56 protein-coding genes (2 of these 56 cut by a window edge) are annotated in these 57671 nt (G+C 34.1%); 28 read left to right on the forward strand and 28 right to left on the reverse strand.

Annotated features, from left to right (window positions below; all coding sequences use genetic code 11):
- The 7 genes from AC4FQ5_RS06385 to amaB all read right to left on the reverse strand — a co-directional run.
- A protein-coding gene (locus tag AC4FQ5_RS06385; protein ID WP_491141696.1) for an efflux RND transporter permease subunit crosses the window boundary here: on the reverse strand, positions 1 to 103 show its 5' end (the start). The gene continues 3044 nt to the left of window position 1, outside the view; 103 of the gene's 3147 nt are visible here — the first part of the coding sequence; the start codon lies at positions 101 to 103; its stop codon lies off the left edge, out of view.
- Positions 103 to 1287, reverse strand: coding sequence for an efflux RND transporter periplasmic adaptor subunit (locus tag AC4FQ5_RS06390; RefSeq protein ID WP_491141698.1), 1185 nt, complete (start codon positions 1285 to 1287; stop codon positions 103 to 105). The genes AC4FQ5_RS06385 and AC4FQ5_RS06390 overlap by 1 nt, the downstream gene beginning before the upstream one ends.
- A gap of 1 nt (position 1288) precedes the next feature.
- The gene (locus AC4FQ5_RS06395) at positions 1289 to 1744 is read right to left on the reverse strand and encodes a GbsR/MarR family transcriptional regulator (protein WP_491141700.1); all 456 of its coding nucleotides are present in this window, start codon (positions 1742 to 1744) and stop codon (positions 1289 to 1291) included.
- Between the two features lie 122 nt (positions 1745 to 1866).
- Entirely contained in the window at positions 1867 to 2385 is a 519-nt protein-coding gene (locus AC4FQ5_RS06400) for a GNAT family N-acetyltransferase (protein WP_491141702.1), read from the reverse strand.
- Between the two features lie 176 nt (positions 2386 to 2561).
- Entirely contained in the window at positions 2562 to 2792 is a 231-nt protein-coding gene (locus AC4FQ5_RS06405) for a DUF2007 domain-containing protein (RefSeq protein ID WP_491141704.1), read from the reverse strand.
- A gap of 63 nt (positions 2793 to 2855) precedes the next feature.
- Complete coding sequence (lat, locus tag AC4FQ5_RS06410; RefSeq protein ID WP_491141706.1) at positions 2856 to 4181, reverse strand: L-lysine 6-transaminase; 1326 nt, start codon at positions 4179 to 4181, stop codon at positions 2856 to 2858.
- A gap of 120 nt (positions 4182 to 4301) precedes the next feature.
- On the reverse strand, positions 4302 to 5852 hold the full coding sequence (amaB, locus tag AC4FQ5_RS06415; RefSeq protein WP_491141708.1) for an L-piperidine-6-carboxylate dehydrogenase: 1551 nt from the start codon (positions 5850 to 5852) through the stop codon (positions 4302 to 4304).
- A gap of 128 nt (positions 5853 to 5980) precedes the next feature.
- On the opposite strand from amaB, the gene AC4FQ5_RS06420 reads away from it, so the two are divergent.
- Positions 5981 to 6175: a hypothetical protein gene (locus tag AC4FQ5_RS06420; protein ID WP_491141710.1), complete on the forward strand. Its 195-nt coding sequence runs from the start codon at positions 5981 to 5983 to the stop codon at positions 6173 to 6175.
- Between the two features lie 50 nt (positions 6176 to 6225).
- On the opposite strand, the gene AC4FQ5_RS06425 is transcribed toward AC4FQ5_RS06420, so the two are convergent.
- From AC4FQ5_RS06425 to AC4FQ5_RS06435, 3 genes are all read right to left on the reverse strand, one after another.
- On the reverse strand, positions 6226 to 6420 hold the full coding sequence (locus AC4FQ5_RS06425) for a type II toxin-antitoxin system antitoxin (RefSeq protein WP_491141712.1): 195 nt from the start codon (positions 6418 to 6420) through the stop codon (positions 6226 to 6228).
- A 240-nt stretch (positions 6421 to 6660) separates the two neighbouring features.
- Positions 6661 to 7527 carry an SPFH domain-containing protein gene (locus AC4FQ5_RS06430; RefSeq protein ID WP_491141714.1) on the reverse strand — a complete coding sequence of 289 codons (867 nt, stop codon included), beginning with the start codon at positions 7525 to 7527 and terminating at the stop codon, positions 6661 to 6663.
- Positions 7528 to 7725: 198 nt separating this feature from the next.
- Positions 7726 to 11061 (reverse strand): cytochrome c biogenesis protein, encoded by a 3336-nt coding sequence (locus AC4FQ5_RS06435; protein ID WP_491141715.1) that lies wholly within the window; start codon positions 11059 to 11061, stop codon positions 7726 to 7728.
- Between the two features lie 237 nt (positions 11062 to 11298).
- On the opposite strand from AC4FQ5_RS06435, the gene AC4FQ5_RS06440 reads away from it, so the two are divergent.
- The 7 genes from AC4FQ5_RS06440 (at position 11299) to AC4FQ5_RS06470 (ending at position 18749) form a co-directional block, all read left to right on the forward strand.
- Positions 11299 to 13812, forward strand: a complete 2514-nt coding sequence (locus tag AC4FQ5_RS06440; RefSeq protein ID WP_491141717.1) for an FtsK/SpoIIIE family DNA translocase — start codon at positions 11299 to 11301, stop codon at positions 13810 to 13812.
- Between the two features lie 31 nt (positions 13813 to 13843).
- Positions 13844 to 14305: a hypothetical protein gene (locus AC4FQ5_RS06445; RefSeq protein WP_491141719.1), complete on the forward strand. Its 462-nt coding sequence runs from the start codon at positions 13844 to 13846 to the stop codon at positions 14303 to 14305.
- A gap of 119 nt (positions 14306 to 14424) precedes the next feature.
- Positions 14425 to 15072: an outer membrane lipoprotein periplasmic chaperone LolA1 gene (lolA1, locus tag AC4FQ5_RS06450; RefSeq protein WP_491141721.1), complete on the forward strand. Its 648-nt coding sequence runs from the start codon at positions 14425 to 14427 to the stop codon at positions 15070 to 15072.
- 67 nt (positions 15073 to 15139) lie between these two features.
- A complete protein-coding gene (locus AC4FQ5_RS06455) occupies positions 15140 to 16594 on the forward strand; it encodes an LptF/LptG family permease (RefSeq protein WP_491141723.1) in 1455 nt (484 codons plus the stop codon).
- A gap of 175 nt (positions 16595 to 16769) precedes the next feature.
- Complete coding sequence (locus AC4FQ5_RS06460; protein ID WP_491141725.1) at positions 16770 to 17564, forward strand: hypothetical protein; 795 nt, start codon at positions 16770 to 16772, stop codon at positions 17562 to 17564.
- 139 nt (positions 17565 to 17703) lie between these two features.
- Entirely contained in the window at positions 17704 to 18042 is a 339-nt protein-coding gene (locus tag AC4FQ5_RS06465; RefSeq protein ID WP_491141727.1) for a hypothetical protein, read from the forward strand.
- 62 nt (positions 18043 to 18104) lie between these two features.
- Positions 18105 to 18749, forward strand: a complete 645-nt coding sequence (locus AC4FQ5_RS06470) for a hypothetical protein (protein WP_491141728.1) — start codon at positions 18105 to 18107, stop codon at positions 18747 to 18749.
- 63 nt (positions 18750 to 18812) lie between these two features.
- Here AC4FQ5_RS06470 and frr read toward each other — a convergent pair whose 3' ends face one another.
- Together frr and pyrH are read right to left on the reverse strand one after the other, a co-directional pair.
- Positions 18813 to 19367 (reverse strand): ribosome recycling factor, encoded by a 555-nt coding sequence (gene frr / locus AC4FQ5_RS06475; protein WP_491141730.1) that lies wholly within the window; start codon positions 19365 to 19367, stop codon positions 18813 to 18815.
- An 81-nt stretch (positions 19368 to 19448) separates the two neighbouring features.
- The gene (gene pyrH, locus AC4FQ5_RS06480; RefSeq protein WP_491141732.1) at positions 19449 to 20156 is read right to left on the reverse strand and encodes a UMP kinase; all 708 of its coding nucleotides are present in this window, start codon (positions 20154 to 20156) and stop codon (positions 19449 to 19451) included.
- A 165-nt stretch (positions 20157 to 20321) separates the two neighbouring features.
- Here pyrH and porQ point away from each other — a divergent pair, with 165 nt between their 5' ends.
- The 5 genes from porQ to AC4FQ5_RS06505 all read left to right on the forward strand — a co-directional run bounded on the left by porQ (position 20322) and on the right by AC4FQ5_RS06505 (position 23393).
- Positions 20322 to 21314 (forward strand): type IX secretion system protein PorQ, encoded by a 993-nt coding sequence (gene porQ, locus AC4FQ5_RS06485; protein WP_491141734.1) that lies wholly within the window; start codon positions 20322 to 20324, stop codon positions 21312 to 21314.
- 81 nt (positions 21315 to 21395) lie between these two features.
- A complete protein-coding gene (cmk, locus tag AC4FQ5_RS06490) occupies positions 21396 to 22067 on the forward strand; it encodes a (d)CMP kinase (RefSeq protein ID WP_491141735.1) in 672 nt (223 codons plus the stop codon).
- Between the two features lie 90 nt (positions 22068 to 22157).
- Positions 22158 to 22508, forward strand: coding sequence for a YtxH domain-containing protein (locus tag AC4FQ5_RS06495; protein ID WP_491141737.1), 351 nt, complete (start codon positions 22158 to 22160; stop codon positions 22506 to 22508).
- A 76-nt stretch (positions 22509 to 22584) separates the two neighbouring features.
- Complete coding sequence (locus AC4FQ5_RS06500) at positions 22585 to 22893, forward strand: phage holin family protein (RefSeq protein WP_491141739.1); 309 nt, start codon at positions 22585 to 22587, stop codon at positions 22891 to 22893.
- 2 nt (positions 22894 to 22895) lie between these two features.
- The gene (locus tag AC4FQ5_RS06505; RefSeq protein ID WP_491141741.1) at positions 22896 to 23393 is read left to right on the forward strand and encodes a phosphoribosyl-ATP pyrophosphatase; all 498 of its coding nucleotides are present in this window, start codon (positions 22896 to 22898) and stop codon (positions 23391 to 23393) included.
- Between the two features lie 64 nt (positions 23394 to 23457).
- On the opposite strand, the gene AC4FQ5_RS06510 is transcribed toward AC4FQ5_RS06505, so the two are convergent.
- Positions 23458 to 24189: a TrmH family RNA methyltransferase gene (locus AC4FQ5_RS06510; protein WP_491141742.1), complete on the reverse strand. Its 732-nt coding sequence runs from the start codon at positions 24187 to 24189 to the stop codon at positions 23458 to 23460.
- Here AC4FQ5_RS06510 and tamL point away from each other — a divergent pair.
- Positions 24175 to 26772: a translocation and assembly module lipoprotein TamL gene (gene tamL, locus AC4FQ5_RS06515; protein WP_491141744.1), complete on the forward strand. Its 2598-nt coding sequence runs from the start codon at positions 24175 to 24177 to the stop codon at positions 26770 to 26772. The two genes, AC4FQ5_RS06510 and tamL, sit on opposite strands and share 15 nt — an antisense overlap.
- Here the strand turns inward: tamL and AC4FQ5_RS06520 are convergent.
- Together AC4FQ5_RS06520 and AC4FQ5_RS06525 are read right to left on the reverse strand one after the other, a co-directional pair.
- Positions 26769 to 27386: a SanA/YdcF family protein gene (locus AC4FQ5_RS06520; RefSeq protein WP_491141746.1), complete on the reverse strand. Its 618-nt coding sequence runs from the start codon at positions 27384 to 27386 to the stop codon at positions 26769 to 26771. The genes tamL and AC4FQ5_RS06520 overlap by 4 nt on opposite strands.
- Positions 27383 to 28507, reverse strand: coding sequence for a 2Fe-2S iron-sulfur cluster-binding protein (locus AC4FQ5_RS06525; RefSeq protein WP_491141748.1), 1125 nt, complete (start codon positions 28505 to 28507; stop codon positions 27383 to 27385). Before AC4FQ5_RS06525 ends, AC4FQ5_RS06520 begins: the two co-directional genes overlap by 4 nt.
- Before the next feature lie 121 nt (positions 28508 to 28628).
- Here AC4FQ5_RS06525 and AC4FQ5_RS06530 point away from each other — a divergent pair, with 121 nt between their 5' ends.
- The 11 genes from AC4FQ5_RS06530 to AC4FQ5_RS06580 all read left to right on the forward strand — a co-directional run bounded on the left by AC4FQ5_RS06530 (position 28629) and on the right by AC4FQ5_RS06580 (position 39661).
- Positions 28629 to 29189: a TlpA family protein disulfide reductase gene (locus AC4FQ5_RS06530; RefSeq protein ID WP_491141750.1), complete on the forward strand. Its 561-nt coding sequence runs from the start codon at positions 28629 to 28631 to the stop codon at positions 29187 to 29189.
- 21 nt (positions 29190 to 29210) lie between these two features.
- Positions 29211 to 30182, forward strand: coding sequence for a FecCD family ABC transporter permease (locus AC4FQ5_RS06535; RefSeq protein WP_491141752.1), 972 nt, complete (start codon positions 29211 to 29213; stop codon positions 30180 to 30182).
- A 260-nt stretch (positions 30183 to 30442) separates the two neighbouring features.
- Positions 30443 to 31366: an ABC transporter ATP-binding protein gene (locus tag AC4FQ5_RS06540; RefSeq protein WP_491141754.1), complete on the forward strand. Its 924-nt coding sequence runs from the start codon at positions 30443 to 30445 to the stop codon at positions 31364 to 31366.
- 166 nt (positions 31367 to 31532) lie between these two features.
- Positions 31533 to 31979, forward strand: coding sequence for a MarR family winged helix-turn-helix transcriptional regulator (locus AC4FQ5_RS06545; protein WP_491141855.1), 447 nt, complete (start codon positions 31533 to 31535; stop codon positions 31977 to 31979).
- A gap of 109 nt (positions 31980 to 32088) precedes the next feature.
- Complete coding sequence (locus AC4FQ5_RS06550) at positions 32089 to 34482, forward strand: 3-hydroxyacyl-CoA dehydrogenase/enoyl-CoA hydratase family protein (RefSeq protein ID WP_491141756.1); 2394 nt, start codon at positions 32089 to 32091, stop codon at positions 34480 to 34482.
- A 136-nt stretch (positions 34483 to 34618) separates the two neighbouring features.
- Positions 34619 to 35080 carry an IS200/IS605 family transposase gene (gene tnpA / locus AC4FQ5_RS06555; RefSeq protein ID WP_491141758.1) on the forward strand — a complete coding sequence of 154 codons (462 nt, stop codon included), beginning with the start codon at positions 34619 to 34621 and terminating at the stop codon, positions 35078 to 35080.
- A gap of 106 nt (positions 35081 to 35186) precedes the next feature.
- Positions 35187 to 36368 carry an acetyl-CoA C-acyltransferase gene (locus AC4FQ5_RS06560; protein WP_491141760.1) on the forward strand — a complete coding sequence of 394 codons (1182 nt, stop codon included), beginning with the start codon at positions 35187 to 35189 and terminating at the stop codon, positions 36366 to 36368.
- A 36-nt stretch (positions 36369 to 36404) separates the two neighbouring features.
- Positions 36405 to 36767 carry a four helix bundle protein gene (locus AC4FQ5_RS06565; protein WP_491141762.1) on the forward strand — a complete coding sequence of 121 codons (363 nt, stop codon included), beginning with the start codon at positions 36405 to 36407 and terminating at the stop codon, positions 36765 to 36767.
- Between the two features lie 60 nt (positions 36768 to 36827).
- Positions 36828 to 38609 carry an acyl-CoA dehydrogenase FadE gene (locus AC4FQ5_RS06570; RefSeq protein ID WP_491141763.1) on the forward strand — a complete coding sequence of 594 codons (1782 nt, stop codon included), beginning with the start codon at positions 36828 to 36830 and terminating at the stop codon, positions 38607 to 38609.
- A 194-nt stretch (positions 38610 to 38803) separates the two neighbouring features.
- Entirely contained in the window at positions 38804 to 39112 is a 309-nt protein-coding gene (locus AC4FQ5_RS06575) for a hypothetical protein (protein WP_491141764.1), read from the forward strand.
- A gap of 102 nt (positions 39113 to 39214) precedes the next feature.
- On the forward strand, positions 39215 to 39661 hold the full coding sequence (locus AC4FQ5_RS06580; RefSeq protein WP_491141766.1) for a phosphohydrolase: 447 nt from the start codon (positions 39215 to 39217) through the stop codon (positions 39659 to 39661).
- Here AC4FQ5_RS06580 and AC4FQ5_RS06585 read toward each other — a convergent pair.
- Both AC4FQ5_RS06585 and AC4FQ5_RS06590 read right to left on the reverse strand, forming a co-directional pair.
- Positions 39658 to 40377: a DUF2490 domain-containing protein gene (locus tag AC4FQ5_RS06585; protein ID WP_491141767.1), complete on the reverse strand. Its 720-nt coding sequence runs from the start codon at positions 40375 to 40377 to the stop codon at positions 39658 to 39660. The two genes, AC4FQ5_RS06580 and AC4FQ5_RS06585, sit on opposite strands and share 4 nt — an antisense overlap.
- 52 nt (positions 40378 to 40429) lie before the next feature.
- Entirely contained in the window at positions 40430 to 42241 is a 1812-nt protein-coding gene (locus AC4FQ5_RS06590; RefSeq protein WP_491141769.1) for a TonB-dependent receptor plug domain-containing protein, read from the reverse strand.
- A 379-nt stretch (positions 42242 to 42620) separates the two neighbouring features.
- Here AC4FQ5_RS06590 and uvrA point away from each other — a divergent pair, with 379 nt between their 5' ends.
- On the forward strand, positions 42621 to 45413 hold the full coding sequence (uvrA, locus tag AC4FQ5_RS06595) for an excinuclease ABC subunit UvrA (protein WP_491141771.1): 2793 nt from the start codon (positions 42621 to 42623) through the stop codon (positions 45411 to 45413).
- Between the two features lie 140 nt (positions 45414 to 45553).
- On the opposite strand, the gene AC4FQ5_RS06600 is transcribed toward uvrA, so the two are convergent.
- The 6 genes from AC4FQ5_RS06600 to AC4FQ5_RS06625 all read right to left on the reverse strand — a co-directional run bounded on the left by AC4FQ5_RS06600 (position 45554) and on the right by AC4FQ5_RS06625 (position 49778).
- Positions 45554 to 46189, reverse strand: coding sequence for an NAD(P)-dependent oxidoreductase (locus AC4FQ5_RS06600; protein ID WP_491141773.1), 636 nt, complete (start codon positions 46187 to 46189; stop codon positions 45554 to 45556).
- Between the two features lie 515 nt (positions 46190 to 46704).
- The gene (locus tag AC4FQ5_RS06605) at positions 46705 to 47193 is read right to left on the reverse strand and encodes a hypothetical protein (RefSeq protein ID WP_491141775.1); all 489 of its coding nucleotides are present in this window, start codon (positions 47191 to 47193) and stop codon (positions 46705 to 46707) included.
- A gap of 147 nt (positions 47194 to 47340) precedes the next feature.
- Entirely contained in the window at positions 47341 to 47841 is a 501-nt protein-coding gene (locus tag AC4FQ5_RS06610) for an endonuclease V (protein WP_491141777.1), read from the reverse strand.
- A gap of 6 nt (positions 47842 to 47847) precedes the next feature.
- A complete protein-coding gene (locus AC4FQ5_RS06615) occupies positions 47848 to 48216 on the reverse strand; it encodes a VOC family protein (protein ID WP_491141778.1) in 369 nt (122 codons plus the stop codon).
- Positions 48217 to 48654, reverse strand: coding sequence for a GNAT family N-acetyltransferase (locus tag AC4FQ5_RS06620; RefSeq protein ID WP_491141779.1), 438 nt, complete (start codon positions 48652 to 48654; stop codon positions 48217 to 48219).
- Positions 48655 to 48722: 68 nt separating this feature from the next.
- Positions 48723 to 49778: a M28 family metallopeptidase gene (locus AC4FQ5_RS06625; protein ID WP_491141781.1), complete on the reverse strand. Its 1056-nt coding sequence runs from the start codon at positions 49776 to 49778 to the stop codon at positions 48723 to 48725.
- An 80-nt stretch (positions 49779 to 49858) separates the two neighbouring features.
- On the opposite strand from AC4FQ5_RS06625, the gene AC4FQ5_RS06630 reads away from it, so the two are divergent.
- Entirely contained in the window at positions 49859 to 50998 is a 1140-nt protein-coding gene (locus tag AC4FQ5_RS06630; protein WP_491141782.1) for an aminotransferase class I/II-fold pyridoxal phosphate-dependent enzyme, read from the forward strand.
- Positions 50999 to 51090: 92 nt separating this feature from the next.
- Here the strand turns inward: AC4FQ5_RS06630 and AC4FQ5_RS06635 are convergent, their stop codons facing one another.
- From AC4FQ5_RS06635 to AC4FQ5_RS06645, 3 genes are all read right to left on the reverse strand, one after another.
- Positions 51091 to 53826, reverse strand: coding sequence for a sodium-translocating pyrophosphatase (locus AC4FQ5_RS06635; protein WP_491141784.1), 2736 nt, complete (start codon positions 53824 to 53826; stop codon positions 51091 to 51093).
- A 373-nt stretch (positions 53827 to 54199) separates the two neighbouring features.
- Complete coding sequence (locus AC4FQ5_RS06640; RefSeq protein ID WP_129533703.1) at positions 54200 to 54811, reverse strand: inorganic pyrophosphatase; 612 nt, start codon at positions 54809 to 54811, stop codon at positions 54200 to 54202.
- A gap of 23 nt (positions 54812 to 54834) precedes the next feature.
- Positions 54835 to 55347, reverse strand: coding sequence for a DUF7935 family protein (locus tag AC4FQ5_RS06645; RefSeq protein WP_491141787.1), 513 nt, complete (start codon positions 55345 to 55347; stop codon positions 54835 to 54837).
- A gap of 170 nt (positions 55348 to 55517) precedes the next feature.
- Between AC4FQ5_RS06645 and AC4FQ5_RS06650 the strand changes: the two genes are divergently transcribed.
- Positions 55518 to 56300, forward strand: a complete 783-nt coding sequence (locus AC4FQ5_RS06650; protein WP_491141789.1) for an FkbM family methyltransferase — start codon at positions 55518 to 55520, stop codon at positions 56298 to 56300.
- Between the two features lie 8 nt (positions 56301 to 56308).
- On the opposite strand, the gene AC4FQ5_RS06655 is transcribed toward AC4FQ5_RS06650, so the two are convergent.
- Both AC4FQ5_RS06655 and AC4FQ5_RS06660 read right to left on the reverse strand, forming a co-directional pair.
- On the reverse strand, positions 56309 to 57241 hold the full coding sequence (locus AC4FQ5_RS06655) for a phytanoyl-CoA dioxygenase family protein (protein WP_491141790.1): 933 nt from the start codon (positions 57239 to 57241) through the stop codon (positions 56309 to 56311).
- Between the two features lie 70 nt (positions 57242 to 57311).
- Positions 57312 to 57671, reverse strand: the end of a protein-coding gene (locus tag AC4FQ5_RS06660) for a hypothetical protein (RefSeq protein ID WP_491141792.1). 558 nt of this gene lie beyond the right edge of the window; only the last 360 of its 918 coding nucleotides appear in the window; its start codon lies beyond the right edge, outside the window — the gene reads right to left on this strand; the stop codon is at positions 57312 to 57314.

The following is a 57671-nucleotide window of genomic DNA, read 5'->3' on the forward strand; positions in this document are numbered from 1 at the left end:
ACTGTGTCACCGGAAGTGCTGTAAGACCCAAAACACCGAGAATAACGATCAGGATAGAGATTACAGTGGATAAAACCGGCCTGTTAATAAAGTTTTTTATCATTAGAATTTCGGTTTTACTGATTGAACGAGGCTATCCATACTGATTTTCTTAGGTTTTACTGCTGTACCGGGTTTTATGTTTCCTGTTCCTGCAGCAATGATCACTTCACCTTTTTTCAAGCCTGATTTTATTAAAGCTAAATTGTCAATTCTTTCAATCACTTCAACAACGGCATTTCTTGCAGTGTCTTTTTCAACTTTATAAACGTAAACAATACCTTGCTGCTCGTACGTTGCACTTTCCGGAACAACCAAAACGTTATCATACGTTTTAGGGAACCTGATGCTTCCGCTGTTTCCGTTGCTTAATATTTTCTGTGGATTGGTAAAACCTACCCTGAACTGGATGGTTCCTGTAGTGGGATCTATAGAACCGGTAATTGCTTCTATTCTTCCTTTCTCAGGATAAATGCTGCCGTTTGCCAATTGTAATTCAACCATCGGAAGGTTTTTGATCTTTTCAGGAACAGTTGCTCCTACAGATTTTTCAAGAAAATCAAAATATTCCTTTTCATTCATTGAAAAATAAGCGAAAATCTGTGATGTATCTGAAATTGTCGTTAAAGCTACCTGGTCAGTTGGACCGACCAAACTCCCTACTTTTAATGGTAATTTGCCAATAACTCCCGAAATAGGCGCACGAATAATAGAATAATCAACGTTTGCTGCAGCGCCTTTATAATTGGCACTCGCCTGTTGTCTTGCTGCAATTGCCTGCTGAACCTGAGCCTGAGCTTGAGAAAGATTGGCTTGAGCGGTCTGAAGCTGAATATTACTGATAATGTTTTTTTCAACCAATGGTTTAAGCTTGTTGACTTCTACCTGTGCTGCATTTACTGCGGCCTGAGCGGCGGCAATATTTGACTGTGCAGCACCTACTCCTGCTTTTGCTGCGGCTGCAGTTTCATTTAAAGTATTGGTTTCGAGACGGAATAATGGCTGTCCTTTCGTAACATACTGACCTTCATCCACCAAAACCTGGGTTATATATCCCTGAATTTTGGCACGTACGTCATTATTCACTCTGCCTTCTATACTTGCCGGGAAAATATCGTAACCCGTTATATTTTTATTTTCTACTGCTACTACAGGAAAAGTCTTCGGACCTTCCTGTTTCGGAGCTTCTTTTTTGCAGGCCGTCAGCGAAAATGCTGCTATAGAAAATAGTATAAGCTTGTTTGTCATTTTATAGTTTATTAAGAGATTCCTGAATATTTACGATACTTTTATTTAAAAGAGATTTATAGACTTCTAATTTTTCGTCATAATCTTCATCCTTTACTTTTCTGAAATGATTGAGATCATCCAATAGCTTTAGCTCATCCTGCATTTTCTGTACTATTTTTTCAAATCTTATTTTTTTATAATCATCATTGGCGAAAAAATAGCGTTTTCTTTCATCCATTTTATTGATGTCAACAATCAATTGTGAATTTAATAAGAGAGCAATATTAGTAGAAACCGAACTTTTACTTGCCGAGAACACATCAACGAACTCATCAAAAGTAATTCCAACTTTTTCAAAATCGAAAATAAGGTAGGAGTAGATTTTAGAAGCCAATGGAGGCAGATTAAACATTGTACTGTAAAATTTTACAGCATCCTGAAAAATCTTCTCATCAATTTCTATACTTCTATTCATTGCATAAAATTTTGAACAAAAGTAAAATTTAGTTCGGAACTAAACGAACAAAGTTAATAGAGTTTATGAATATATAGTTTCTTAAAGAATCAATCAAAATGCATTTAACCTTTTACTGTTTTTTAAATCAATACTTTTTCAAATGCCTTCCGAACTCCTCCGGCAAGAAAAACTTCACCACAGTATGTATAACCTTTATTAGCTAAAATCTTAAGCATTGCTGCATTATCATAGTTGGTGTCTACCTTGATACTATGAACATTTTGGGAGCTTACAAAGTCTTCAATAAGATCAAAAAGTTTTTTGGCAAGCCCTTGTCCGGCAAACTTCTCGGAAACTGCAACCCTGTGAATCACAACAAACTCACCGTCAGTAAGCCACGCTCCATCAATTGTGCTGTAAGCCGGCTCATCGTTAAAAATCAAAGCAACATACACTGCAATTTCATCATTTACAGTAAGAACAAAACCAAAGTTTTTAGCAAGATCACTTTCTATGGTTTGTTGATTCGGGTAACCATTCTGCCACTGAGTACTGCCGTCGATTCTTCGTCTTTCGATTGATTGCTGTATGATTTCCCAGATTGTATCTTTATCCTGAATTTCTGCTTTTCTAAATTTGATGATGCTATCCTGAGTCATTGAGTTTGTTTTTTTTTATGATTTTAAAACTTCTGCGGTAGAGATTATGATCAATAAATATATATTCCTACAATATCTATAATCTGATTTTTAAAATATGACAAAAAAAACCGAAAACTAATTGTATTAATTTTCGGTTCCGAAGTAGTAAAATTTAAAATTATGAAATTGATTTTTTATTGATTTTGATTTTGCTGAAGATAAGCATCAATAATATCAAATGCTTTTTTCTCATCCTGCAAATCTACCATCACTTTCAAAGATGTTGCTGTTGGCGTCGTTGTGAATGTGAGGTAATTATTTTCAACGGCATTTGTAATCTGCGCCTCTTCCAATTTTGATTTGATCAACTGAATTTCTGAAGGTTTATCGCTTTCAAAAACTGATACTCTCGTGTTGCGTTCCATATAATATACATTTTGAGTATCTAAATATAGGATGTTTTTTTCAGAATTCCAAATTTTGAAATTTTAAATTTTATTAATATTACCCTCTATTTTATCTAATGCAATCTGAATTTCTTCCTTTGTAACATTCAAATGGGGTCTGAAACGTATCGATTGATCACCGCATGCCAGAATAATAAGACCGTCATTAAATAAGATTTCTCTCAAATGATTTCTCTGCTCATGTGTTGGCAAATCAATCGCACACATCAATCCCCTTCCTCTTGCATTAGAAATTTTTTCAGGATATTTTTTAGCTAAATTCTGTAAGCCTTCCAATAAATATTCACCAACAACTTGAGCATTTTCAACTAAATTTTCATTTTCAATCACTTCCATCACCAATTGGAAACGAAGCATATCAATAAAATTTCCTCCAAAAGTTGAATTGATCCTTGAGCTTTCTCTGAAAACATTATTTGGAACTTCATCAAATTTTTCTCTATTTGCCAAAACTCCACAAACCTGCGTTTTTTTACCAAAAGAAATAATATCCGGTCGAATGCTGAAATGTTCAAACGCCCACATTTTCCCTGTGATCCCGATTCCTGTTTGCACTTCGTCAAAGATTAATAAAACTTCGTGCTCGTCGCAAATATTTCTCAATTCAACGAAAAACTCATCTCTGAAATGATTGTCTCCTCCTTCAGCCTGTATTGGTTCAATGATGATACATGCAACTCTGTCGGGGTTTGACAAAATTGCTTCGCCAATATTTAATAAAGCCAATCGTTCATTATTGATGGTTTCCTCAAGGTTTTCTTCAGTAATCGGAAAGGTTAATTTCGGATTCAGAATTCTTGGCCATTCAAACATCGGAAAATATTGATATTTTCTTGGATCTGAAGTATTTGTAAGACTTAAAGTATACCCGCTTCTCCCATGAAATGCCTGTCTGAAATGGATGCAAATTCCGGCTTCAATGTCAAGACCTTTATCAAAATTCTTTCTTGTTTTCCAGTCGAAACAGGCTTTCATTGCATTTTCAACGCCTAAAGTTCCGCCTTCAATGAAAAAAGCATACTGAAGTTCTTGGGGCATTACCACTCTTTCGAAAGTGTCTAAAAAATCTGCATATTCTTTAGAATACACATCTGCCAAAGTCGGTTTATTGATTGCCATTTTCCCCAGCCAATCAGATTTTCCGACTAAATAAGGATGGTTGTAACCGATCGAAGCCGAGCCAAACATCGAAAACATATCCAGATAATTTTTACCTGTGATTGAATCATGAATCCAGGAGCCATGAGAGTTTTCAATATCCATAACAAAGTCAAAACCGTCTGCCAAAACGTGTTTTCCTACGGTTTCTTTTACTTTATTTCTTTTTGTTTCTATTGTATGTTCCATATTTTGTGTGAATTGAAATGTTTTATTAAAAGATTAAAGAATTAAAAATTCAAAAATTAGAAAGTGCTAATCATTTAATCTTTAATCTTTTAATTTTTTTAATGATTAAAATTAAAGCTTTTATAAATCAAATTTAATTCCCTGTGCTAAAGGAAGTTGGGTTGTATAATTAATGGTATTTGTTTGTCTTCTCATGTAATATTTCCAAACGTCAGAACCGGATTCTCTTCCTCCGCCTGTTTCTTTTTCACCACCAAAAGCTCCACCGATTTCAGCACCAGAAGTTCCGATATTCACATTGGCAATTCCGCAATCTGAACCAGCCTGAGAAAGAAATAATTCTGCTTCTCTTAAATTTTGTGTCATTATTGCAGAAGACAATCCCTGAGGAACATCATTCTGGATTGCTATTGCTTCTTCTAAAGTTTTGTATTTAATTAAATATAAAATAGGTGCAAAAGTTTCGTGCTGTACGATTTCAAAAGAATTTTCAACTTCCGCAATACAAGGTTTTACATAGCATCCTGATTCATAATCTTTTCCTTTTAAAACTCCGCCTTCCACAACAAATTTCCCGCCTTCCTGAATACAATTTTCGATCGCCATTTCGTACTGATTGACTGCGTGAACGTCGATAAGTGGTCCAACGTGCATATTTTCATCCAGAGGATTTCCAATTTTCAATTGTCCGTAAGCTTTAACCAGACGGTTTTTAACTTCATCATAAACATCTTCGTGAATGATCAGTCTTCTTGTTGAAGTACATCTCTGTCCTGCAGTTCCTACCGCTCCGAATACCGCTCCAATAATTGACATATCAAGATCGGCATCTTTGGATATGATGATGGCGTTATTTCCACCCAATTCAAGGATTGATTTTCCGAATCTTTCAGCTACTTTTGAAGAAACCATTCTTCCCACTTTGGTTGATCCGGTGAAAGAAATCAATGAAACACGTTTGTCTTCCACCAATAATTGTCCGATCTCGTGATCTGCAACCAAAACACTTGAAATACCTTCCGGAAGATTATTTTCCTTTAAAACTTCCATCATAATATTCTGACAGGCAATTGCACAGAAAGGAGTTTTTTCTGACGGTTTCCAGATCGTAACGTTTCCGCAAATCCATGCCAAAGCGGTGTTCCATGCCCAAACTGCAACCGGAAAGTTAAAAGCAGTGATCACACCAACAATTCCAAGCGGATGATATTGCTCATACATTCTGTGTCCCGGTCTTTCGGAATGCATGGTGTAACCGTGAAGCTGTCTTGAAAGACCAACCGCAAAGTCACATATATCGATCATTTCCTGCACTTCGCCAAGACCTTCCTGTAAAGATTTTCCCATTTCGTAAGAAACAAGTTTTCCTAAATCGTCTTTATATTCTCTTAATTTCAGACCCAATTGTCTTACATACTCTCCTCTTTTAGGAGCAGGAATCATTCTGAATTCCTTAAAGGCATCCTGTGCAGATTCAATTACCTTTTCATAATCTTTTTCTGCCGATGTTTTTATTTTACCAATTAATCTTCCGTCTGACGGCGAATAACTTTCAATGGTTTTCCCCGAAGCGAAAAATTTACCTCCTGTAGAAGTTCCTTTATTTTCAGTTTTTATTCCGAGGTTTTTTAAAGATTTTTCAATTCCGAAATCTTTTACTTTTTTTGACATAAATGTTACTTTTCGTTTTCTCTAAAGATAAAAATATTTCGGAGACTGATGAAATTTTAATTATTTAAAGCTATTTTTATTTGGAATGATTATAAACATCTTTATCTTTGCACTAAATCTTTGTTGAAATGGAAACCAATAAGTCTGTGAAAGAACCCACAGAAGAGAAAAATTCTCGCTGGAAAAAGATGCTGAAGAAATTTGGGGTGGCCGGAATTATCTTTTTTACGGTAAAAGGGATTATCACTTCTACACTTATTTACTTTTTAGGTAAAAATTTCTGGAATATAATCAGTGGTTATTTTTCCGGAATTTTCCAATAAAAAAAAGCAAAGAATCTCTTCTCTGCTTGATTTTTTAAATTAAACTATTTTTATTCTTTTTTCTTCCTCCCGGAATTGATTAAGCTTTGACTGAGCAAATACTCTATTTGTCCGTTTACACTCCTGAATTCATCATTTGCCCATTTTTCAAGTAATTTATATGTAGACTCATCAATTCTGATCACAAAAGATTTTTTACCTTTTGCCGGTGGTTCTGAAGAGTTTTTGGGGTTCTGAGATTTCATTTTTTTGTTTTATTTTTCTCGCAGATTTTGCTGATTGAGCAGATTTTCATGTATTATTAAAATTTAATTTAACGCAAAGTTCGCAAAGATTTTTTTACTACTAACTTCTTTTAAGTTCGCAAAGGCGTTTCACTTAGCAAAGAACACAAGGATTTTCAATTAGAAAGAGTCTGATTATTTTAAATTAATTTTGAATTAATTTATATATTTTCAATCAAAATCTAAGCCTTTTCCTCAACCTTAATTATACAATGTTCCTGCATTTAAAATCGGCTGTGCGGCTTTTTCACCACAAAGAACGACCATTAAATTGCTCACCATTGCGGCTTTTCTTTCGTCATCCAATTCAACAATATTTTCTTCTGAAAGTTTCTTTAAAGCTAAATCGACCATTCCGACTGCGCCTTCTACGATTTTGGTTCTCGCTGCTACGATTGCCGTTGCCTGTTGTCTCTGAAGCATGGCTCCTGCAATTTCTGATGCATAAGCCAAGTGAGAAATTCTTGCTTCCTGAATAATAATTCCTGCTTTTGAAAGCCGGTCTGTCAGTTCCTGTTCAAGGATAGAATTGATTTTATCACCACCTTCTCTCAAAGTAATCGGCGCATGATCGTCTTCCAGGTTATCATAAGGAAAACTCATCGCCAAATGACGAACTGCCGCCTCACTCTGCATTTTTACAAAATCTGAATATCTTTCAACATCAAATGCTGCTTTATAGGTATCGCCTACTTTCCATACCATTACAACTGCAATTTCAATGGGATTTCCCATTTTATCATTTACTTTTAGCGTTTGTCCCTGAAGGTTTTCAGAACGGAGAGATATTTTTTGTGAAGAGTATAAAGGATTGATAAAAAATAATCCGTTGTCTTTTACAGAACCCACATATTTCCCGAAGAAATTTAATACTCTTGAATGATTCGGCTGAATAATCATTAAACCCTTCATAAAAAAACAGCTTAACAAAAAACAAGCTATTGCAAGAATTATAAAGGTAATACTGACTTCAATCCCTGTAATAAGCAGGTATCCAGAAGCTGCTAATAAAATTAAACAAATAATGAGGGCAAGATAACCAGACATAGGTTTTAAAACTTTTTCCATGATTTTTAATTTTTAAAGTGATATTAATTTGATATCATAAAGATATATAGAATTTTTGAATTATAAGTTTTTACGCTAAAAATTTCTTTTTATAACGTTGATACGAGAGATTTTTATAAAAACATTCACAAATTGCGTGGAATAAAAAATCCCTGAAAAATTAATTTCAGGGATTCTGTTTATCAATAAATTTTAAATTTATTTTTTCTTTAAAGCAACAAATTTAATGTAAGAAACTATTGATAATAACAACATTGTTGCTAAACCAATATACACCCAAGCCGGAACCGGAACAGGATCTCCTGCTGCGTAAGAATGCAGTCCGCTTAGATAATAATTTACACCAAAATAAGTCATCACCATTGAACAAAATGCAAACATCGTTGCAACGTGGAATGCCCATCTGCTTCTCAATCCCGGAACCAATCTCATGTGTAAAACAAAAGCATACACCATAATCGAAATAAATGCCCAGGTTTCTTTCGGATCCCAGCTCCAGTATCTTCCCCAAGATTCATTTGCCCAGATTCCTCCCAAAAAGTTTCCTACAGTAAGAGCAAAAAGTCCCATTGTTAAAGACATTTCAGAAACGATTGCTAATTCTTTCAGTGTTGTATCATTATGAATTTTAAACGCATTCTTATCTGAAATGATATAAAATACCAGTGAAATTACCGCAATAATCATCGATAGTCCAAAAAAGCCATAACTTGATGTGATGATTGCAACGTGTACAATCAACCAATAAGACTTCAAAACAGGAACCAGTGGCGTAATCTGCGGATCAAGTGCAGAACCTCCGTGAGCAAATCCCATCATGATTACAGCTACCATAAATCCTGCAGCAGGAATTAATGCATTTGACATATTTCCTTTACTCACAACTTTTATATTATCTGAAGAAGTTCTTTTTGATAAATTTGGTTTTCCAAATCCGAAATAGAACATTAATCCCGCAGAAATACCAATCCAAGAAATAAAAATAATTGCTTCATAACCGTTACTCCAAGGAGCATGACCTGAAATGTACCATCTTGCAACCAGTCCTAAGAAATGTAAGAAATAACCGACAACTCCTAAATAGATAATTATTTTAATGATCTTGTTTAGAAGTTTTTTAGGTTTAAATAATTCCACAAAACCTAAGATCAATAATAAACCTCCGATGATTGTATAGAAAATTAAAAGTTTAAAATTAAGGTTCACCTCATTCATGAAAACTTCAAGATTAACTTTGTTTTCTGAAGGAACAACACTCTTCCCCCATTTCTGCTGATATGCAGAAAGTTTTGCCAATTCTGCATCAGCTTTGGTCCAGTCACCCGATTTCTGAGCCTGAAGAGCTTCTGCGAAATATGGTCCCATCACTTGCTGAGATTCCATATCCGGTTCCATTTTTTGGTCAAGCCAAGAATGCCAAGTGTGATTCGGGTCATTTTTCACAGGAACAATTCTCATAAACTGACCGCTGAAAAACTCGTTGAAAATCTGAACTCTTTCGTTTACTTTAATAACTTGTTTATCATATTCAGTCTGCTCAGAGGCTTTTTTACGGAAAGCAGTATTATAATCTTCATCTAAAATATAAGTCAGATTTCCATTTTTATCTGCAGGGAAAAGATTCATCAGTGAAGTATACCCGTCTTCGTCAGCTTTTGTTTTTTCCAAAAGTTCTTTACCTCCTTTTGAATCGATTTTAATCAACGGAACCATCGTCCAGCTCGGCGTATCTGTATTTATGGATAAAAACCATTGATTTGCAGTAAGATATTTTCCATCTGTACCTCTGAACGCATCTTTTTTGTACAATTTTCTTAAAACATCTAAAGCCTGGGTGTTTGTAGGAACAATTCTACCTTCAAAATTCTGAACCAAAAGATATCCGAATTTATCTGCATGTTCTTTACTGATTTTATTTCTTGCAATGATCTCGTCTGCTGAAATCATTTTCATTTTCGTTAAAGGTGCAGCTACAGAATTTTGTTGCACACTTGGCTGTGGCTTAAGTGTTTCAGAAGGAGCTTCATGAGTATGGCCATCTCCTTCTACATGTATATGTTCCCTGCTTCCGTCTGTGTTTCCATGAGTTTCAATTTTCTGTGCATTTAAGCCGAAACTTAAAAATAGAAGCAGAATTGCTGCTGCTCTTTTCTTGTTGATGTCCTTCAGCATTTTGTTTAATTTCCAGAAGTGGGTTCCTTTCCAAAAGAACATTACAAACATTCCTCCAAATAAAAATGCATATCCGATATAAGAAATCAAAGTCCCCCAGAAGTCATGATTTACAGATAAAACAGTTCCCATTCTGTCCGGCGAAAAACTAGACTGGAAGAAACGGTATCCTTTATAATTCAACACATTGTTCATGTAAATTTTATAAGGCGTCTGTTTTCCCTGATCAATGATCTTCACATGACTTTCGTATGCACTTGGAGATGAACTTCCGGGATAAGTTTCCATTACAAAGTCATCTAATTTTATTGCAAATGGAGTATTGTAAATCTTCGGACCAAACCCTACCATAATATTCAGACCATCCATCGTTACCTGCTTGTATGCATTTGGATTTCCTCTTTCTACCGATAAATCAACAATTTGTTTTGTTTTCGGACCTTGAAGTTCAATGGTCATCACATCAGGAACATTCTGATCTTTTTTTCTGTCACCTTCAAAAGCCATCAGTTTACCTTTTCTAAGACCTTCAGGTACAACCAATTTTAATTCATTAATTGTATACAGACTTCTCAAAACCAAAGGCTGGAACTGGTCTTTTACAGTAGTTCCCGTCGCCTGAGTTGCCATCGTCATAAAATTGGCATCAACAGGAGTTTTAATTAAAATCTGCCCATTTTCTTTTCTGAATTCAACTGCACCGTCAATAGCTCTGTTGAAGGTTACTAAAGTTCCGTTGATCGATTTTGTTTCGCCCGGTTTGATGTAAATATTTTGTCTTCCAGTTTCAGCTGTAGAAACCAGATGAAGATATTCTGCGCCGTTTGGATCAGCAATTAAACTGTCTTTTTTTCGCTGAACATAGTCTAGAGTTTTAACCTTAATTTCTTTTCCGTGGAAATCATACGTTGCATTAAAATTTTTATGCAAAGGTGACATTAAATAAGGAACATCCTGATAATTCAGTACATCACCCTTATTTTCGATTTGAATTTTAAAAAAATGTTTATCAGTTACAATTTCATTAGAAGTTTCTCCTTCTCTGATCACCATCTGACCTTCAAAACTGATGTACCTTGTAATCGCACCACCGATAAAAATTAAGATGAAGGAAAGGTGAAAAACCAGAACCGGCCATTTTTCTCTTTTCCAGAGACGATAACGTGCAATGTTTCCGATGAAATTCAAAATAAGAAGAACCATGATCAGTTCAAACCATTTTGCTTCGTAGATTAATGCTTTCGCTGTGGGCGTTCCATAGTCGTTTTCTAAAAATGTTGCATACGCCATAGAAAATGCGTAAACCAGCAATAGAACAGCCATTGTTCTGGTAGAAATAAGAATATCCTGGATCTTCTTCATGATTTTTTTTACTTGACATGCAAAAATAAGGATGATAAAACGAAAGGGAGAGAAAAAAAGCTGTTTTTTGTCATCAGAACACGATGAAACTGTTATTTTGAATCATTCTTAATAATCTTAAAATTATTATTAAAAACCTAAATTATCTGTGAATCAGCATAGAAAAGAGACTTCGTTTTAATGGAAAAAAAATAATGACAATATCAAAAAAACACTAAATTTGCCGGGATTGACATTATGGAAAAGAAAACACAAAAACCACAGACCGAGTCGCCGGAAAAAGGCAAGATCTTATCAAAACCGCGTATATTTTTCGGATTGACGTTTATCGTTTTTTCGGGTGTACTTACTTTGTCGTTCATTTCATACTTAATGAATTGGAAATCAGATCAGAGCCAGGCCGGAACGATGCTCGACAAAAGCATACAATCATCCAATATTTTCGGGAAGTTGGGTGATTGGCTGGGCAATATTTTTATATTTGAAAGCATCGGGGTTGCTTCTTTTATTGTTGCATTTCTTTTTGTGGTTTTCGGGACAATGATCCTGAAGAAAAAAATCTTTAAACCGTGGATGACTTTCGGACATTCTTTATTCTTCATCTGCTGGCTTCCTATTTTTTTCGGAGCCATCACAAAAGGACAGGGAAATGCAGGAGTTCTGAGCGGAGTGTACGGCTACCAGATTATGGATTCTCTGAATGCAATTATTGGAAGTGTAGGTCTTTGGCTGGTTTTGGTGGTGAGTATCGCTTTATATTTCATTTTGGAATTCAATCTTAGACCAAGTTCAATCAAATCAAAATTTAACGAAATCAATGAAAATACGATTGGCAGAGTAAAATCAATGATGCCGAATTCCAGTGAGAATTTTGAGGCTGATGAAGAACTTGAAAACGAAATTCAGGAAAGCTCTCCGAACATTACAGTAACAGATCTTTCCGAAAGCTCTAAAACAAAGGATTCTGAAAAACCCGCAATCGACGTTCAACAGTTTTCTCATGTTGAAACCATTGTAACTCCGAATCAGACTTCTTTTGAAGAAGATAAAAAAGAATTTTCACAATCTTTAAATTTAGATTTAAATACAAAACCGGTAATTCCTGTTGCGAAACCTGAAGAAGCTTTTGATATAAAGCCTTCTTCTTCAGACGGAATTAAATTTAATGTAGAAGTTGCTCCTGCTGTTGAGATTTTGGATGATTCTGAAAAACAGTCGAATGATCTGGTTGAAAAACATGGTTTGTATGATCACCGTTTGGATTTAGCTAAATTCCAGATGCCGACTTTAGATTTGCTGAAAGATTATGGTAATGAAGAAATTTCGGTTAATAAAGAAGAATTAGAAGAAAACAAAAATAAAATTGTCGGTCTATTAAAGAACTTCAACGTTGGAATTGCTGAAATCAAAGCGACCATCGGACCAACCGTTACTTTATACGAAATTGTACCGGAAGCGGGAATCAGAGTTTCTGCAATTAAAAAACTTCAGGATGATATTGCTTTGAATCTTTCCGCTTTAGGAATCAGAATCATTGCACCAATGCCAGGAAAAGGAACAATAGGAATTGAAGTTCCGAGAAAAAATCCTACGATGGTTTCTATGCGTTCGGTAATTGCTTCACAGAAATTCCAAAATACCGATATGGATCTTCCGGTTGTGTTTGGAAAAACTATTTCCAACGAAGTTTTCATGGCAGATCTGTCAAAAATGCCCCACCTTTTGATGGCGGGTTCTACAGGTCAGGGAAAATCGGTTGGTATCAATGCGATCCTCACTTCCCTACTCTACAAAAAGCATCCAAGCGAATTGAAATTTGTGATGGTAGATCCCAAAAAAGTAGAACTTTCTTTGTATTCTAAAATTGAAAGACATTATCTGGCGAAGCTTCCGGATTCTGATGATGCGATTATTACAGACACTCATAAGGTGATCAACACATTGAATTCTCTTTGCGTTGAGATGGATCAACGATATGATCTGCTTAAAAATGCTTTCTGCAAAAATTTAAAAGAATACAACAAGAAATTCAGCGAAAGGAAATTAAATCCTGAAAACGGACACCGATATTTGCCATACATCGTTTTGGTAGTCGATGAATTTGCAGATTTGATCATGACTGCCGGAAAAGAAGTTGAACTTCCCATTGCAAGACTGGCGCAGTTGGCAAGGGCGGTCGGAATTCACTTGATTGTTGCCACTCAAAGACCTTCTGTGAATGTAATTACAGGTATGATTAAGGCTAACTTTCCTGCAAGAGCAGCATTTAGAGTAATTTCAAGTGTCGATTCAAGAACTATTCTTGATTCTCCTGGAGCAGATCAATTGATCGGAAAAGGTGACATGCTTTATTTTAACGGAAATGAAATTTTAAGACTTCAGTGTGCATTTGTTGATACCCCCGAAGTTGAAAGACTGGCTGAGTTTATTGGTGAACAAAAAGGTTATGCTTCTGCTTTTATGCTTCCTGAATATGTGAATGAAGAAGCGACAAGTTCAGTTGGTACCTTTGATGCCAATGAAAAAGATCAATTATTTGATGAGGCCGCAAGAATCATCGTTTCAACACAACAAGGTTCTACATCAATGCTCCAGAGACAGTTGAAATTGGGATACAACAGAGCCGGAAGAATAATGGATCAGCTTGAAGCAAGCGGTATTGTTGGCGGATTTAACGGGGCTAAAGCGAGAGAGGTTCTTATTAGTGATCTGAATTCGCTGGAACAGTTCTTAGAAGATCTTCGCAGTTAAAATTCAAATAATAATTACAAATAAAATCTTTATGAAAATCTTTAGAAATTATGCTGTCGGAATTATGGCATTCTCATTATTTCTGATGCTCAATTCATGTGCATTGAGAGCTATTCCAAGTGATTACAGTGACGTAAAAGTTGAAACTATTGATCTCAATACCTTAGGAAACGGGAAGATATTGATCTACAATGGAGCCAGTATTTTGCATTCTATGGATAATACGGCAAGATTAAACATTTGGATTGATAAGAAACCTGTCGGTCAGATCAGGACAAAAGAATATATGATCATTGATCTGAGTAATGGGAATTATGAATTTACAGCACTTCATTTAGATATGGTCAATATGAGAAGCCATCATCAGGTTTCTGTAAATGATAATACGAAAGTTATCAGAATTGAACCTACCATTACTTCAAATAAACTTACTGTTACTAACGTTTTGCCTCAAAACTTTGAAAAGTATAGCAATAGAGTAAATCGTAAATAAAACCTGTTTATTTAATGGAACAGTTTTTGGAAGATTTGCGAAGTTAAAAACAAGTCAGATTAAATTTTAACTTTTAAAAGTTCAGACAGTCTAAAGAACAGTAAATTTAGAATTAAAAAATGAAAAAAATAATTTCAAAAATTGCAATTACAAGCTTGGCAGTAGGAAGTATTGCTTTTGTACAGGCTCAGAAAATTGATGCTCAGGCAAAAAAAATATTAGATGATGTAACGGCAAATTACAAATCTAAAAAGAATTCATATTTCAAGTTTGCTTTTGGAAGTGGTGTAAACGGTGTGGTGAGTAAGAACGAACCGGGAATTTATTACACAGCCGGAGATAAATATAAGCTGAAAATCATGGAGACAGAGCAGATTTTTGACGGAAGCAAAATTTATAATATCAACACAGAAGATAAGGAAGTGACCGTAGCAAAACCCAATGAAAGCTCTACCATGTTCTCTCCTATCAATTATCTTACTTCATACAGAAAAGATTACAACGTTTCTTACAATGGTAAAAAAACAGTTGACGGCGTAAGTGCAGATTTTATTAAATTGACACCTGTAAAGGCAAACGGATTAAGATACATTTACATTTATATCGACGGAGCAAAAAAACAAATGCTGAAGCTGGAACAGCACGGAAGCAACAAAGATATTGCAGTGATTTCGATAAAAGAATATAAAGAAAATCAGCAGCTGGATCCGAATATGTTTGTTTTTGATAAGAATAAATTTAAAAATTATCTTGTCACAGAATTATAATTCTAAATATATATTAAAATTTAAAGTCACAAAGGAAACTTTGTGGCTTTTTCATTAATTTTGGCGAATGTTTAAAATATTAGACCGATATATTATTAAAACCTTTTTTGGTCCGTTCTTTTTTATATTCAGCGTATTGTTTTTCATTTTTATTGTAAACATTATCTGGATTCAGCTTGGGCAGTTTATAGGAAAAGGACTTACCACATTTCAGATCATGAAGCTTTTGTTTTATCTGGGAGTGAATGTAGTGAGTATGGTTTTACCTTTAACAATACTTTTGGCAAGTATCATGTCATTTGGAGAATTTGGTGAACGCTACGAACTCGCCGCCATGAAAGCTGCCGGAATCTCTTTAACGAGGGTGATGATGCCACTTTTGGGTGTTGTTACTTTCCTGGCAATACTACTCTATCTCTTTTCAAGTAATATTATTCCCGATTTTCAAAGGAAGGCTAAAAATATGCTTTTCAATATTGCTCAGACCAAACCTGCATTAAATTTTACTCCGGGACAGTTTATCGATCAAATTCCCGGTTATATGGTGAAATTTGATAAGATAGAAGGTGAAGAAGGCCGAGATCTTGAAGGGATTTTTATACATAAAAAAGCAAGTACATTTGAAAACCAACAGTCAATTGTTGCTGAAAGAGGAAAATTTGTAACACCTCCGAATAAAAATTACCTGCAGCTGGTTTTATTTAATGGGTATGTGTTTGAAGATAGCTACGCCGGAAAAGCAGAAAATGTGAGATTAAAACAGCCCGATCAAGCTATAAAATTTGATACATTGGTTTCTCATTTTGATGTCAGTGAGATCATTAACAAAGCCATTGAAGAAGAAAAAATTACTGAAGATTTCCGTTTTCAGTCGTTTGAAGAATTGTTTAAAACAATTGACAATACCAAAAAAGACAACATTAAACTGGTATCCAACATCAGTACGGAGGTGATGTCTCAAACCAGTTCGGTGGTGAGTTATATGGATAAAAACAAGTCGAAAGCTCCTGTGAAATCTCAGTATAAATTTGATACCATCAAGAAAGACAAAAAGCTTGAAATGATTTATAATGCGCACAGCAGACTAGACAATCTGAAGACAACATTAGATTCAAAAAACCAGGAGCTTAATCCAAGTGTAAAATATTTTAATAAAGTTGTGATCTACCAGCAGAGAATGATAACCTATTCGTTTACGTGTATCATTTTCTTTATGATCGGTGCTAGTTTAGGATCAATCATCCGAAAAGGAGGAATGGGAGTTCCCGTTATTATTGCCATTGTTATCTTCATTATATTTTATGTAATTAATGTTGGTTTTGAAAACTTAGCATGGTCTGGAAAAATGAATCCTTACCTTGCAGCATGGCTTCCGAATATTATCTTATTTCCTTTTGGAGTTTTGATGACTTATAAAGCATTGACAGATTCTCAGTTGTTTGATTCTGAAAAATACAAAGCTTTCTTAAAACCTATTACGAAGCTTTTTGTAAAGGATAAAGAACATAAAAGATATCAGTAATATCAAATCCGGAGCTTGTCTCCGGTTTTTTTTGGTTTAAACTGAAAGATTATTTAAAATAACCTACTTTAATTTTTGATTGAATTTTACCGAAATTTCAATCAAAATATTTTAAAATATTAAATTTCTCGAAAAAAAATCTCATATTTAACAACTAATTTAAATGAAATTAATAATGAAAAAAGTTTTACTGTTTGGCTTGTTCAGTTTGATGACATCAAGCATTTATGCACAAGAAGAAAACACAGATTACGAACTGAAAGCCGATGAAAAGTTTGGTTACGTTATCGATAAAAACGGAAAGAAAATTGAAGGAATCGTAAGACTGGCAGGAAGCGATATGAGTCCGTGGGTCAATCAGAAAAAAGTAAAATTCATTGCTACAGCTGATATCGACAAGTCTAAGAAAAAGCAAAAATTCAAAACGATGGATTCTGATGATTTGAAAGAATACGTTGCCTACGACGACAGCAATAACGAAAGACATTTTGAAGTTGTAAAATATACCAATACCAAAGAAGGTTTCAATACAGCGACTGGCGGTTTAAGCGGAAACATCAAAGCGTTTAATAATCTTACCAAAAGCAATCAGTTTGCAGAAGTGGTAACAGATGGTAAAATAAAAGTGTATAAATTGTATGGTTATCCTACAACTTTCTCAGCCGGACAAAGTCAAATCGACAAAGCTGATCAGGAAACTGAAAGAATGAGAAAAAACCCTTCTTTTATTTATACCAAAAAAGGAAGCAAATTGAAAGAATTGGATCTTAAAGAATCAAAAATCATCACCGCAGACTGCAGTTATGTAAAAGGAAAAATTGCAAGCGGCTCTTATGCTTCTCTGAAAAATGATGAGAAAAAAAGATCTGGTTTAGGAAGATTGATTAAAAGTCAGATTGATGATGTGATGTCTAATGTTCCTCAGATTGTAGATGAAGTAATTTTAGATTATAACGAAAACTGTAAATAGTTTTGTTTTCAAAGAAAATTCAGCAACTGCTTTTGCAGTTGTTTTTTATTTGAAATCAAGTTTGTGTGACGGGTATTATTTTTAATTAATAAAATGATAATTATTACTATCTTTAATTAAATCATTTAATTCTTTTCAAATGAAAAAATTATTACTTAGCTTATTAGTCAGCGTAAGCGTTTTTACCTTTGCTCAACAAACTGATAAAGAAAATTACATCAAAAAAGAAAGCATCGGCGGAAATCTTGATTTTGCAAAAAAAGTAGAAGAAAAATATAAAGATACTCCCATGATCGTTTTTGGTGATACTGCTTACAATAAGAAAGATTTCGCAATATTACTTTGGGCTGCAAACGTCAGAAACTCAGGAATAGAATCATTTGATCAGGCGGTGAAAATTTGGGAAGAAATTTATAAAAGAAGTTTATCTGATCCTGAAAAGAAAGCTTTAAAAGCAGGATTTGAAGCAAAATTTTAATGCTGAAAATGTTTGTCGCACATTTTTTGTTTTAGCAAACATCAAATCTCAAAACTGCTGTAATGAAAAAACTACTTTTAATTTCAAGTCTTGCTCTAATAATCTCATGTAAAAAGGAGAATGATAAAAATCCTGAAAATAATGTTTCAGAAGAAATTTCCACTTCAAAAATAACTGGAGATTCTTTACAATTTAAAAATGATCTCAATTCAGTTGACGGAATAAAAAATGAGTACAACTTGGTAAATTCAAAACTGACAGCAAAGCAACTCGATTCTGTAAGTTTTAATTTTGAATGTGAAGAAAGATCAGGAAACGTTGTTTACTATTCTGAAAACGGAACTTTAAAGGTTGTAAAATATTTCACGGCAGACAGTCATTTTTCTTCAGCCGAGAATTATTTTGTAAACGAAGGAAAACCTTATTTTATTTTTAAAGATGATACAGCCTGGAGTTTTGATGGCGGAACATCCGAAAAACCCGAAACAAAAGATGACATTACTGAGCAGAGGTTTTATATTGTCAATGATACACCGATTCAATGTCTTGAAAAAAAATATACTTTAAGATCAAGCTCAAAAAACAATCCTAAATCTGAAAATATTCAGAATAAAGAACTAAAAAACTGCTCGATTGATGAATTGCAGAAAACTTTTAACCTGCTCATGAAAAATCAAAATCAAAAAGAGAATATCAAATGTCTGTAAAAATAAAAAGTGATTTTAACAAATTCAAAACCACTTTTTATAATGTATAATTTAAACTGAAAATTATACTTTCATAATTTCAGCTTCTTTCGTCTTAAGATGATCGTCACAAAGTTTTACGTGCTTATCTGTAAGTACCTGAATTTCGTCTTCAGTACTTTTTATAGCATCTTCAGAAACTCCTTCCAGTTTCTTTAATTCTTTGATCCCGTTTTGTCTTGCGTTTCTTACAACGATTTTTGTATCTTCAGTTTCTCCTTTAGCCTGTTTAGCCAGTTCTCTTCTTCTGTCCTCTGTCAAAGGCGGAACATTAAGAATAATATTTTCCCCGTTATTAGAAGGTGCAAAACCTAAGTTAGAATTAATAATAGCTTTTTCGATAGCGTTGATTGCGGTTCTATCCCAAGGTTGAATAGAAATGGTCATCGCATCGGGTACAGAAACGTTGGCAACCTGATTAAGAGGAGTTGGAGCACCATAATATTCTACCATCACATCCTGCACCATATTTGTAGACGCACGTCCCGCTCTGATTCTTTGAAATGCATGATCCAAGTGCCTTATAGCTGCTTCCATATCATGTTTTACAGATTCTACGATAAGATCTAATTCTTCCATTATATAATAAAAATTTGATAAGTTACACATATGTTTAAGATGAGTAATAAGTAATTTTTTTAATAAATAATACTATTACTTTTAAATATTCACCAAAGTTCCAACAGATTCTCCCTCAACGATCTTCACCAGATTACCATCTTTATTCATATCAAAAACAATGATTGGTAATTTATTTTCGTGGCTTAATGTGAAAGCAGTCATATCCATAACTTTAAGATTTTTCTCGAAAACTTCGTCGAAAGATAATGAATTGTATTTTACAGCATTTTCGTTTTTCTCAGGATCGCTGTCGTAGATTCCGTCTACTCTTGTTCCTTTTAAGATAACTTCTGCATCAATTTCTATTGCTCTTAAAGTCGCTGCCGTATCGGTTGTAAAATAAGGATTTCCTGTTCCTGCTCCGAAGATTACCACTCTACCCTTTTCAAGGTGTCTCACAGCTCTTCTTTTGATGAAAGGTTCAGCTATTTTATCCATTTCGATGGCAGATTGTAATCTGGTTTTGATTCCTGCATCTTCCAAAGCTCCCTGTAATGCCATACCGTTGATTACAGTTGCAAGCATTCCCATATAATCGCCCTGTACTCTGTCCATTCCTTTTGCAGCTCCTGCCACACCACGGAAAATATTTCCTCCTCCAATTACGATCGCAATTTCGCAGCCTAAGTCAACTACTTTTTTAATTTCCTGAGCATACTCCGTCAGTCTTTCGGTATCAATACCGTACTGTCTGTTCCCCATCAATGCTTCACCACTCAGTTTTAGAAGGATTCTTTTATATTTCATCTTTAAATTTATAATAGTTTTTGAGAATTAATTTCCTCAGAAATTAACTTTGCAAATATAATCATTAAAAATATTGAAAAAAGAAAAATATTTAATAGTAAATAATGTTCTAAATATTTTGATAAGTACGAAAAAGGATTATTTTTGCATTAATTAATTACTGATTTGAAGAAAGTTCTAATTTTTTCACTATTTCTTTCGGGAATTGTTTCATTTGCACAAACTGGAACAAACGTTTATCCGTTCCTGAACATTCCGGTTTCTGCAAGACAGGCTGCTTTAGGTGGTGATGCGATTACCATGAGAGATCACGATGTGTCTTTTGCCATTGTCAATCCTGCTTTGCTTAATAAAGAATCAGACAAACAGCTTTCTGTGAATGCGACTGCTTATCTTGCAGACTCAAAATACGGAACCATTGCTTTTGCCAAAGATCTTGACAACGGTCATATGGTCACTGTAAATGCTCGTTACATGAGCTACGGAAACATCCCAAGAACGGATGAAAGCGGTTTTGAAATGGGAGAATTCTCAGCTTCTGATGTTGCTGTAGGTGGTGGATACGCTTATCAGTTTGAAGAAGACTGGACAATCGGTGGAGGATTAAATTTTATCACTTCTAAAATTGATACCTACACTTCTTCTGCTTTAGCAGGAACTTTGGGAGTTACGTATCATCCAAAACAGAGTAAAGAAGTGGTTTCGGTGGTATTAAGAAACTTCGGCTATCAGTTTAAATCATTCAATGGTGTTAGAGAAAATCTACCATTCAGGATTGATTTAGGTTATACTAAAATTTTAAAAGCTTTTCCTTTAGCAATTACGGTTACGGCACATGATCTGCAGCAGTTTGATATTTCTTCGGAATTTAATGTAAACGGACAGGAAGTGAATATTGGAAGAAAAATTGCCGATCACTTCTCTTTGGGTGCAGAATTGTTTCCTGAAAAAAGTTTCAACGTAAGATTGGGATATAATGTAAGAAGAGGAAATGAATTAGCCGTAGCCGATCAAAGAAATTTCTCCGGGCTTTCCGCAGGTTTCGGTCTTAAAGTTTCAAAATTCCGTATCGATTATGCGCATGTGAGATATCATAATTCTTCTAATGTCAATCAGATAGGAATTTCTGTTGATTTGAGCAGTCACAGAGGTGAATAATTTCGTATTCAGAAAACAATTTTTTAAATATAAAATCTGATATTTTCTTGGATTTTGAGAAAAATTTTTGAAATTTGTAGTATGAAAAAACCAGTAATAGCAATTGACGGATTCTCATCTACCGGAAAAAGCTCTATCTCAAAAATTGTTGCCGAAAAACTAGGAATTGTACATTTAGATACAGGAGCTTTATACAGAGGGATTACTTGGTTTGCACTGCAAAACTGTTTAAACGATGATGAAACCATCAATCTTAATCAGCTTTTTTCATCTTTCCCACTCATCGAACTCGAATTTAAAAATGATAATGGCGAGCTGGTTCTTTTTCTGAATCATATCAATATTTCAAAAGAAATTCGTTCCAATGAAGTTTCCAACAACGTAAGTTTAATTGCAAAACAAAAAGAAGTAAGAGATTTCCTATTACAGTCCCAGAGAAATCTGGCAGAAAAAGGAGGCATCATTATGGATGGCAGAGATATTGGCACAGTTGTACTGCCAAACGCCGATTTTAAATTTTTTCTGACAGCAAGTATAGACGAAAGAACAAAAAGAAGATATCAGGAACTTTTGAGTTTGGGAATAGAGGCTGATGAAAATCAGGTAAGAGAAAACCTTATAGAAAGAGACCGTATTGATAGTGAAAGAGAAATTGCTCCTTTAAAGAAAGCTGATGATGCAATTGTTATTGATAATACGATGCTATCTAAAAAAGAGACAATAGAAAGTATACTGTCACATTTAAAAAAATAACACTTTTTATCTGCCAGAATCTTTATTTGGTATATTAATTGTAAGATTTGGTGTATAGAATATTTATTAACAATAATTAAAAAACAAGAAATGTCTAGAAAAGAAAATAATACAGCAGGTATTTTGGCAGGACTTTTAGCAGGTGCTGCGGCAGGTGTAATCTTAGGAATGTTATACGCTCCTGAAGAAGGGAAAGAAACAAGAAAAAAAATTAAGAATAAAGCCAACGACTTGAAAGAAGAAGCTAAAAACAAATATGGGGAAGTTTCTGAAAAAGTGAAAGATCAGTATGGAAACATCTCTTCTACTTTCAAAGAAACAGCAACTAATGTAGCTCATACTGTAAAAGACGGTTACGATAAATATAAAGATCAAATCGTTTCTAAAACGACTGACATTGTAAAAGATGTTGAAACAGGATTGAATGATCTAAAAAGATAAATTCATTTAATGAAAATAATAAAAGGAACTTTGACCAAATTAAAGTTCCTTTTTTTGTAACTTTTAAAAAAAAATAATGATAGAAACTATAAAAGAATATGCATCAAAGCGAATAGATTTGCTGAAGATTCAGGCAACAGAAAAGTCATCAATTTCTGCCGGAGTGATCGCCTATCTGGTTATTTTATTAGTTGCCTTTGCTTTTTTTATTATCCTTTTTAACTTTGGACTTGCTTTTTTTATCGGTAAACTCCTCAATAATACATCATACGGATTTTTGATTGTTGCCGCATTTTATTTGCTGATAACATTAATAGTTGTTACCTTTAAAAAGCGCATTGTAAATGTTATCGCAAATAAAGTAATCGAATTTTTAAATCATTAATTATGAGCAGAAATTATAGTAGTTTGGAAGAGCTAAGGAGAAAGAAAAAGCTTTTAAAAGGTGAAATTGAAGATTTGGAAGGCTTATTGACATTCAAAAATACCAAAGAAAGCCTGAGTGCATTTACCAATGGCTTAACTGATCAGTATCTCAAGGAGAAAATAGATGAAGATGGTGAAGAGAAGACCGTTCTGAGAAAAGATGTTATTGCCAAACAGCTGACTTCCGAAGTAAAAGATCTTTTTTTAAACAGAAACACAGCAATGGGAATTGCCGGAAGTGCATTTAAAGGTGACGCGATGGATACTGTCGTGAAACTGGCAGTTACTGCCTTTGTTGCCAATTATGCAAAGAAAAATATGCGCAGCTCAAACTGGAAAAAGAAAGTATTGGGAGCTGTATTGATATATGTAGCACCAATGGCTTTAAAATTTTTGAGAACCAAATTAGAAGCATATCAAAAAACAAAAAGTGTATCCAGTATGGAGCAACTTATATAAGTTTGTAGAGTTTTAGAGTCAGAGGGTCTTATGAGCAATTAAACACTGTGACTCTTAAGCTCCATCACTCTCCCACTCTAAAAAGCTGCCCTAAAATAATTCCTGCAGCCATAGAAACATTCAGACTTTCTGTCGATTGTGATTTTCCGAATCTTGGAATTGATATTTTCCTGTGAAGTAGTTTTTCTGTTTCTTCACGCATTCCGTTTCCTTCGTTTCCTAAAATTAAATTCAGTTTTTCAGGTTTTTCAAAGGTGTAAATATTCTCTCCATCCATATCGGTTCCGATATTGGTGTTTTGAGTTTCAGATAAATATTCAATAAGATTACAATATATCAAATTTACTCTTGTAAAAGATCCCATACTTGCCTGAATTACTTTCGGATTATAAAAATCTACAGTATCATCACTGCAAATGATCTGTTCGATCCCGAACCAATCTGCCAGACGAATAATGGTTCCCAAATTTCCGGGATCCTGAATTCCGTCTAAAACCAACTGAATATTTTGATCTTCTAATTTTAATTCCTGATTCAATTCACAAACTGCCACAGAATCTTTAGGATTTTGCAGAAAACTGATTTTTTTTAGTTCATTTTCAGTGATTTGATGAACATTGGTGTCCTTAAAATTTAAATTTTGAGGATTTGTAGAAAATATTTCTTTAATTTTAAAGTTAGAATTAGGAAGTTCAGAGATTATTTTATTCCCTTCAACCAAAAACAAATTGTATTTTTGCCTGAACTTCTTTTTATCTAAAGACTGTAAAACTTTTATTGTATGAGCTGTAAGCATTATAAGAATTCTCCTCAAAAATATTATAAAATTATATCATTCGCAACAGCTGTTGGATTACTTTACGCTTGCAGCACGACAAAAAAAGTACCGGACGGAGAATTTTTGCTCACCAAAAACAAGTTTGAGTTTGAAGATAAGAAAGAATTCTTCGATGAAGAACTAAAAGATTACGTACAGCAAAAGCCGAATAAAAAACAGTTTTTATTCATGCCATTAAGTTTATTGCTTTACAATGCGGCCAATCCTAAATACGATACCCTGTTTAACGAATATTTGACTTATCCCAGTGAGATGAGAAATCAAAAACTGAGAGATTCTCTTTTTATTAAATACAATATGCAAAGCAGTGTGGGTAAAAGCTTATTATGGGACAGAATTCTGCATAATTTTGGAACTCCGCCAGTAATTTTGGATCAGACGAGAACAGATAAAAGTGCAGCATCAATCGAAAAAAGAATGACCTATCGCGGGTATTGGGATTCTGAAGTTAAATTTAAACATGAGCTTGATTCTACATCCAAGAAAGCAGCTGTCACCTATTTTCTGACGCACAACAGTCCTACAAATATTAAAGAATATTATTACAATATTCCGGATGCAGGAGTTAAAAGTTTATATCAGCAAAATATTAATGAGACACTTGTAAAATCAGGAAGAGTGCTTGATCAGACGGTTCTTGAAAAGGAAGTAACAAGAATTAATGATCTCATGCGAAGAAGCGGTTATTATAAATTTAACAATGGTAATGATGAAGTCTATTTTGTAGCTGACTCACTAAAAGACAGGAAAAATGTACCATTAACAATTGAAATTCACAAAGATTCTGCAGATTCTCCCTACAAACGTTCCACCTTTGGAAATATCGATGTTGCAATAGTCGATGAACCAAGTGATTTTGGAAAGAAAACTGTAAAAGATAGTCTTCGACGAATCAGATTTCACAAAATGAATAATAATTATAAAACCAATTCGATCTGGAGAGCAATAATCGTTGATAATAAAGCTGTTTACAATCAAAATCAACTTGATTTAACAAAGAGAAACCTTTTGGCCATGAATAATTTTAGTATTCTTAAAGCTAAAGATTCTTTAAGGCAAGGTGGGGCTATAAAACCTAATGACAGTATCATTGATGTTTTGTATTTACTGAAACCGCTTCCGAAATATGAAGTTAAAGGAGGTGCAGATCTAAATTATTCTCAGTTTTTAAATTGGGGGATATCACCGTCTTTAGATTTGACTACTAGGAATGTCTTCAGAGGTGCAGAAAACCTTACCACCAGTGTCTCAGGAACTTTCGGGTCAATTCGAAATCCAAAAAACTTAGATAAACGGATCCTGGCTTACGAATATTCAGCACAGGCATCGCTAAGTTTCCCACGATTGCTGCTTCCGTTTAATTATTACAGACTTATTCCTAAAAGGTATACTCCTACTTCATCAATAGTTTTGGGAGCATCGGTACAGAATAATATCGGTTTGGGAAGAGTCAATTTCAATACGGGCTTAAATTATTTTGCAAACGTAAATGATCAGTCATCACACAGACTCACTTTGTTTAATACGTTATTCAGTTTAACAAAAAATAAAGACAGCTATTACGATTTCTTTGTAAATGATGATGCGGTGAGAAAAGCTGTTTTCGACGACTATTTTCTCTATAATCCGCAATTACAGCAGCAATTCCAATCTGGTGCGATAACGAGAGATCAGGTTTCTGAACAGATTATTGCAGACAATAGTTACATCTTAACTCTTGATCAACAAAAAGCAGACAAATTGGTTGAATTTTTGGGAACCCTTGTCAATAAAGACAGACAGACACAGGATGTGATTATTTCATCATTTATATATAATTTTATTTACAACGAAATAGGTAAAAAAGATTACCCCAATTCATTCTATTTTAACGGAAAAATGGAAGTTGCCGGAAATATTCCGAGTTTATTTAATCAAAAAAGAGAAGATAATGGTGGTATTTTAAGAAGTCCTGAGCGAACGATCTTTGGAATTCCTTATGCACAGTTTGTTAAATTCGATTTTGATGTGAGGAAATATTTTAAATTTAATGGAAATCAGACATTGGTTCTTCGTCAGTATATAGGTTTAGGCATTCCTTATGGAAATTCTTCATCGATGCCTTTTGTGAGGTCATATTTTAATGGAGGTGCCAATGATATCCGTGCCTGGGTGGCTTTTGGTGGTTTGGGTCCGGGAGGTTCCCAGGTTGACGAAAGAGTACGAACGTATCTGATGGGAAATGTCAAACTAACGACCAATCTGGAGTACAGAATTCCGTTTAATGATATGTATGAAGGAGCAATTTTTACAGATATCGGAAATGTCTGGAATACGGATAACAACGGATTTGATGATCAGTTTAAATTTAATAAATTTATCAGAGAAATGGGGGTTGGAAGCGGATTGGGATTAAGGGTAAATGTTGCCTATATAACTTTAAGACTGGATTTGGCATATAAAATTTACGATCCTAATAAACCGGATGGTGAGAGATGGAGATTTAATAAATTTCAGCCTTTCAAACCTACTTTGAATCTTGCTTTCGGATATCCTTTTTAATCCGGAGAAATTCCGAGTACAAAATAAACTACAGCAACCACTCTTGCGATAATCTCTCTTGATTGGTTTCTGTAGAAACTTTCAGGTTTGTTGACATCCTGTGCATCAAAACCCAGCGCATTCATGCTATTATTTCTGGCAAAAAATAATGCACGAAGGTTATGGAAACCTTGTGAAACGATGATCACATTTTCCTTTTTATAAACATCTTTGCAGCGTAGAATACTTTTGTATGTATTAAAACCTTTCGGATCTTCAATGATGATGTCTTCAGGAACACCTTCCTGATAAATAAGATAATTTTTCATTGCAGCCGGCTCATTGTAACCTTTGCTTTTCTCACCGCTTACAATGATTTTTTTGATTTTCCCGTGATGATAAAGCAACGCAGTTGCATCCATTCTTTTTGTAAAATAAGGATTGGAAACTCCCGATCTCATTCTCGGAGAAGTTCCTAAAACCAAAGCAATTTCACGTGGCGGAATTTTTGAAATTTTATTGTAAGTTCTACCATTCGTCAACCCAAAAACCCAGATATTAGAAAGGCATATCAGAAGAAAAATCAATTCTAATGATGCAATAATAAATTTAAATATGTTTCTGATGATTCTCAATTAAAATCAAAGTTAAGCTTTATTTTCTTACTTTTTGCTATAGACATACACGCCAGAATTTTCCCCTGAGCTTCTTCTTTTTCGGTCAGATATTCATTTTCCAGAAGCTCAACTTCACCCTCTTCAAGAGTGCATTCGCAGCTTCCGCATATTCCCGATTTACAAGAATAAGGCACCGGAAAGTTTTGAATCAGTAATTGCTGAAGAATTTTTTCTCTGTTGTCAGGAAGCTCAGTCTGATAATTTTTTCCCAACATTTTAAAATTTACCTGCACATTTTTAATCAATGGAAATTCTTTTTCTATGGGATAAATATCATCATTAAACTCCTCAAAAAGTTCAAAATGAATATTTTTCTTTGGGATTCCGTGGTGATAACAGGCATTTGCCAAAGTTTTCACCATCTCTCCTTTTCCGCAAATCAAAACTTCATCTACCGCATCCCAGATTGTAGATTCTTCATCTGTATCATCAAGATGAAGAATTTGGTTGATGATTAGATTTAGTCTTTTAGCATCGAGTCTTCCATAAAATAGCTGATGTGAAGTCTTTTCCTGTGAATAAAAATAATGAATTTGTAGTCGGTCTTTATAAGTTCTTGCAAGATTATCTAGAAGATCTCTGTAAATCAGATCTTGAGAATTTTTGTTTCCAAAAAAAAGAAAAAGTCTGGTTCTCGGTTCGGTATGAAGAATATTTTTAAAGTGACTTAAAATCGGAGTAATTCCTATGCCTGCAGCAAAACCGACAATCGTTCGAAATTCACTGGGTTTTGATACCAAAGTAAACCTTCCGTTGGGTTCGCTTACAGACAATTCATCGCCGATATTGTAATTTTTACATAAATCTGCAGTAGCTCCGTCAGGAGAATTTACCTTTATTCCAAGACAGATTTTTTCCTCATAAGGTGCAGAAGTCATTGAATAATCATTGATTATTTCTTTGCCGTGAGACGTGAATTTTATACTTACAAACTGACCTGCTTCAAACTTAAAATTTTCTTTAAGATTCTCAGGAATTTCAAACTCCAGAGAAAAAGTATTTTTGGTCAGGTCTGCCTTTTTAGCTATTTTTAACCGATGAAACTGCGTCAGTTTCCCTTTATAGATTTGTTGTTCCATACATCAATTCAAAAATAGAGAAAAAATAAATATGAAACTGTCTGCAATGTAATTTTCTTACCAATAAAACCGGTGAGAAATACCCATCGTATATTTCATGATAACAACAGAATCTTTACCTATGAAAAAAATACTTTTATCAACCATTTTAGCAGCCACACTTTTTAGCTGTAAAAAAGAAGCTGAAAAAACGGAAGACAGCACCGCTGCAAATGATTCAATTTCAACTACAATTCCTGAGACGGCGCCTTCAACAGTATCGCTAAAAGTATTAAATCCTCAACAAACAACAGATTTTCTTCAGAAGAAAAACGATACTTTATATGTAACCAATTTCTTTGCAACCTGGTGCGGACCGTGTGTGAGAGAAATTCCTCATTTCAAAGATAAAATTGCAGAGTTAAAAGATCAGCCTGTAAAAATCACGTTTATCAGTTTAGATACAAAAGAAGTATGGAACTCTGAAGTTCCAAAATTTGTTGATAAACAGGGAATCAGAAACAATACCATTTTATTGGATGGTGGGCAACTTGACGAAAATTTCTTCAAAAATAATTTTGAAAAATGGGACGGTGGAGCAATTCCGTTTACGTACATGAGAAAAGGTAATAAAACGGATGAATATTTAGGAATGATGACTTCAGAATTGCTGGATTCAAAAATCAATTCTTTCATAAAATAATTTTCCCGGAAACTTTTTTTAATGTCAAATAAATTTAAAATTCTGTGTTCAGTTTTGGTCATCGCAATAATATTCGTGGCGATTGTTAATCTGAATACAGGATTTTTAAATTTAAATTTTCAGGATTTTATTCAAAATTCAGAAAACGGACAAATTGCTGAGATTAGAGTCAACCGGGTTTTGGTCATGCTTTTGGCAGGAGTTTCGATTCCGACATCGGGTTTTCTCATGCAGGAATACTTTCAGAACCCACTTGCAGGACCCGACATTTTAGGTATTACTTCTGTTGCGAGTTTATCCGTTGCGTTTTACATTTTCTTTTCCCACAGCATTTTACTTCCCGAATTTTTGCAGAACAGCTTTTTAAGTTTGTCAGCCATTGTCGGAAGTTTACTGTTAATGTTGGTTTTACTCTCAATGTCAAACAAATTTCAGGATAAATCTTATCTGATTATTTTTGGATTTCTGGTTTCTGCTTTTGCAGGAGCAATAGTTTCTCTTTTGCAGTTTTACGCAGAAAACCAAAGTCTTAAAAATTATATTTTATGGTCTTTCGGAGCTAATAATATGGTTTCCAGAAATCAGATTATTGTGTTATCAATTTTAGTTTTTACAGGATTATTGATCTGTTTTAAAACGATAAAACCATTGATCGGAAATTCTTTGGGGAGTTCTTATGCACAAAGTCTTGGAGTTAATTTAAATCATTTGAAAATATTGATCATTGTAACTTCTTCGCTTCTATCTGCTTCTATAACCGCTTTTTTAGGACCTATTTTATTTATCGGAATTATTGTTCCTCATTTTTGCAGATTGATTTATAACCCTTCGAAACTCTGGCAACAATGGATTTTAAATATGTTTTTGGGGATGCTTATTATGTTGCTATTTTCAATTGTTGCTGAAAAAACTCAAATCCCGTTGAATGTAATCAGTTCGCTGTTTGGAATTCCTGTAATTTTGCTGATGCTTTTGAAACAGAATAAGGTATAAAAATGAATTGTGAATGAGATAATTATTAATTTTAAATTTTCTCCAAGATTTTGTATATAATGCAAATATTTGAAAATATTTTTTCAAAAAATTGAAATATTTTATTCTAAAATAAGCACTCCGTTTGTCATTCCGGAGGAATCTAAATTAACTTTGTAGAGATGCTTCCAGCATGACAAACTAAATGTAACATCAACAAGACAAAATGAATATCAAAGTTAAAAGGATTTGGCAAATAATGTTTAAATAAACTAACAAAAATGCACCTAAAAATCAATCAAGCCGATATTGGCTACGACAAAACCCTAATTTCAAATGCCAATGCAAATTTGAATTTAGGAGAAGTATGTCTATTAATTGGTAACAATGGTGTAGGAAAAACCACTTTAATCAAATCTATCCTTCATCAGAATTCTTTATTAGAGGGAGAAATTTTAATTAATAATAGAAACGTAAAAAATCTTTCGGTAAAAGAAATTGCAGAAAATATTGCAGTGGTTTTTTCAAAATCGGTTATTCCGCAAAATTATACGGTTGAAGATCTTATTTCGCTCGGAAAATACATTTACTATCCTTATTATTTTGAACTGAAAAAGGAAGACAGAGAGGAAGTTAAGGAGATTATTCAGGAATTAGATTTAACTCAATATAAAAATACTTTACTTAGGAATCTTTCAGACGGAAACCTTCAAAAAGCATTTATAGGAAGAGCTTTGACGCAAAATTCACCCATCATTATTCTTGATGAGCCCACCACCCATTTGGATGAGAAAAATAAATTAATCATCCTTAAAACTCTTCGTAAATTAGCCAAACAACAAAATAAGATTATTCTGTTTTCTTCGCACGACTGGAGACTGGCAAAAGAATTTGCGGATAAAATGTGGTATATTAAAGAAAGTCATCTTTACTCCGGAATTGTAGAAGATATTTTGTTGCAACATGATGAACTGACGAATGCTTCTTTATTCCAGATTAATGAAAATTTTGTTGCACCTTCTATAAAATCTCCGCAGATCCAGAAAGAAATGTTGTATTCCTTGCTGCAAAAAAACTTTCAAAAAGATTTATCGTCGTTCAATTTTAGCTTTAATGAATCAATTTGGGAGATTTCATATGGCAATAAACTCCACAAATGTGAATCTTTTGAAGAAATAGTTAAATTAATCTCAAAGCTTCATTAAATCAGTATTTTAATTGTAAAATTCACATACTATGCATGCATAGTATTATGCTAATCATACATTTTAATTTATTGAAAATCAAACTGTTATTAAAATTTAACAATTGATAATACTATGCATGCATAATATTTGCTACATTTGAATAAAACCGATTAGCAAAAATATGATGGATAATAATAAAGAAAAAACAGAAAATGTTGATCTCATTCTGAAACAGACTTGGTTAGCTGTTTCAAAAATGTATACTGAGCTTGCGCAGGAACATGATTCTACTGCAGTTCAAGCACTTACCTTACTTAAAATTGATCCTAAAGAAGGGACAAGAAGTACCAATTTGGGACCCAAAATGGCAATTGAGCCAACTTCTCTTACAAGGATCATCAAGCTTCTTGAGGACAACGGATATATTTACAAGGAAAAAACGACCACCGATAAGCGTGAAGTTATTATCAAGCTTACTGATAAAGGTTTAAGCTCAAGAAATATGTCTAAAGAAGTCGTTGTAAATTTCAATAAGAAAGTGATGGAAAAAATCGCTCCCGAAAAGCTGGAGACTTTTAAAGAAGTCATGACAGAGATTATGAAAATTGCATCTGATTTGAACAGGAAATAAATATTTCCATTCTTCAAAGTATTGCTATGAATTTTAGATTTAGGTGAACTATTCTAAATTCAAATTCAATCCATTTAATTTAAATGATAATAACTAAAATAAAATATTAATGAAAAGACGAATCAAACACGTTACGGTTTTAGGTTCCGGGATCATGGGAAGTGGTATTGCTGCACACTTTGCCAACATCGGAGTGCAGGTTTCTCTTCTGGATATCGTTCCGTTTGAGCTGAGCGAGACCGAACAGAAAAAAGGTTTGACCAAAGATGACAAAGCCGTTCGAAACAGAATTGCTTCCGAAAACTTTGAAAAGCTAAAAAAATCAAGTCCCGCACTACTCTATTCTCCGAAATTTGCAGACAGGATAAAAGTCGGAAATTTTGATGATGATTTAAAGAAAATAAAAGACACCGACTGGATCATTGAAGTTGTCGTTGAAAAGCTGGATATTAAAAAATCAGTTTACGAAAAAATCGAACAGTTCAGAAAACCTGGAACATTGGTTTCTTCAAATACTTCCGGAATTCCGATTAATATGTTGGTGGAAGGAAGAAGCGATGATTTCAAAAAGTATTTTGCAGGGACTCACTTTTTTAATCCGGTAAGATATTTACCACTTTTAGAAATTATTCCAACCAAAGAAACAGATCCTGAAATTGTAGATTTCTACATGACTTACGGATCAAAATTCTTAGGAAAGACCACAGTATTAGCAAAAGATACTCCAGCCTTTATCGCCAACAGAATCGGAGTTTTCTCGATGATGGATTTACTTCACAATGTTCAGAAATTAGGTTTAAATGTTTCGGATGTTGATAAATTAACGGGTCCTATTATCGGGCGACCAAAATCTGCAACGTTCAGAACAGCAGATGTTGTAGGTCTGGATACTTTAGTAATGGTAGCAAATGGCGTTCGTCAAAGCGGTGCTGAAGCAAATGATTTCAATAATGTATTCTCCCTTCCTGAGTATATTCAGAAAATGGTAGACAACAAATGGTTGGGCTCAAAAACAGATCAAGGTTTCTACAAAAAAGTAAAAGGTGCAGACGGAAAATCTGAAATTCATGGATTAAATCTTGATACTTTAGAATATGAACTTCAGGGAAAATCTTCTTTCCCGACTTTAGAATTAACTAAAAATATAGATAAACCGATTGACCGTTTTAAAGTCTTAATTGGTGGAAAAGACAAAGCCGGAGAGCTTTACAGAAAATCTTTAGGAGCATTATTCGCTTACGTTTCGCACAAAGTTCCCGAAATCTCTGATGAAGTTTACAAAATCGATGATGCGATGAGAGCAGGTTTCGGTTGGGAAAACGGTCCTTTTGAAATCTGGGATGCAGTCGGAGTTCAAAAAGGAATTGAGTTAGCTAAAGAAGCCGGTTACGAAGTTTCAGACTGGGTAAAAAATGTAGAATCTTTTTATAAAGTAAATGATGAGGGTCAAAGTATTTTCGTTGATAAAAATTCGGGTGAGTACAACAAAATTCCAGGACAGGATTCTTTCATTATTTTAGATAATATCAGAAAAAATAAGACGCTTTGGAGCAATTCGGGTTCATCAATCGAAGATTTGGGCGACGGAATTATCAATTTTGAAATCCGTTCTAAAATGAATTCTCTCGGAGGCGAAGTTTTAGATGGATTAAACAGAGCGATTGATTTAGCCGAAAAAGAATACGACGGTTTAGTGATCGGAAATCAGGGTGCAAATTTCTCAGTAGGAGCCAATTTAGCGATGATTTTAATGATGGCGATTGAGCAGGATTGGGACGATTTGAATATGGCAATTGCGTATTTCCAGAAATCGATGATGAGAGTTCGTTATTCTTCAATTCCTGTCGTAGTTGCTCCTCACGGAATGACTCTTGGTGGTGGATGTGAAATGACCATGCATGCAGACAGAGTGGTTGCAGCAGCAGAAACTTATATTGGATTGGTTGAAACCGGAGTTGGTGTAATTCCTGGCGGTGGCGGAACGAAAGAATTTGCTTTGAGAACTTCAAGAGAATTCCACAGTGATGATGTAAAAAATAACAGACTACGTGAAGCATTCATGAATATTGCAATGGGAAAAGTTGCCACTTCTGCTTACGAAGCTTACGATATGGGAATTCTGGAAAAAGGAAAAGACGTCGTTGTTGTTGATAAAAAACGTCAGATTATGACCGCAAAAATGATGGCGAAAAGTTTGGCAGAACATGGTTACACTCAACCGATCGAACAAACTGTAAAAGTTCTTGGAAAAGACGCTCTCGGAATGTTCTATGTTGGAACGGATCAAATGTTAACGGGTAACTTCATTTCAAAGCATGATAAATTGATTGCTGATAAATTAGCTAACGTCTTGGTAGGTGGAAATCTTTCTGAGCCAACCGTTGTGACTGAACAGTATTTATTGAATCTTGAAAGAGAAACGTTCCTTCAGCTTTGTGGTGAAAGAAAAACTTTGGAGAGAATTCAGTTTATGTTACAGAAAGGAAAACCATTGAGAAATTAAAGGAAGCTCCGTAGGAGCGACCTGTTAATAGCAGAATGGAATGATTAACGCAATCTTTTGAGCCTCGTAGAGGCGACCTGATAATAGAATGTAGAACCAATTTTTAATTTAGCCCCGTAGGAGCAGTCTGTTAATTATGGCAAATACCTATACACAAATTTATATTCAAATTGTTTTCGCAGTTAAAGGAAGACAAAACTTGATTTCGAAAGAAAAAAGGCAAGAATTAAATAAATTTATTACAGGGATTATTTCAAATAGAGGTCAAAAATTATTTGCCATTTTTACAATGCCTGATCACGTTTATATCCTTGTAAGTATGAGTCCGACAATTTCGATTTCAGATTTGGTTAGGGATATTAAAGCAGGTTCTTCAAAATTTATTAATGATAATAAATGGATTAACGGAAAATTCAATTGGCAGGAAGGATATGGAGCATTTTCTTATTCTAAAAGCAGTGTAGATTCGGTTGTAAAGTATATTTTAAACCAAGAAGAACATCATAAAAAGAAAACATTTAAAGAAGAATATTTGGATTTTATGTCAAAATTTGAAATAGACTATGATTCTAAATATTTGTTTGAATGGATTGAATAAAATTAACAGGTCGCTCCTACGGAGCTCCGCAAAACAAAAACAAATTGCTATTAACAGTGAGCCTCTACGAGGCGAATTTTTAAATTAAATTTTAATAAATAAAAATATGTCAAAACAAGCATACATCATAAAAGGGTTCAGAACCGCCGTTGGAAAAGCTCCCAAAGGTAGTCTGAGATTTACAAGACCCGACGTAATGGCAGCAACAGTAATTGAAAAATTAATGGCAGCTGTTCCGCAATTGGATAAAGACAGAGTCGACGATTTAATCGTAGGAAATGCGATGCCGGAAGCCGAGCAAGGCTTAAATGTGGCACGTTTAATTTCTTTAATGGGATTAAATACCGACAAAGTCCCTGGAGTTACTGTGAATAGATATTGCGCATCAGGAAGTGAGGCGATTGCCATTGCATCGGCAAAAATCCAGGCAGGAATGGCAGATTGTATCATTGCAGGTGGTACAGAATCAATGTCTTACATTCCGATGGGGGGTTATAAACCCGTTCCGGAAACGGATATTGCAAAAACCAATCCTGATTATTATTGGGGAATGGGTTATACTGCCGAAGAAGTTGCCAAGCAATTTAATATTTCAAGAGAAGAACAGGATCAGTTTGCTTTTGAATCCCATCAAAAAGCTTTAAAAGCCAATCAGGAAGGGAAATTTGCGAGTCAGATTGTTCCAATTCCTGTAGAATATAATTTCTTGGATGAAAACCAGAAAATGCAGACTAAAAAGTTCGACTTTTCTGTTGATGAAGGTCCTAGATTAGATACATCTTTGGAAGGTCTGGCTAAATTAAAACCTGTCTTTGCAAACGGTGGTTCGGTTACGGCAGGAAATTCTTCGCAAATGAGTGACGGAGCAGCTTTCGTGATCGTAATGTCGGAAGAAATGGTCAAAGAATTAGGATTGGAACCAGAAGCAAGATTAGTTGCTTATGCAGCAGCAGGACTTGAGCCAAGAATCATGGGAATGGGACCAATTTATGCCATTCCAAAAGCTTTGAAACAGGCTGGTTTAGAACTAAAAGATATTGAATTGATTGAATTAAATGAAGCTTTCGCTTCTCAGTCAGTTGCTATTAAAAAAGAATTAAACTTAAATCCTGATATTTTAAACGTAAACGGAGGAGCAATCGCTCTTGGTCACCCACTTGGATGCACAGGAACAAAATTAACCGTTCAGCTTCTTGATGAAATGAGAAAACGCGGAAACAAATATGGAATGGTTTCAATGTGTGTGGGAACCGGACAAGGAGCAGCTTCAATTTTCGAACTTCTATAAATAATCTTGAATTATGAATTTTAAATTTTGGATTGAATGCAAAAGGAAAACATAATTAAGGAAAAGACATTCAATTTTGCTTTATCAATTATTGAGTTATATAAAATATGTAAATCTCAAAATGAATTTATTCTTTCAAAACAATTATTAAGAAGTGGAACTTCTATTGGTGCAAATGTTCAGGAAGCTTTGGCTGGATTTTCAGAAAAAGATTTTCTTCATAAAATGTCTATAGCTAGTAAAGAAGCAAGAGAAACACAATATTGGATTGATTTATTATCACAATCTCAATTAGTGAGATTTGATGAATCAAAATACAGAACAGAAATACAAAGTATTGTAAATATTTTAACATCAATTGTTAAAACACTTCAAGTAAAATTAAGACCGAAAGTATAATTAAAAATCCATAATTAAAAATTCAAAATTAAATAACTGAAATCTAAAAAAACAAAAACAATGAGTGATACACTTAATAAAACACTAAAAGGCGGCGAATTCCTAATCAAAGAAGTTGCTGCAAACGAAATCTTCACTTTAGAAGAACTTTCTGAAGAACAAAAAATGCTTCGTGATTCTGCGAAAGAATTTATTGACAGAGAAGTCATTCCCCAAAAGGAAAGATTTGAGCATAAAGATTATGCTTTAACTGAAGAAAAAATGCGTCAGTTGGGCGAAATGGGACTTCTTGGAGTTGCCGTTCCCGAAGAGTACGGTGGTCTTGGAATGGGCTTTGTCAACACCATGTTGGCTTGTGATTACTGTTCCGGAGCAAACGGTTCATTAGCAACGGCTTATGGAGCGCATACAGGAATTGGTACACTTCCGATCCTGTTGTATGGAACTGAAGAGCAAAAACAAAAATACCTTCCGGATTTGGCGACAGGTACAAAATTCGGTGCTTATTGTCTGACTGAGCCGGATGCTGGTTCAGACGCAAATTCAGGAAAAACAAGAGCAAAATTGTCTGAAGACGGTAAACATTACATCATCAACGGACAGAAAATGTGGATTTCAAATGCAGGTTTTGCAGAGATCTTCATTGTTTTTGCAAAAATTGATGATGACAAAAACATTACAGGTTTCATCGTAGAAAAAGAAGGAACAGAAGGTCTTTCTTTCGGTGAGGAGGAGCACAAACTGGGAATCCGTTCGTCTTCTACAAGACAGGTTTTCTTTAATGATATGAAAGTTCCGGTGGAAAATCTTTTAGGCGAAAGAAACAACGGTTTCAAAATCGCTTTAAATGCTCTGAATGTTGGTAGAATTAAACTAGCTGCTGCGAATCTTGACGGGCAAAGAAGAATTTTAAATCATTCTCTTCAATATTCAAACGAAAGAAAACAGTTTGGTGTTTCGATTTCGACTTTCGGAGCAATCAGAAAGAAACTGGCAGAAATGGCAACAGGGGTTTTCGTTGCAGAAGCTGGTTCTTACAGAGCTGCGAAAGATGTGGAAGATAAAATCAACGAATTGGTTGCAGGCGGAATGAATCATCAACAGGCTGAGTTAAAAGGTGTTGAAGAATTTGCTGTAGAAGCTTCTATTTTAAAAGTTTTTGTTTCAGATCTTACGCAACATACTGCTGATGAAGGAATTCAGATCTATGGCGGAATGGGATTCTCTGAAGATATGCCGATGGAAGCTGCATGGAGAGACTCAAGAATTGCAAGAATCTACGAAGGAACCAACGAAATCAACCGACTTTTATCTGTTGGAATGCTGATCAAAAAAGCAATGAAAGGCGAATTGGATTTACTTTCTCCTGCAATGGCGATTTCAAAAGAACTAATGGGAATTCCTTCATTTGAAGTTCCTGATTATTCTGAATTGTTGAGCGAGGAAAAAGCGATTTTGGCGAATTTGAAAAAAGTTTTCTTGATGGTTTCCGGGGCTGCGCTTCAGAAATACATGATGGATATTGAGAAACAGCAACATTTATTATTAAATGCGTCAGAAATTTTAAATCAAATTTATCTAGCAGAATCTGCAGTTTTAAGAGCTGAGAAGCATTTCTCTGCCGATTCTGTAGAAGTTGCAATGGCTCAGTTAAATCTTTATAAAGCGACTGAGAAAATCATTTCTGCTGCGAAAGAAGGTATCGTTTCTTTTGCTGAAGGTGATGAGCAGAGAATGATGCTTTCTGGATTGAGGAGGTTTACTAAATATACCAATCATCCGAATGTTGTAGCATTGACTGAAAAAATTGCTGCTGCATATATTGCGAAAGGTAATTATTAAAATAATACATTTATTAAAAATCGCGGCACCAAAGGTGCCGCGATTTTCATATTAGATAACAAATGATTGGCGATTGAGTGTCTGTTTTCGGGCACTTTAAAATCAGTTTAATCCAAATAATCTTATATCAAGATATTAGAATTGATAAATATTTTTTACTATTTAAAGATTATTTGTATTTTAGATAAAAAAACATGAAAATTATTCTCGGAACATTGATTTTAATATCTGCAAATATTTCAGCACAGGAGAAAAAAGCGGATACTATTAATAAGTCAAATTTTTTTAAATCTGAACGACTAAGACAAGAGTTGACGGCAAAAAATAATATTTTAAAATCAGATACTTCAGATCAATCAGGCAATATCTATAAAATGCCGGTTGCAAAGCCGAAAAATACGTCTGAATATTTAAGCCTGAAAGATGAAAATCGGGATTATTCTAAACACAGGATTTTAAATTCTATCACTTCTGAGCGGTCTAAAAAGGAAAGTAAAAAATAATTGTTTTTTATAAATTATTAATTTGAAAATTGTTGATAAAAAACTTTAAAAAAGATTTGTTTTTTTGAAGCGTTTTATATTTTTGTAGTCTATTATTTAGCAATGACAAAAGAAGAACTTTTATATAAAGCCATAAAAATAGCTGATAAAGCGCACAAAGGTCAAAAAGACAAATACCATGCTCCGTACATCGCTCACGTAATGCGTGTAATGGAATATGGCAAGACCATGGACGAAAAAATCGTAGGAGTTCTCCACGATGTTGTGGAAGACAATCCTCAGGATTTCAGCATTGACTATTTAAGAAACGAAGGATTTCCGGAATATATTCTTTACGCAATCAGCTGTCTTACAAAATATGATCCGGATGAAATTTACGATGATTTTGTAAAAAGAACAGAAAGATCGCCTTTAGCCGTTGCCGTAAAGCTGAATGATTTGCGAGATAATATGGATTTGAGAAGAGTAAACCGTGAGCTTACAGCGAAAGATATTACAAGATTCAACAAATATCTGAAAGCCTACCGCTATTTGTCTGAAAAATATTAGTCTGCTCCCGGGAAATGATAAGTTTTTGTATCATCACTTTTTGTATCATCAATATTGATGTTTAGAGCTAAATAAACAAAATGTACATTTTTATTGCCCTTTGCTTCAAACTCTCGTTGCCATAGATATCCTCCTAAGACACCAAAGTTTTCATCAATCTGATAACCAAAGCCACCATATACCCTGTTTCTTGCGAATGCAGGTTTTATAGGCGATACGATGAATATTTCATCATACACATTTGCAAATAGAGTTCCGGGCGCAATTTTTTTAGCATTTAATGGTACAGAAATATTCAAACGGTATCGGTAACGCATCCTCTCCGATCTTTTATCAGTCTGTGGCTCATAAAACCATGACTTCTCAGCACGAAATCTGTTTTCAAACTTTACCACTCCACTTTTAAAATCAATTACATCCTGCAGCCAGACACGGAATTCTTCTTTGTTGATTGCATGATCTTTATAGGTTGCGTATCGTCCTAAACCAATGAACGGTTTGTGATTTTTAGTCAGATTGTATCCTAAACCACCTTTTGTTTCGTAATAATCGGGATAAGTATATTCTTCAATACCTCTCATCTGACCTTCCGCATAAAGGAAAAATTTTGGATGAAACTTATAAGTCACAGTCAGGGCATTAAAAGCGGAAACATGTTCTTGAGCATTAAAAAGACTCATCATCAAAACAAAACCAAGACTTGTAATAAGTTTCATCCAAAAAAATTTTTGCAAAAATAAATGATTTAACGATTAGTTAATGTTAAGTTTACTTAATATTAATATTGTAAGTGAATCCTAAGTGAAACCATCTTTGTGGCATCGGTACGCCAAAAGTTTCAGTATAATCAGAATCAGTAACATTATTAATCAAAATATAAACAGACAAATCATTTTTTGTAAAGCTTAATTTTTCGTCCAAAAGATTGTAGCTTCCTAGATTCACACGATCATTGTATCTGTAAACCAACTCGTTGGTAAAATATTTTAAAAATTTAGTATTTAATTTAGCAACGAACTGATGTTTTAGATTATCAAGCACATATCTTGAATATCCGTCATTAAATTCTTTAAATTTATTATCCAGATAAGTGTACCCAAGTGTATATTTCATCCAGTCAAAAACCTGATGCCCCAATTCTACTTCAACACCTTTTACTTCAGTGTCGCCGATGTTTTTTGCGTACCAAACAGGATCTTGGAGTGAGTTTTTTACCCAGTCAATTGCGTCACTTGAACTTCGGTAGAAACCACTTGCTTTTGCCAGGATATTTTTTGTCTGATATTGATATCCAAGTTCCACGTATACAGCACTTTCCGGAAGAAGATTTTCGTTTCCTTTTTCAGTTTTGCTGGTATAATATAAGTCTGTGAATGTTGGTACACGATGAACTTTTGAGATATTTCCGTAGATTTTACTGTTCTCGTAGAAAGTATATCCAACATCCAATCCCGGATAAAAGAAATTTCCTTCGTTCGAATAATTTGCCCAAGAAACTCCGGGAGTTATGTTTAATTTTTTATCTAAAAGAGATAAATGATGCTCAAAGAAAACCTGAGAAACAAATCGTTCTCTGTGTCCCAAATTATTACTTGCCAAAAATTCTTTTCTTAATTCAACACCCAATCCGGTCGTCCCTAAATTTGAAGTATAACTTGAGTTGACTTCACCTCCGACATTATTTCCGATATGCATATTTCTGTAAATTTCAGGCTTTTCTCTGTTAAATAGATACATATCCTGACCTCTTCGCCAGTATACATTTGAATTTAATTTTAATTTTCCGAAACTTTGCTGATGAGCCAAACTTACAATAGATGCCTGAAGTTCTTCATACTGCTCGGTTGCAGCAGGTGAAGAATAAAAGCCGTTGGCTCCGAATTTTTTCTCTGAAATCCCGGCTTGCAATCTGATGCTTCCGTCTTTTATTTTTAACTGGTTCTGATAGAAAACATTTCTTATTTCAAAATCAGTATTATGTCGATACCCTTGCGAAGAATTTGAATTGGCCTGTAATAAATTCGAGAATTTTTCATTTCCGAAATTGGCATTCAAACCTATCCCGTAACTTTCGTAATCTCCGATTTCACCGCTTATTTTTACACGTTTTCCGGGATTGGCTTTTGTGATAATGTTGATTGCTCCTGCATAAGCATTTTGCCCGAATCGTCTTGCTGCAGGACCTTTGATAATTTCAATTCTTTCTACATCTTCCAGATCAACAGGAACATTCAGTGAGTTGTGACCGGTTTGAGAATCATTCATTCTGATGCCATTCAAAAGCAAAAGAACCTGCTCAAAAGAACTTCCGCGAAAACCGATATCGCTCTGAACTCCGTTTGCTCCTCTCCTTCTGATGTCCATTCCAGGAATTTGCTGCAAAATTTCGTCGATACTGGTTGCAGGTGAATTTAAAATATCTGCTTTTGTGATAACAGAAATATTTTGATTGGCATTTTTATAAGGTGTGGAAATAAATTTCCCCTGAACTTCTATTGAATCTATATCAGCAGTTTTTTCCTGAGCATGTACCGTGAGTACAGAACCAATAAAAAATACAGCTCCCAGTTTTTTAATCATGTTTCTTTACTTTTTTGATATTATTTGAAGCTTCCAAAATTAGGAGAGTTTCTTAAATAGCCAAAATGATACATATCATAAAAAAAGATGCGTGGATTGCATCTTTAATAAGGGGAGTTCTATCTTTTTCTCATTAAATGAGTAATTAAATGGTGGAAAAGTTTTCTCATTTGAACACTGATTTAATAAGAACAATTTTACAATAAAAAATCTGAAAAAACAATATCAAGCAAGTCAATTCACAAAATTTGCACAGATAAAGTATTATTTTTAAAAAACTTTTCTTAAACTTTCAATCTTGAAATATCCTTCCTTTGCCATCGATTTATTTACATAAATACCGTGAGAATTTCGTATTTTTGTTGGTCTTAATTTTACTATGGCTCCAATTACAGAAATAGATATAAAAAAACAGGTTTTCGTTAAGAATGCACATCTTAACAACCTGAAACACATCGATGTATTAATTCCTAAAAATAAACTGATCGTCATTACAGGAGTTTCCGGAAGCGGAAAATCTTCTTTGGCTTTTGACACCATTTATGCAGAAGGGCAAAGACGTTATGTGGAAAGTTTGAGTTCGTATGCACGTCAGTTTTTAGGCAAGCTTGAAAAGCCTAAAGTTGATGATATCAAAGGTTTAGCACCTTCAATTGCGATTCAGCAGAAAGTAATTTCATCAAACCCACGTTCGACGGTAGGAACTTCTACGGAGATTTACGATTACATGAAGCTTTTATTTGCAAGAATCGGGAAGACATTTTCTCCGGTTTCTGGCGAGGAAGTTAAAAAAGATTCGGTTTCTGATGTGATTGATTACATTAAATCAGCGAAAAGCGATACTTCATTTCTTTTAACTGCACCTTTGGAATATGATATTGAAAATTTTACTGAAAATTTAAATATTCTAAAACTTGCGGGTTTCACAAGGCTTGAAGTTAACGGAAATGTTGCCGGAATTGAAGATTTGGAAAGTTTTGGTTTTGTTCCGGAAAAAGAAATGATCATCAATTTGGTGATCGACCGTTTTTCGTATGAAGATGATGAAAGCTTCCTTCAACGTTTGGCAGATTCTATTCAGATGGCTTTTTATGAAGGTCGAGGATATTGTTCACTAAAAAATATTGAAACCGGAGAAAAGAAAGATTTTTCCAATAAATTTGAGCTTGACGGGATAGAATTTCTTGAGCCGAATGTTCATTTTTTCAGTTTTAATAATCCTTACGGGGCTTGCCCTACTTGTGAAGGCTACGGAAAAGTGATTGGAATTGACGAAGATTTAGTAATTCCAAATAAAGCATTATCTGTTTTTGAAGATGCAGTTGCATCCTGGAAAGGTGAAACAATGAGCGAATGGAAAAAAGATTTCATTAAAAAAGCGAAAGATTTCCCGATTCATAAGCCTTATCATCAATTAACCAAAGAGCAGAAAAATTATTTGTGGAAAGGTGACGGAAAAAGCACATTTCCATCCTTGAATAATTTCTTTAAAATGCTTGAGGAAAATTTATATAAAATTCAATACCGTGTCATGCTTTCCCGTTATCGTGGGAAAACACTCTGTCCGACTTGTGAAGGTCTTCGTTTACGTGAAGAAACGACCTGGGTGAAAATTGATGGTCACAATATTCAATCGATGATCGAGCTTCCTCTGGATGAATTGTCACCATTGATCAGCAGCTTGAAACTGTCTGATCATGATAAAGAAGTTGCCAAAAGACTGTTGTACGAAATCACTACCCGACTGCAATTTTTACTGAAAGTCGGTTTAGGATATTTAACTTTAAACAGAACATCAAATACACTTTCCGGGGGTGAAAGTCAGAGAATCAATCTGGCGACAAGTTTGGGAAGTTCTCTGGTGGGATCTATTTATATCTTGGATGAGCCTTCGATTGGTTTACACTCAAGAGATACCGAAAATCTTATCGGAGTTCTAAAAAACCTTAGAGATTTAGGAAATACAGTAATCGTAGTTGAGCATGACGAAGACGTGATGAGAGCAGCAGATTACATCATCGATATTGGTCCGGAAGCGGGTTATTTGGGTGGTGAACTGGTCTTCGCAGGTGATTATAAAGAACTGAAAGATGCCGATACGCTGACTTCAAAATATCTCACGGGGAGATTAGAAATCAAAGTTCCTGAAAAACGCAGAAAAGCCAAAGAGTTTATTCATATCAAAGGCGCAAGAACAAATAATCTGAAAAATATTGATGTAGACGTTCCTCTAGAAAGTTTGGTTGTAATTTCCGGAGTTTCGGGAAGTGGTAAATCTACCTTAATGAAAGAAATCCTTACTAACGATATTCAGATTCAGCTGGGAATGGGCGGTAAGAAAGGCGATTACGATTCTGTGGAATTTCCTAAAAAACTGGTAAAACATATCGAGTTAATTGATCAAAACCCGATTGGTAAATCTTCAAGATCAAATCCTGTAACCTATCTGAAAGCATACGATGACATCAGAGATCTTTTTTCAAAGCAAAAGATTTCAAAAATGATGGGTTACAAGCCAAAGCACTTCTCTTTCAACGTTGATGGCGGAAGATGTGACGAATGTAAAGGTGAAGGTGTAATCAATGTTTCGATGCAATTCATGGCAGATATTGAGCTGGAATGCGAAGTTTGTAAAGGAACACGTTTTAAGAATGAAATTCTTGAAGTACGATTTGACGAAAAAAATATTTCAGATATTCTTCATATGACAGTTGATGAAGCTTTGACATTTTTTAAAGATAATAAAGAGGATAAAATCGTCACAAAACTGACCCCGCTTCAGGAAGTTGGCTTGGGATATCTGCAATTGGGACAGAGCTCTTCCACGCTTTCCGGAGGCGAAGCGCAGCGTGTAAAACTTGCTTCTTTTCTTGTAAAAGGTGTCACTACAGACAAGACCTTATTTATTTTTGATGAACCTTCTACGGGATTACATTTCCATGATATTCAGAAATTATTAAAATCTCTACAGGCATTAATAGAGCTTGGGCATTCTGTAATCGTAATAGAACATCAGCCTGATATTATGAAATCTGCCGACCACATCATCGACATCGGTCCGGAAGCCGGAAAATATGGAGGAGAAGTAGTTTTTGCAGGAACACCAGAAGATTTGGCTAAAAATAAAAAGTCGTATACGGCAAAGTATATCAAAGAAAAGCTAGAGCAGTAATACAAATAGAGCGTCAAATTGACGCTCTATTTTTTGATTTAAACACTAATATCACAAATTTGACTATTACTAAAATTAATTATTTATGATTTTAATATTGTGTTATTTGTGAAAAAAATTAGTGAAATTTGGTTTAAAAATTAAACATTATACAAAAACGGACTTTGTTTAATAAAAGTTTTATCCTCAATCTGAAAAACTAAAAATTCTGACAAATCTGTAGCACTGATTTTCTCACCTTTACAATCTTCTAAATTCGTTTCTGTAGGAAAAGACTTGGAAGTCGGGATGATCAAGGGAAGTCTTACCAAAGTCCAATCTACATTAGAGTTCACAAGAATTTCATATTCATCCTGTTTGTCTTTTGTTATTTTTGGATAATTTTCATACATCCAGTTGGTTGCAGTTTTTACCTTATCGTTTTTATGATCACGAGGAGTATCAACATTCAGACCTGTGATGGCAATATATCTTGTAATCCCATGTAAATTCATCGACTGTATCACATTTTTTGTGGCATCAGTAAAGATTGATTGTTCTCCAACCGGCTGTCCGATTTTACTAATCACAGCACTGCAATCTTTGATAAGATGATCTACTGCCTCAAAATTTCGTGCATCACCTTTTACGATTTCGATCAAAGGATTTTCTAAAGTAAAATTTTCGGGATTTCGAAGTAATAATTTGATTGGATAACCTTTTTCCAGAAGTTGCTGAACAAGATATTTTCCTGATTTTCCCGTTCCGCCAATTACGGCAATTCTATTTGTTTTCATAATGATCTCTTTATTTTTGGCAATAGCAAAGCCATAAAATAGCACTTACTTTTACCTTTTAATTTTAATATAATTGATTATTTGGGTTCAGAAAATTTGAACCTTAAGATTTCAAGCCATATAAAAATGTACTTGAATAAAATTGTAATATTTATAAAGAGATATTAATGAGCCAAATATAGTCTTTTATTTAAAACTAAATATGATAATCATAAAGTAAACTCAACAAAAATACTAGGGAATCATATTTTGACATGCTCTAAGAAAAGTGATCCTAAACTTATCCACAAAAAAATGTGGATAAGTTGTTAATTTTAACATTAAATTGATACGGCGTATTAAAAATATTCTTACATTTACTATGTAATAAAACTGAAATGAATTCATTATTTGCTTTTTTCAGCTTTGAAATTGCAATTAAATTTGAAATAAAAATTTAAGCACAGCATCGTCGGCTGTGCTTTTTGTTGTTGTCTAATTAAAAAATGAGATGTATTTATCTACTGGATCCGCTTCTAAAGAGCGGATTCTTTTATTATTTGTTTTTTCTCATTCTTATGTAAAGGTATTTCTTTTGAAATCCAGATTCCACCTATTACATTTTGATCGTGGTATACCCAAACTGTTATGTACTTTAAGTCGCTTTTTTTTTCGGTATCAATATCAAAAACAAACATTTCAACTGGGTCAATATTTTTAGAATAGTTGTGTATGTAGGCAGAATTTAAAGCTTTTACTGTTATGTTACCATTCCTGTTAAGAATATTTTCACAGGATTTTCCACGGTTTTCAAATAGCTTGTTATCCAGATTTTTGCTTAGAATAAAATTTTTGAAATTTGAGTAATCTTTAGATTCACATTTTGAAAGATATTCGCTGATGAAATGATGACCGATTTCCAATCTCTCTTTATTTACCTTAGAACTTTTTATTTTAGTATAATATTTCTGCGAAAAGGTAAAAACCGAAATAAACAGAAAGCCTGTTACAATTATTTTTTTCATTTGTGTATTATTTATTTAACAAAAGTAAAATTTAAGTAGAATAAACCAAAATTTTTTAAAATAAATTAACCATATAAAATAAGTTGCTCAATTTTATTGTGAGTTAACTCTTATCCTGGAGATTATTAAGATTATCCTATTTTATTTTTATTCTCTCGTAAGCTGATCAAGCCTTTTCAAAAGTGTCGGAATTCTGTATGAACCATGCATTTTTTCAACTTTTCCTTTGATTTCATCAATATCAATTCCCATTGCAGTTAAGAATAAAGGTGTTTTACTTTCTCCACGAAACAAGGTTCTTCTCTTTTCATCTGGTGATGAAAATTCATTTTTAGCAATACCAACAATCGGAAATTTTTGGTTTAAGGCTTCAAAAAGATAACCTCCCAAACCGATTTTACCGTCATTATTTAAGGTTACAAAACCATCAACGATGATAATGTCATTGTCTTTTAATTCAATTTTAGAAAGTAAACTCAAAATACAGGGCAATTCCCTTTTGTAAAATGCTCCGCTTTCATAATCTGAAGTGATCTCAGTTTTTTCTGTGAAAAATTTTTTTTCTTTTTCTGAAGTCCAGTCTTCAAAAGCGATACAAACTGTTTTTGCAAAATCTTCGTAATAATAAGTATCAAATGCGTAAATCATGATCTATTATTTATTGAAAAACTCTCCAAAATGCCAAAGAATTCCTGACGGATCATGAAGGAAACACTCTTTTCCCCAATCCATCGTTCTGATAGGGCTCAGTTTTACGTTCTCATATTTTTCTGGAAGATTGAATGATAAAAGTTCGTTGTAGTATTCATCTGTATTTTCAACTTCTATGAAAATCATCGTATTTTCGATCCATTCTTTTGCGTAATAATCCTGTAGATAAAATGCAATTTCCTGTTTTTTAAAGACCGAAAAATTGTTTTCGATAACGAATTCTTCAAACCCAAGATCTCTGTAAAAAGCTCTGCTTTTCTCAAAGTCTTTTGCTCCGATAAATGGTCGGATTGATTTTATGTTTTGTTTCATTTATTTTTTGTTTTTCCAGTGATTAAAAGTCATTTCAAATTTAATTTCTTTACCGTGCATTCCTATTTCCTTCCAGCTGGATTTCCTGTAAAATGTTTCTGCTCTTGTATTAGGTGAAGTCCCGAGCCAAACAGTTTCATTTGTTTCTGAGAAATACCAATCGAGCATTATATCATGTAATTTTCTGCCAATTCCCTGGTTTTCAAAATCGGGATGAAGAAATAATGCCCAAATATTATTTTCCTTTAAGTCTACAATCGAAAAACCCACAATTTCATCTTCAATTTCAAAAACCCAACCTTTACCTCTTTCAGTAAGGAATTCTTCATAATCTTGATCTGTAACGAGATTCGGATCAGATAATGTATTTTCTATTACAGAATTTCTTACAATCTGTATTTGTGGAATATCTTTAACTTCAGCTTCTCTTATGATCATTTTAAATTTCAGTTTAAAAAAACTACAAGAATTATTCTCATAGGTTTGTTCAAATTTTTTAATTGATTTTATTTCTTGTCTACAATGATTCTTGCTTCTCTGTTGGCGATTTCCCACGCTGTTGCAAAAACTAATTGTGTTCTTTTCTGCAGAATAGCATAGTCAATTTTTTCGACATCGTCAGTTGGCTTATGGTAGTCTTCGTGAATTCCGTCAAAGAAAAATGCTACCGGAATATTGTTTTTAGCAAAATTATAATGATCTGATCTGTAATACAGTCTTTCCGGATCTTTCGGATCATCATATTTATAGTTTAATGCTAAGTTTACCGTTTTTTTATTGGCAGCTTCGTTGATCACTTTCAATTCAGAGCTCAGCATTTCCGATCCGATCACATAAACATAATTTTTGCCTCTGTTTTCAGGATCATCACGACCAATCATGTCAATATTTAAATCTACGACTGTATTCGCTAATGGGAAAACGGGATTATCAGAATAATATTCGGAACCGAATAATCCGTGCTCTTCACCGGTTACATGAAGAAATAAAATTGATCTCTTGGGTCCGTTTCCTGCTTTTTTTGCATTTTGAAATGCTTTAGCGATTTCCAATACTGCAACTGTACCGCTTCCATCATCATCGGCACCGTTATAAACTACACCGTTTTGTGTTCCGACATGATCGTAATGAGCAGAGATTACAATGATTTCTTCAGGCTTTTCTGTTCCTTCTATAAACGCTAAAATGTTTTCTGAATCAGGTAAATTTCCGCCACCTCTTTGCTTCATATAATCAGCAGGAACTTTTTGAAAATACGAACCTAAAGCTTTCGGGTGAGAAATTCCTAAGTTTTTATAATAATTAACCATATATTCTCCTGCTCTCTTCTGACCCGGACTTCCCGTGTCGCGACCTTCCATATCATCTGCTGCAATGATGTAAAGATTTTTCTTTAAATCTTCAAGCTTAATTGTTTGATAGGCAGATTGAAAAGCTTTGTCATTTTTAGATGTGCTTGAATTTGATGTTGTCGAAGTACTTTGGTCATTCTTCATAACTTTTGAACTTCCGCAACTTGCAACGACAACAGCTGAGAATATAGGAATCAGGAATTTTTTCATTGATAATTATTTGTTTAAAAATAACAAAAATAATTTAACTTTATTACCTAAACTATTTCTTTATAAATTTTATAAACACGATGAGAAAAAATTACGGGTTTAATGATTTTAAATTTTTTACTGAAATGTCTGAACTGGCTTCAAGACATAGCAGTTTTGATCTTTCATTAGGTTTGCCAGATTTTGAAATTGACCCGAGATTAAGATTTTATCTCAAAGAATCTGCCGATATCATCAGTCACAGCTACGAATCTCTTTCCGGAAATCCTCTGTTGATTGATCATATTGTAAAGTTCAATTCTCAAAGAGTCAACAGTTTAAAATTAAAAAAAGAAGAAGTTAATATTGTTCCGTGTTCTACTTTTGCGCTTTATACTTCGTTGAAATCTATTTTAGAATTTGGGGATGAAGTGGTTGTAATTCAGCCATCTTATTATACTTATGCTCCGTCAATTGTTCTAAATGGCGGTGTTCCTGTTTATTATGATCTTGATAATGATTTTGCCATAAATTGGGAGAAACTTCAAAACTGTATTTCGGATAAAACAAAAGCAATTATCGTCAATTCTCCGCAAAATCCGACAGGGAAAATGTGGACGGCTGCAGATTGGGAACATTTGTATCAATTGATTAAAGATCAGGAAATTTATCTGATTTCTGAAGAGATTTATGACATTTACTGTTATGATGAAATTGAGCATTACAGTCCGTTTCTTCATCCAGAGCTTAAGAAAAGAACGTTTTCTATATTTTCTTTTGGTAAAATGTTCCATGCTACAGGCTGGAAAGTGAGTTATCTTCTGGCTTCAGAAGAATTACTAGAAAATTTCAGATGTCATCAACAATACATTTCTTATAGTTCAAATGCGCCTTGCCAATATGCAATTGCTAAATATTTGGAAGTTTTTGATCCTTCAGACAATCAAAAAATTATGCAGAATAAGAGAAATATCTTCAATGAATTAATTAAAGATACTCCACTGCAAATCGAGCAAAAAGCGGAAGGTGGTTTCTTTCAGTTGGTGAATTTCAGAAATGTTTCCAAGACAATGACTGACATTGAATTTTCTAAATGGCTGACTGTTGAGAAAAAAGTTTCATGTTTGCCACTTTCTGCCTTTTATCATTCAAAACATAATTCAGATTACATCAGATTTAGTTTTGCTAAAAAAGATGAAGTGATTATTCAGGCTTTGGAGCATTTGAAGAAGAATTTGTAAGCATTCACACAAATTACGCAGATTTTCAAAGATAAATAAAAACACCGCAAAATCTTTGCGGTGTTTTTATTTAAAGTTAAGTTTTACATTTATTATAAAGAAAGAACTCTTACATCAATTCTTCTGTTTTTCGCCATACATTCATCAGTATCATTTGCCGGACAAATAGGATATTGTGATCCATATCCTTCTGCTTCTACTCTGTCGGCTGCGATTCCCAATTCCAGTAATTTAAGTTTTGCAGTTTGTGCTCTGAGATTGGAAAGCTTCATATTACTTTCTTCACTTCCCGAATTATCTGTGTAGCCACCTAATTTTATTTTAAGATTAGGGTATGCATTCAAAATTTCAGCTAAATTCATCAGCTGCGTTTCTGAACCTGCTTTCAAATCACTTGACCCTGTTTCAAAATAAAGATTCTCAATGGTAAACCATGCATTCGGATCTAAAACAGTTTGTTTATTATTTTTAATTTGATCATACATCACATAAAGCTGACTTTGATCTCCTAAAGAAATTGTTTTGCCGCCTTTCAATTTGACTTCCTGAATATTTCCGGTATTGTATACGAAATCTCCATTTTCATTCAGCTGACCAGCAACTTCAACTGGAATAACGGCAACACTCGTTCCGGTAACATTTTGATTAGCTGAGTGAACTCCTGCCATTCCTGTAAGACTTGCAATTTTCGCCTGTCTGTTGGCATCAATTTTATCCTTATGCATCACGGCTAAAGTTGGTGCAATGACCAATGAAACAATTGACATTAGTTTAATTAAAATATTCATTGACGGTCCTGAAGTGTCTTTAAATGGATCTCCGACTGTATCTCCTGTTACCGAAGCTTTATGTGGCTCTGAGCCTTTATAATACGTTTCTCCGTTGATTTTTGCTCCTTTTTCAAACGATTTTTTAGCATTATCCCAAGCTCCGCCTGCATTATTCTGGAACATCCCCATTAAAACACCGCAGACTGTTGCTCCTGCCAAAAATCCACCTAAAACTTCAGGTCCGAAAATAAATCCTACCAAAAGTGGAGAAATAATTGCAATTGCACCCGGAAGCATCATTTTTTTAATGGATGCATCTGTGGAAATGGCAACACATTTTTCGTACTCCGGTTCTGCTTTTCCTTCTAGAATTCCAGGTATTTCTCTAAATTGTCTTCGTACTTCTTCAACCATTGCCATCGCAGCTTGTCCCACTGCTGTAATTGCTAGTGAAGAAAAGATAAACGGAATCATTCCACCAACAAATAATCCTGCCAAAACATCAGCTCGATAAATGTCAATTCCATCGATCCCTGCAATTCCAACAAATGCTGCAAATAATGCTAAAGCCGTTAAGGCTGCTGAAGCGATTGCAAAACCTTTTCCCGTTGCTGCAGTCGTATTTCCTACAGCATCCAAAATATCTGTTTTTTCACGAACTTCTTTTGGTAATTCGCTCATTTCTGCAATTCCTCCTGCGTTATCAGCAATCGGTCCGAATGCATCAATTGCCAACTGCATTGCTGTTGTTGCCATCATTCCGGCTGCTGCGATGGCAACACCGTACAATCCTGCACAGAGATAAGAACCGTAAATTCCACCTGCCAAAACAATAATCGGTAAAAATGTAGATTCCATTCCAACGGAAAGTCCGCCAATAATATTGGTTGCGTGACCCGTAGAAGATTGTTTTACAATACTTTGAACAGGTCTTTTACCCATTGCTGTATAATATTCCGTAATGATACTCATTAAAGTTCCTACAACTAAACCCACCATGATTGCTCCGAAAACGCCCATTTTGGTAAATTCCAATCCGCGTAATACCATGGTTTCCGGTAATAAATAATTAACCAGAAAATAGGATGATATTGCTGTGATGACAATACTTCCCCAGTTACCAAGGTTCAAAGCATTCTGAACACTTGATGTGGAAGAATCTTCGTTATCATTGATTTTCACAAATAAAGTTCCGATCATTGAAAAGATAATTCCTGTTCCGGCAATCAGCATTGGTAAAAGAATCGGTGCAAAACCACCAAATGAATCATCTGACATTGTTTCTCTTCCCAAAACCATCGTTGCCAAAACCGTTGCAACATAAGAACCGAATAAATCGGCACCCATCCCTGCAACATCTCCTACATTATCACCAACATTATCGGCAATTGTTGCCGGATTTCTAGGATCATCTTCAGGAATTCCTGCTTCCACTTTTCCTACTAAATCGGCTCCCACATCGGCTGCTTTAGTGTAAATTCCACCTCCAACTCTTGCAAAAAGAGCGATTGATTCTGCACCAAGAGAAAATCCGGTAAGAATTTCGATGGTTCGTTCCATTTCGTGGGAATCGACTGGTGAGTTTGGAGCGAAGATTTGTTTAATAATTAAATACAAAGCTCCCAATCCTAAAACAGCCAGTCCGGCAACACCCATTCCCATCACAGAACCTCCTGCAAAAGAAACTTTTAAGGCTTTCGCTAAAGAAGTTTTTGCAGCTTCAGCAGTTCGGACATTCGCTTTGGTGGCAATTTTCATCCCGATAAATCCTGCCAAGGCAGAAAACACAGCGCCAATCACGAAAGCAATACTAATGCTCCAGTGAGAATTTGAATTTGTCGTTCCCATCACAGCCAATAGAATGGCGACAATGACAACGAAATAGGTTAGGATTTTGTATTCTGCCTTCAGAAAAGCCATAGCTCCGTCAGCAATGTGTCCGCTGATTACTTTCATTCGTTCATTTCCTGCATTTTGTTTGGTTACCCAATTGCTTTGTAGAAATGTGTAGAGTAATGCGATAACACCAAAAATGGGTACTAAATAAAATAAGTCCATAGTTTAATATTTTTTTGGTAATAGATTATTAAATATACCAAATATTTCTATTCATAATTTTTAAATATTAAAAAAGTCTTTAAATTTTAGAGATTAACAGAAATATGAAAATAAGAATAGTGAATTTAAAATATCTTCAGTCAGATTTTATCAAATTAAATTACCTATAAGTTTTGTAATTACTTATTTTGAAACGTAGAATTGCAGCAGCTCAAAACCTGAGCAGAACTTTGTTGTGTTATGTAAATATTTTCATAAACCCTTCCAGCGTTTTAAACGCTGGAAGGGTTGAACTTTGTAAGCATAGAACATTGGTAAAAAAAAGAGCAAATGAAAAATCATTTACTCTTTTAAATTTATAATTAAGAGAATTTTATCCTCCGAATTTGCTTGCATAATCGTTTTGAGAAGCGATAATTACTTTTCTGGCATGTTCGGCTCCGTAAACTTCCTGGATTCTGCATTTTGCAGGTTCGTCCGGAAGGTTTTTGTATGTTAAAAAGTAGTGCATCAAACGTTTAACTTCAGCTTCAGGAAGCTCAGCAATATCTCTAAAATGTCCGAAAGCATGGTCACTTACCATTACGGCAACAATTTTATCATCAGCTTCACCACCGTCGATCATTTTGAAACCACCGATTGGAATAGCTTCCATCAATAATCCACCAGAATGAATGTTGTGAGAACTTAAAACACAGATATCCAAAGGGTCATGATCTCCCATTGTAACGTCGTCTGCACCACTTTCTACAGCTAATTTCATTACTTCTTCATTACAGTACGTTCTAGGAACAAAACCATATAATGCAGGAATAATATTTGAGAATTTCTGAGGTCTGTCAACCTTTAAATATCCTGTAGCTTTATCAATTTCGTATTTAATGGTATCTGAAGGAACAATTTCCACAAACACGTTGACAACGTTTGGCGCATCTTCTCCTGCAGAAATCCCATGCCACGGATGTGCTTTAAAATTTGGAATCATTTATTTATATTTATTTTTTTAGTTTAAGCAATTATTAAAATCTCTCTTCGTAAATCTTCGATGGTTGCCCCGATATAATCGTCACCATTCATGTAATTCATGATGAAAACAGTTTTAAATTCATCAAGATTCGGACTGTTATTAAGGCTTTCGTAAGTTTTGTGAAGCAAATCGATGATGGCATTCTTAGAATCCACGATATTCTGCCATGAGTTTTTCGTTAAGTATAACTGTTGCGAAGAATTATATTCAAACTCTTCATTGATCGTTCTTTCTGTCAGAAATAAAAATTCGTGAGCAGCAAGATCTTTATCAAATTTCTGAATAAGATTGGAGGGCTTTATTCTTTCTAAAAACAGCGTCATTCTTTCGTAAGAATGAGTTTTATTTTCAGAATTTGATTTTACTGAAAGTAGCTTGATTTCCTGATTTTTTAAATTGATGTAAGTATATACAAACTGTCTCAGCAAAACCAAAAAAGGAATCGCTACAATCAGCGCAAAAGCATACGGTAAATAGTCTGAAAAATCTGTCATAATTTGAGGAAGCAAAATTACTAAATATTTGTTATTTAATCGTTATTTTAACAAGTTTTAATAAAAGCATTGCCCACAAGTATTTAGCGCAAGTAAGAAATCATCAAAATGAGTTTATTTTCTTTGAAATTTAAACTAATTTTACACATCAGAAACCCCAAAAATCATTCATGTCTTTCAAAAATTACCTTTCGAAATTAGTTTTTAGTACTAAAATCAGCCACAGTGTAAAGTCATGGGTTTCATTGATTGTGAATTCAAAAAGGTACAGTTCGAGATTTGAGAAAAACAGTTTAGACCTGAAAGACAATGAAACATTTGTTTATCATCTTAAAACTACAGGCAAAAAATTTAACCTTTATCTTCGGACTTTTAAAGGTGATATTGGTGTTTTCTACGAAGTATTTTGGAAAAAAACTTACGCAAAACATCTTTCTTTATTAAAAAAAGAACCTAAAATAATCGTTGATTTAGGAGCGCACATTGGGATTACATCCATTTATTTATCTCTGAAATATCCTCATGCAAAAATATATGCAGTAGAAGCTTCTGAAGAAAATTTTGAACTGCTTAAAGCAAATGCAAATTCATTTAAAAATATTGTTTGTATGAATGCTGCTGCATATTTTGAAGATGGATCTGTCAATTTCAGCAATGATGAACTTTCCTATAATCAGAAAATTTCAGAGACAGGGATTTCCACAAAAGCAATCTCAATTGAAACTTTAAAACAGAATTTTAAAATTCCAAATATTGACCTTATGAAAATTGATATTGAAGGTGGAGAAATTGATTTATTAAGCAAACAAAATTCATGGCTTTCAAGCGTTGACAATATCATCATAGAAATTCATCAACCCTATACTTCGCAAGATTTGAATGAAGATTTAGCACCTTTCGGATTTAATATTAAGCGAAACGTAGATTCTGTTTTGACGTTGACAAAAGATTAATCTTTAATTTACAATTCAAACAACGCAGGTCTTTGCGTAACTTCATGATAACAAACACTGTTTTCGTCGAAATAATGATACACCAAGCTTTTTCTGGTTTTTGATTTATCTACATGAGGTTCACCACCGTGTAAAATATTGGCGTGCCAAATCAGTAAGTCACCTTTTTTGGCTCTGAAAATCTCTTTTTTAAGACCTAATTCTTTTACCTTATCTTCAAGAAATTCTTCATATGCTTTGTAACTCTTCTTCCCTATTTTGAAAGCAGAACCTTCATTGTCGTAATCAGAATTTAAAAAATAAGGCAACTTATGGCTTCCGGGAATGTAATGTAAAGCTCCGTTAGTTTCATCAACATCTTCCAAAGCAATCCAGACTCCTAAAAGCCCACCAAGCGGATAAGTTGTCATGTGAATGCTGTCTGAATGGGTTTTCTGCTGACTTCCGTTAATAAAATTGATGCTTTGAAAAAGTTTTGCCTGACCGTCCATCAAAACAGATAGAAACTCCAATAACTTTTTATCATTTCCGATGTTTTTAACGATTTCCGAATGATGAATTACAAACATCAATTTTCCTCCATAACGGAATTTCACAGTTCCATCAGACATCAATTTGTCTATTTCGTTGTTGATCTGATCAGCAATTTGCTCAGTCAGGAAATTTCTTAAAACTAAAAAGCCTTTATCGTCAAATTCGAGAACGGAATTTTGGTTTTCAGGAGTTAAACCTTTGTAAAAATCGGTTTCTACAAGTTTTGGATAATCAACTTTTCTTTCATCCGAAGGTAAATTTGAAAAATCTTTGCTCGAAATACTTGAAAAATAGCTTTTATCGATTCCAAATTTTTTATAAAGCGGAATATTGTGTTTCAGTTTTTTCTTGTTGAAAAAATTGTAAACGATATAAGGAAATTTATAGGTACGGATTTTATTGAGCATTGCCTGTTTGCGTTGATAATTACTGTATAAATTTAAGAATAATATTTAGAATTGATCTAGACTACCATCTTTATTTCAATAAAAATTTAAGCAAATATTTCGGGCTTAATAATTTAAATAATAAGTCCTTCTTTGATGACTCAATTACCGGGAAAGGTTTCAATTCGGGACGAAAGCCTCTGAAAAATTCTTCAATATTGGGCAATTCGCTTCCTTCGAAATCAAAAATCTTTTTTCCTATATTTTCTTTAATTACGTGATCGATTAGAATCGATGCTCCGGAAATTTTCACATAATTTTTATCATTGAATGTTCCCAACAAAGCATTGGTTTTTTCGTCCGAATAAACTGCAATCACATTGGTAATTCTATTTTTATAATAATATGCATAAAAAAAGACTAATTTTGAATGTGAAAATTTTTGGAAAAT

It is taken from the genome of Chryseobacterium sp. DT-167 (assembly GCF_058310155.1).

What these genes read in the sequence shown, in the direction of transcription:
- AC4FQ5_RS06390 (WP_491141698.1), bottom strand. Translation starts at nt 1,287, where the DNA reads ATGACAAACAAGCTTATACTATTTTCTATAGCAGCATTTTCGCTGACG.
- AC4FQ5_RS06395 (WP_491141700.1), bottom strand. Translation starts at nt 1,744, where the DNA reads ATGAATAGAAGTATAGAAATTGATGAGAAGATTTTTCAGGATGCTGTA.
- AC4FQ5_RS06400 (WP_491141702.1), bottom strand. Translation starts at nt 2,385, where the DNA reads ATGACTCAGGATAGCATCATCAAATTTAGAAAAGCAGAAATTCAGGAT.
- AC4FQ5_RS06405 (WP_491141704.1), bottom strand. Translation starts at nt 2,792, where the DNA reads ATGGAACGCAACACGAGAGTATCAGTTTTTGAAAGCGATAAACCTTCA.
- lat (WP_491141706.1), bottom strand. Translation starts at nt 4,181, where the DNA reads ATGGAACATACAATAGAAACAAAAAGAAATAAAGTAAAAGAAACCGTA.
- amaB (WP_491141708.1), bottom strand. Translation starts at nt 5,852, where the DNA reads ATGTCAAAAAAAGTAAAAGATTTCGGAATTGAAAAATCTTTAAAAAAC.
- AC4FQ5_RS06420 (WP_491141710.1), top strand. Translation starts at nt 5,981, where the DNA reads ATGGAAACCAATAAGTCTGTGAAAGAACCCACAGAAGAGAAAAATTCT.
- AC4FQ5_RS06425 (WP_491141712.1), bottom strand. Translation starts at nt 6,420, where the DNA reads ATGAAATCTCAGAACCCCAAAAACTCTTCAGAACCACCGGCAAAAGGT.
- AC4FQ5_RS06430 (WP_491141714.1), bottom strand. Translation starts at nt 7,527, where the DNA reads ATGGAAAAAGTTTTAAAACCTATGTCTGGTTATCTTGCCCTCATTATT.
- AC4FQ5_RS06435 (WP_491141715.1), bottom strand. Translation starts at nt 11,061, where the DNA reads ATGAAGAAGATCCAGGATATTCTTATTTCTACCAGAACAATGGCTGTT.
- AC4FQ5_RS06440 (WP_491141717.1), top strand. Translation starts at nt 11,299, where the DNA reads ATGGAAAAGAAAACACAAAAACCACAGACCGAGTCGCCGGAAAAAGGC.
- AC4FQ5_RS06445 (WP_491141719.1), top strand. Translation starts at nt 13,844, where the DNA reads ATGAAAATCTTTAGAAATTATGCTGTCGGAATTATGGCATTCTCATTA.
- lolA1 (WP_491141721.1), top strand. Translation starts at nt 14,425, where the DNA reads ATGAAAAAAATAATTTCAAAAATTGCAATTACAAGCTTGGCAGTAGGA.
- AC4FQ5_RS06455 (WP_491141723.1), top strand. Translation starts at nt 15,140, where the DNA reads ATGTTTAAAATATTAGACCGATATATTATTAAAACCTTTTTTGGTCCG.
- AC4FQ5_RS06460 (WP_491141725.1), top strand. Translation starts at nt 16,770, where the DNA reads ATGAAAAAAGTTTTACTGTTTGGCTTGTTCAGTTTGATGACATCAAGC.
- AC4FQ5_RS06465 (WP_491141727.1), top strand. Translation starts at nt 17,704, where the DNA reads ATGAAAAAATTATTACTTAGCTTATTAGTCAGCGTAAGCGTTTTTACC.
- AC4FQ5_RS06470 (WP_491141728.1), top strand. Translation starts at nt 18,105, where the DNA reads ATGAAAAAACTACTTTTAATTTCAAGTCTTGCTCTAATAATCTCATGT.
- frr (WP_491141730.1), bottom strand. Translation starts at nt 19,367, where the DNA reads ATGGAAGAATTAGATCTTATCGTAGAATCTGTAAAACATGATATGGAA.
- pyrH (WP_491141732.1), bottom strand. Translation starts at nt 20,156, where the DNA reads ATGAAATATAAAAGAATCCTTCTAAAACTGAGTGGTGAAGCATTGATG.
- cmk (WP_491141735.1), top strand. Translation starts at nt 21,396, where the DNA reads ATGAAAAAACCAGTAATAGCAATTGACGGATTCTCATCTACCGGAAAA.
- AC4FQ5_RS06495 (WP_491141737.1), top strand. Translation starts at nt 22,158, where the DNA reads ATGTCTAGAAAAGAAAATAATACAGCAGGTATTTTGGCAGGACTTTTA.
- AC4FQ5_RS06500 (WP_491141739.1), top strand. Translation starts at nt 22,585, where the DNA reads ATGATAGAAACTATAAAAGAATATGCATCAAAGCGAATAGATTTGCTG.
- AC4FQ5_RS06505 (WP_491141741.1), top strand. Translation starts at nt 22,896, where the DNA reads ATGAGCAGAAATTATAGTAGTTTGGAAGAGCTAAGGAGAAAGAAAAAG.
- tamL (WP_491141744.1), top strand. Translation starts at nt 24,175, where the DNA reads ATGAGCTGTAAGCATTATAAGAATTCTCCTCAAAAATATTATAAAATT.
- AC4FQ5_RS06510 (WP_491141742.1), bottom strand. Translation starts at nt 24,189, where the DNA reads ATGCTTACAGCTCATACAATAAAAGTTTTACAGTCTTTAGATAAAAAG.
- AC4FQ5_RS06525 (WP_491141748.1), bottom strand. Translation starts at nt 28,507, where the DNA reads ATGGAACAACAAATCTATAAAGGGAAACTGACGCAGTTTCATCGGTTA.
- AC4FQ5_RS06530 (WP_491141750.1), top strand. Translation starts at nt 28,629, where the DNA reads ATGAAAAAAATACTTTTATCAACCATTTTAGCAGCCACACTTTTTAGC.
- AC4FQ5_RS06535 (WP_491141752.1), top strand. Translation starts at nt 29,211, where the DNA reads ATGTCAAATAAATTTAAAATTCTGTGTTCAGTTTTGGTCATCGCAATA.
- AC4FQ5_RS06540 (WP_491141754.1), top strand. Translation starts at nt 30,443, where the DNA reads ATGCACCTAAAAATCAATCAAGCCGATATTGGCTACGACAAAACCCTA.
- AC4FQ5_RS06545 (WP_491141855.1), top strand. Translation starts at nt 31,533, where the DNA reads ATGGATAATAATAAAGAAAAAACAGAAAATGTTGATCTCATTCTGAAA.
- AC4FQ5_RS06550 (WP_491141756.1), top strand. Translation starts at nt 32,089, where the DNA reads ATGAAAAGACGAATCAAACACGTTACGGTTTTAGGTTCCGGGATCATG.
- tnpA (WP_491141758.1), top strand. Translation starts at nt 34,619, where the DNA reads ATGGCAAATACCTATACACAAATTTATATTCAAATTGTTTTCGCAGTT.
- AC4FQ5_RS06560 (WP_491141760.1), top strand. Translation starts at nt 35,187, where the DNA reads ATGTCAAAACAAGCATACATCATAAAAGGGTTCAGAACCGCCGTTGGA.
- AC4FQ5_RS06565 (WP_491141762.1), top strand. Translation starts at nt 36,405, where the DNA reads ATGCAAAAGGAAAACATAATTAAGGAAAAGACATTCAATTTTGCTTTA.
- AC4FQ5_RS06570 (WP_491141763.1), top strand. Translation starts at nt 36,828, where the DNA reads ATGAGTGATACACTTAATAAAACACTAAAAGGCGGCGAATTCCTAATC.
- AC4FQ5_RS06575 (WP_491141764.1), top strand. Translation starts at nt 38,804, where the DNA reads ATGAAAATTATTCTCGGAACATTGATTTTAATATCTGCAAATATTTCA.
- AC4FQ5_RS06580 (WP_491141766.1), top strand. Translation starts at nt 39,215, where the DNA reads ATGACAAAAGAAGAACTTTTATATAAAGCCATAAAAATAGCTGATAAA.
- AC4FQ5_RS06585 (WP_491141767.1), bottom strand. Translation starts at nt 40,377, where the DNA reads ATGAAACTTATTACAAGTCTTGGTTTTGTTTTGATGATGAGTCTTTTT.
- AC4FQ5_RS06590 (WP_491141769.1), bottom strand. Translation starts at nt 42,241, where the DNA reads ATGATTAAAAAACTGGGAGCTGTATTTTTTATTGGTTCTGTACTCACG.
- uvrA (WP_491141771.1), top strand. Translation starts at nt 42,621, where the DNA reads ATGGCTCCAATTACAGAAATAGATATAAAAAAACAGGTTTTCGTTAAG.
- AC4FQ5_RS06600 (WP_491141773.1), bottom strand. Translation starts at nt 46,189, where the DNA reads ATGAAAACAAATAGAATTGCCGTAATTGGCGGAACGGGAAAATCAGGA.
- AC4FQ5_RS06605 (WP_491141775.1), bottom strand. Translation starts at nt 47,193, where the DNA reads ATGAAAAAAATAATTGTAACAGGCTTTCTGTTTATTTCGGTTTTTACC.
- AC4FQ5_RS06610 (WP_491141777.1), bottom strand. Translation starts at nt 47,841, where the DNA reads ATGATTTACGCATTTGATACTTATTATTACGAAGATTTTGCAAAAACA.
- AC4FQ5_RS06615 (WP_491141778.1), bottom strand. Translation starts at nt 48,216, where the DNA reads ATGAAACAAAACATAAAATCAATCCGACCATTTATCGGAGCAAAAGAC.
- AC4FQ5_RS06620 (WP_491141779.1), bottom strand. Translation starts at nt 48,654, where the DNA reads ATGATCATAAGAGAAGCTGAAGTTAAAGATATTCCACAAATACAGATT.
- AC4FQ5_RS06625 (WP_491141781.1), bottom strand. Translation starts at nt 49,778, where the DNA reads ATGAAAAAATTCCTGATTCCTATATTCTCAGCTGTTGTCGTTGCAAGT.
- AC4FQ5_RS06630 (WP_491141782.1), top strand. Translation starts at nt 49,859, where the DNA reads ATGAGAAAAAATTACGGGTTTAATGATTTTAAATTTTTTACTGAAATG.
- AC4FQ5_RS06635 (WP_491141784.1), bottom strand. Translation starts at nt 53,826, where the DNA reads ATGGACTTATTTTATTTAGTACCCATTTTTGGTGTTATCGCATTACTC.
- AC4FQ5_RS06640 (WP_129533703.1), bottom strand. Translation starts at nt 54,811, where the DNA reads ATGATTCCAAATTTTAAAGCACATCCGTGGCATGGGATTTCTGCAGGA.
- AC4FQ5_RS06645 (WP_491141787.1), bottom strand. Translation starts at nt 55,347, where the DNA reads ATGACAGATTTTTCAGACTATTTACCGTATGCTTTTGCGCTGATTGTA.
- AC4FQ5_RS06650 (WP_491141789.1), top strand. Translation starts at nt 55,518, where the DNA reads ATGTCTTTCAAAAATTACCTTTCGAAATTAGTTTTTAGTACTAAAATC.
- AC4FQ5_RS06655 (WP_491141790.1), bottom strand. Translation starts at nt 57,241, where the DNA reads ATGCTCAATAAAATCCGTACCTATAAATTTCCTTATATCGTTTACAAT.